This is a genomic window from Actinomycetospora sp. CA-101289 (genome assembly GCF_050955895.1).
In the GTDB taxonomy this organism is placed as follows: domain Bacteria; phylum Actinomycetota; class Actinomycetes; order Mycobacteriales; family Pseudonocardiaceae; genus Actinomycetospora.
The window spans coordinates 3,926,515-3,982,680 of sequence record NZ_CP192093.1; the positions used below are offsets into that span (position 1 = coordinate 3,926,515).

At 74.7% G+C, this 56,166-nt stretch carries 53 protein-coding genes and 1 pseudogene (2 of these 54 cut by a window edge); 25 read left to right on the plus strand and 29 right to left on the minus strand.

Annotated elements, in window-relative coordinates; translation table 11 throughout:
• The 3 genes in view from ACQPX6_RS19635 to ACQPX6_RS19645 are tightly spaced (each overlapping or abutting the next) and all read left to right on the plus strand, a layout consistent with a single transcriptional unit that may run on beyond the window.
• Positions 1-747 carry the 3' portion of a macrolide family glycosyltransferase gene (locus tag ACQPX6_RS19635; protein WP_433782115.1) on the plus strand. The gene continues 438 nt to the left of window position 1, outside the view, so only the last 747 of its 1,185 coding nucleotides appear in the window; the start codon falls outside the window, past its left edge; it ends in the stop codon at positions 745-747.
• Positions 744-1,223 (plus strand): hypothetical protein, encoded by a 480-nt coding sequence (locus ACQPX6_RS19640; protein ID WP_433782116.1) that lies wholly within the window; start codon positions 744-746, stop codon positions 1,221-1,223. Before ACQPX6_RS19635 ends, ACQPX6_RS19640 begins: the two co-directional genes overlap by 4 nt.
• Entirely contained in the window at positions 1,220-2,113 is an 894-nt protein-coding gene (locus ACQPX6_RS19645; protein ID WP_433782117.1) for a hypothetical protein, read from the plus strand. The genes ACQPX6_RS19640 and ACQPX6_RS19645 overlap by 4 nt, the downstream gene beginning before the upstream one ends.
• A gap of 6 nt (positions 2,114-2,119) precedes the next feature.
• Here ACQPX6_RS19645 and ACQPX6_RS19650 read toward each other — a convergent pair whose 3' ends face one another.
• The gene (locus ACQPX6_RS19650) at positions 2,120-4,030 is read right to left on the minus strand and encodes a LuxR C-terminal-related transcriptional regulator (RefSeq protein ID WP_433782118.1); all 1,911 of its coding nucleotides are present in this window, start codon (positions 4,028-4,030) and stop codon (positions 2,120-2,122) included.
• A gap of 143 nt (positions 4,031-4,173) precedes the next feature.
• A complete protein-coding gene (locus ACQPX6_RS19655) occupies positions 4,174-6,918 on the minus strand; it encodes an AAA family ATPase (protein ID WP_433782119.1) in 2,745 nt (914 codons plus the stop codon).
• Between the two features lie 107 nt (positions 6,919-7,025).
• Here ACQPX6_RS19655 and ACQPX6_RS19660 point away from each other — a divergent pair, with 107 nt between their 5' ends.
• Positions 7,026-9,818, plus strand: coding sequence for an AAA family ATPase (locus ACQPX6_RS19660; RefSeq protein ID WP_433782120.1), 2,793 nt, complete (start codon positions 7,026-7,028; stop codon positions 9,816-9,818).
• Here the strand turns inward: ACQPX6_RS19660 and ACQPX6_RS19665 are convergent.
• Positions 9,760-12,864, minus strand: a complete 3,105-nt coding sequence (locus ACQPX6_RS19665) for a winged helix-turn-helix domain-containing protein (RefSeq protein WP_433782121.1) — start codon at positions 12,862-12,864, stop codon at positions 9,760-9,762. The genes ACQPX6_RS19660 and ACQPX6_RS19665 overlap by 59 nt on opposite strands.
• Positions 12,864-13,742: a universal stress protein gene (locus ACQPX6_RS19670; protein WP_433782122.1), complete on the minus strand. Its 879-nt coding sequence runs from the start codon at positions 13,740-13,742 to the stop codon at positions 12,864-12,866. Before ACQPX6_RS19670 ends, ACQPX6_RS19665 begins: the two co-directional genes overlap by 1 nt.
• A 153-nt stretch (positions 13,743-13,895) precedes the next feature.
• Here ACQPX6_RS19670 and ACQPX6_RS19675 point away from each other — a divergent pair, with 153 nt between their 5' ends.
• The 5 genes from ACQPX6_RS19675 (at position 13,896) to ACQPX6_RS19695 (ending at position 18,158) form a co-directional block, all read left to right on the plus strand.
• Positions 13,896-14,942, plus strand: a complete 1,047-nt coding sequence (locus ACQPX6_RS19675) for a DUF4331 family protein (RefSeq protein ID WP_433782123.1) — start codon at positions 13,896-13,898, stop codon at positions 14,940-14,942.
• Between the two features lie 26 nt (positions 14,943-14,968).
• Positions 14,969-16,165 (plus strand): cation:proton antiporter, encoded by a 1,197-nt coding sequence (locus ACQPX6_RS19680; protein ID WP_433782124.1) that lies wholly within the window; start codon positions 14,969-14,971, stop codon positions 16,163-16,165.
• A gap of 28 nt (positions 16,166-16,193) precedes the next feature.
• On the plus strand, positions 16,194-17,147 hold the full coding sequence (locus tag ACQPX6_RS19685; RefSeq protein WP_433782125.1) for a DUF5996 family protein: 954 nt from the start codon (positions 16,194-16,196) through the stop codon (positions 17,145-17,147).
• Positions 17,148-17,367: 220 nt separating this feature from the next.
• Positions 17,368-17,604, plus strand: a complete 237-nt coding sequence (locus ACQPX6_RS19690; protein WP_433782126.1) for a hypothetical protein — start codon at positions 17,368-17,370, stop codon at positions 17,602-17,604.
• A 206-nt stretch (positions 17,605-17,810) separates the two neighbouring features.
• Positions 17,811-18,158 carry a hypothetical protein gene (locus ACQPX6_RS19695; RefSeq protein ID WP_433782127.1) on the plus strand — a complete coding sequence of 116 codons (348 nt, stop codon included), beginning with the start codon at positions 17,811-17,813 and terminating at the stop codon, positions 18,156-18,158.
• 43 nt (positions 18,159-18,201) lie between these two features.
• Here the strand turns inward: ACQPX6_RS19695 and ACQPX6_RS19700 are convergent, their stop codons facing one another.
• The 6 genes from ACQPX6_RS19700 to ACQPX6_RS19725 all read right to left on the minus strand — a co-directional run bounded on the left by ACQPX6_RS19700 (position 18,202) and on the right by ACQPX6_RS19725 (position 22,190).
• The gene (locus ACQPX6_RS19700; RefSeq protein WP_433782128.1) at positions 18,202-18,420 is read right to left on the minus strand and encodes a dodecin; all 219 of its coding nucleotides are present in this window, start codon (positions 18,418-18,420) and stop codon (positions 18,202-18,204) included.
• 44 nt (positions 18,421-18,464) lie between these two features.
• The gene (locus ACQPX6_RS19705; protein ID WP_433782129.1) at positions 18,465-18,581 is read right to left on the minus strand and encodes a putative leader peptide; all 117 of its coding nucleotides are present in this window, start codon (positions 18,579-18,581) and stop codon (positions 18,465-18,467) included.
• Positions 18,582-18,668: 87 nt separating this feature from the next.
• Complete coding sequence (gene fmdA / locus ACQPX6_RS19710; RefSeq protein WP_433782130.1) at positions 18,669-19,922, minus strand: formamidase; 1,254 nt, start codon at positions 19,920-19,922, stop codon at positions 18,669-18,671.
• Positions 19,923-19,969: 47 nt separating this feature from the next.
• On the minus strand, positions 19,970-20,608 hold the full coding sequence (locus ACQPX6_RS19715) for an AmiS/UreI family transporter (RefSeq protein WP_433782131.1): 639 nt from the start codon (positions 20,606-20,608) through the stop codon (positions 19,970-19,972).
• A gap of 132 nt (positions 20,609-20,740) precedes the next feature.
• Positions 20,741-21,028, minus strand: a complete 288-nt coding sequence (locus ACQPX6_RS19720; RefSeq protein WP_433782132.1) for an FmdB family zinc ribbon protein — start codon at positions 21,026-21,028, stop codon at positions 20,741-20,743.
• Between the two features lie 130 nt (positions 21,029-21,158).
• Positions 21,159-22,190 (minus strand): substrate-binding domain-containing protein, encoded by a 1,032-nt coding sequence (locus ACQPX6_RS19725; RefSeq protein WP_433788304.1) that lies wholly within the window; start codon positions 22,188-22,190, stop codon positions 21,159-21,161.
• A gap of 192 nt (positions 22,191-22,382) precedes the next feature.
• Between ACQPX6_RS19725 and ACQPX6_RS19730 the strand changes: the two genes are divergently transcribed.
• Together ACQPX6_RS19730 and ACQPX6_RS19735 are read left to right on the plus strand one after the other, a co-directional pair.
• Positions 22,383-22,832, plus strand: a complete 450-nt coding sequence (locus tag ACQPX6_RS19730; RefSeq protein ID WP_433782133.1) for a MarR family winged helix-turn-helix transcriptional regulator — start codon at positions 22,383-22,385, stop codon at positions 22,830-22,832.
• A 25-nt stretch (positions 22,833-22,857) separates the two neighbouring features.
• The gene (locus tag ACQPX6_RS19735; RefSeq protein ID WP_433782134.1) at positions 22,858-23,181 is read left to right on the plus strand and encodes a rhodanese-like domain-containing protein; all 324 of its coding nucleotides are present in this window, start codon (positions 22,858-22,860) and stop codon (positions 23,179-23,181) included.
• A 3-nt stretch (positions 23,182-23,184) separates the two neighbouring features.
• Here ACQPX6_RS19735 and ptsP read toward each other — a convergent pair whose 3' ends face one another.
• The 6 genes from ptsP to ACQPX6_RS19765 form a co-directional block, all read right to left on the minus strand.
• On the minus strand, positions 23,185-25,626 hold the full coding sequence (gene ptsP, locus ACQPX6_RS19740; protein WP_433782135.1) for a phosphoenolpyruvate--protein phosphotransferase: 2,442 nt from the start codon (positions 25,624-25,626) through the stop codon (positions 23,185-23,187).
• Positions 25,623-26,261, minus strand: coding sequence for a dihydroxyacetone kinase subunit DhaL (gene dhaL / locus ACQPX6_RS19745; protein WP_433782136.1), 639 nt, complete (start codon positions 26,259-26,261; stop codon positions 25,623-25,625). The genes ptsP and dhaL overlap by 4 nt, the downstream gene beginning before the upstream one ends.
• Positions 26,261-27,262 carry a dihydroxyacetone kinase subunit DhaK gene (dhaK, locus tag ACQPX6_RS19750; protein WP_433788305.1) on the minus strand — a complete coding sequence of 334 codons (1,002 nt, stop codon included), beginning with the start codon at positions 27,260-27,262 and terminating at the stop codon, positions 26,261-26,263. The genes dhaL and dhaK overlap by 1 nt, the downstream gene beginning before the upstream one ends.
• 129 nt (positions 27,263-27,391) lie before the next feature.
• The gene (fucP, locus tag ACQPX6_RS19755) at positions 27,392-28,753 is read right to left on the minus strand and encodes an L-fucose:H+ symporter permease (protein WP_433782137.1); all 1,362 of its coding nucleotides are present in this window, start codon (positions 28,751-28,753) and stop codon (positions 27,392-27,394) included.
• A 144-nt stretch (positions 28,754-28,897) separates the two neighbouring features.
• Positions 28,898-29,332, minus strand: coding sequence for a transglycosylase family protein (locus ACQPX6_RS19760; protein ID WP_433782138.1), 435 nt, complete (start codon positions 29,330-29,332; stop codon positions 28,898-28,900).
• Between the two features lie 240 nt (positions 29,333-29,572).
• Positions 29,573-29,932, minus strand: a complete 360-nt coding sequence (locus ACQPX6_RS19765; protein WP_433782139.1) for a nuclear transport factor 2 family protein — start codon at positions 29,930-29,932, stop codon at positions 29,573-29,575.
• Between the two features lie 214 nt (positions 29,933-30,146).
• Between ACQPX6_RS19765 and ACQPX6_RS19770 the strand changes: the two genes are divergently transcribed.
• From ACQPX6_RS19770 to ACQPX6_RS19805, 8 genes are all read left to right on the plus strand, one after another.
• Positions 30,147-30,854, plus strand: a complete 708-nt coding sequence (locus tag ACQPX6_RS19770) for a winged helix-turn-helix transcriptional regulator (RefSeq protein ID WP_433782140.1) — start codon at positions 30,147-30,149, stop codon at positions 30,852-30,854.
• Between the two features lie 687 nt (positions 30,855-31,541).
• Positions 31,542-32,579, plus strand: coding sequence for an LLM class flavin-dependent oxidoreductase (locus tag ACQPX6_RS19775; RefSeq protein WP_433782141.1), 1,038 nt, complete (start codon positions 31,542-31,544; stop codon positions 32,577-32,579).
• Between the two features lie 30 nt (positions 32,580-32,609).
• Positions 32,610-33,449 (plus strand): LLM class F420-dependent oxidoreductase, encoded by an 840-nt coding sequence (locus ACQPX6_RS19780; RefSeq protein ID WP_433782142.1) that lies wholly within the window; start codon positions 32,610-32,612, stop codon positions 33,447-33,449.
• A 166-nt stretch (positions 33,450-33,615) separates the two neighbouring features.
• Positions 33,616-34,371 carry a ZIP family metal transporter gene (locus tag ACQPX6_RS19785; RefSeq protein WP_433782143.1) on the plus strand — a complete coding sequence of 252 codons (756 nt, stop codon included), beginning with the start codon at positions 33,616-33,618 and terminating at the stop codon, positions 34,369-34,371.
• 739 nt (positions 34,372-35,110) lie between these two features.
• On the plus strand, positions 35,111-36,307 hold the full coding sequence (locus ACQPX6_RS19790; RefSeq protein WP_433782144.1) for an epoxide hydrolase family protein: 1,197 nt from the start codon (positions 35,111-35,113) through the stop codon (positions 36,305-36,307).
• Positions 36,304-37,287 (plus strand): redoxin family protein, encoded by a 984-nt coding sequence (locus ACQPX6_RS19795; RefSeq protein ID WP_433782145.1) that lies wholly within the window; start codon positions 36,304-36,306, stop codon positions 37,285-37,287. The genes ACQPX6_RS19790 and ACQPX6_RS19795 overlap by 4 nt, the downstream gene beginning before the upstream one ends.
• An 11-nt stretch (positions 37,288-37,298) precedes the next feature.
• The gene (locus ACQPX6_RS19800; protein ID WP_433782146.1) at positions 37,299-38,210 is read left to right on the plus strand and encodes an alpha/beta fold hydrolase; all 912 of its coding nucleotides are present in this window, start codon (positions 37,299-37,301) and stop codon (positions 38,208-38,210) included.
• Entirely contained in the window at positions 38,207-38,926 is a 720-nt protein-coding gene (locus tag ACQPX6_RS19805; protein WP_433782147.1) for an alpha/beta fold hydrolase, read from the plus strand. Before ACQPX6_RS19800 ends, ACQPX6_RS19805 begins: the two co-directional genes overlap by 4 nt.
• A gap of 42 nt (positions 38,927-38,968) precedes the next feature.
• On the opposite strand, the gene ACQPX6_RS19810 is transcribed toward ACQPX6_RS19805, so the two are convergent.
• From ACQPX6_RS19810 to ACQPX6_RS19820, 3 genes are all read right to left on the minus strand, one after another.
• Positions 38,969-39,484, minus strand: coding sequence for a GtrA family protein (locus tag ACQPX6_RS19810; protein ID WP_433782148.1), 516 nt, complete (start codon positions 39,482-39,484; stop codon positions 38,969-38,971).
• A gap of 1,030 nt (positions 39,485-40,514) precedes the next feature.
• Positions 40,515-41,036: an amphi-Trp domain-containing protein gene (locus tag ACQPX6_RS19815; protein WP_433782149.1), complete on the minus strand. Its 522-nt coding sequence runs from the start codon at positions 41,034-41,036 to the stop codon at positions 40,515-40,517.
• Positions 41,037-41,353: 317 nt separating this feature from the next.
• Positions 41,354-41,677, minus strand: coding sequence for a PadR family transcriptional regulator (locus tag ACQPX6_RS19820; protein ID WP_433782150.1), 324 nt, complete (start codon positions 41,675-41,677; stop codon positions 41,354-41,356).
• 282 nt (positions 41,678-41,959) lie between these two features.
• On the opposite strand from ACQPX6_RS19820, the gene ACQPX6_RS19825 reads away from it, so the two are divergent.
• Positions 41,960-42,256 carry a hypothetical protein gene (locus ACQPX6_RS19825; protein ID WP_433782151.1) on the plus strand — a complete coding sequence of 99 codons (297 nt, stop codon included), beginning with the start codon at positions 41,960-41,962 and terminating at the stop codon, positions 42,254-42,256.
• A gap of 11 nt (positions 42,257-42,267) precedes the next feature.
• Here the strand turns inward: ACQPX6_RS19825 and ACQPX6_RS19830 are convergent, their stop codons facing one another.
• The 5 genes and pseudogenes from ACQPX6_RS19830 to xth form a co-directional block, all read right to left on the minus strand.
• Positions 42,268-43,293, minus strand: coding sequence for a ParA family protein (locus ACQPX6_RS19830; protein ID WP_433782152.1), 1,026 nt, complete (start codon positions 43,291-43,293; stop codon positions 42,268-42,270).
• A gap of 527 nt (positions 43,294-43,820) precedes the next feature.
• On the minus strand, positions 43,821-44,726 hold the full coding sequence (locus tag ACQPX6_RS19835) for a hypothetical protein (protein WP_433782153.1): 906 nt from the start codon (positions 44,724-44,726) through the stop codon (positions 43,821-43,823).
• Positions 44,727-45,223: 497 nt separating this feature from the next.
• Positions 45,224-45,400, minus strand: a complete 177-nt coding sequence (locus ACQPX6_RS19840) for a hypothetical protein (protein WP_433788419.1) — start codon at positions 45,398-45,400, stop codon at positions 45,224-45,226.
• A gap of 342 nt (positions 45,401-45,742) precedes the next feature.
• Positions 45,743-45,940: pseudogene (locus tag ACQPX6_RS19845) on the minus strand (3-keto-5-aminohexanoate cleavage protein); the annotation flags it as partial.
• A 307-nt stretch (positions 45,941-46,247) separates the two neighbouring features.
• The gene (gene xth / locus ACQPX6_RS19850; protein ID WP_433782154.1) at positions 46,248-47,027 is read right to left on the minus strand and encodes an exodeoxyribonuclease III; all 780 of its coding nucleotides are present in this window, start codon (positions 47,025-47,027) and stop codon (positions 46,248-46,250) included.
• Between the two features lie 59 nt (positions 47,028-47,086).
• Here xth and ACQPX6_RS19855 point away from each other — a divergent pair, with 59 nt between their 5' ends.
• The gene (locus ACQPX6_RS19855; RefSeq protein WP_433782155.1) at positions 47,087-47,296 is read left to right on the plus strand and encodes a hypothetical protein; all 210 of its coding nucleotides are present in this window, start codon (positions 47,087-47,089) and stop codon (positions 47,294-47,296) included.
• 59 nt (positions 47,297-47,355) lie between these two features.
• Here ACQPX6_RS19855 and ACQPX6_RS19860 read toward each other — a convergent pair whose 3' ends face one another.
• Positions 47,356-47,883: a TetR-like C-terminal domain-containing protein gene (locus ACQPX6_RS19860; RefSeq protein WP_433782156.1), complete on the minus strand. Its 528-nt coding sequence runs from the start codon at positions 47,881-47,883 to the stop codon at positions 47,356-47,358.
• A gap of 176 nt (positions 47,884-48,059) precedes the next feature.
• Here ACQPX6_RS19860 and ACQPX6_RS19865 point away from each other — a divergent pair, with 176 nt between their 5' ends.
• Positions 48,060-48,464, plus strand: coding sequence for a hypothetical protein (locus tag ACQPX6_RS19865; RefSeq protein WP_433782157.1), 405 nt, complete (start codon positions 48,060-48,062; stop codon positions 48,462-48,464).
• Between the two features lie 248 nt (positions 48,465-48,712).
• On the opposite strand, the gene ACQPX6_RS19870 is transcribed toward ACQPX6_RS19865, so the two are convergent.
• From ACQPX6_RS19870 to ACQPX6_RS19885, 4 genes are read right to left on the minus strand one after another with little or no spacing between them, the layout of a single operon-like run.
• The gene (locus ACQPX6_RS19870) at positions 48,713-49,678 is read right to left on the minus strand and encodes a fumarylacetoacetate hydrolase family protein (protein ID WP_433782158.1); all 966 of its coding nucleotides are present in this window, start codon (positions 49,676-49,678) and stop codon (positions 48,713-48,715) included.
• Positions 49,678-50,985 (minus strand): phosphopyruvate hydratase, encoded by a 1,308-nt coding sequence (gene eno, locus ACQPX6_RS19875; RefSeq protein WP_433782159.1) that lies wholly within the window; start codon positions 50,983-50,985, stop codon positions 49,678-49,680. The genes ACQPX6_RS19870 and eno overlap by 1 nt, the downstream gene beginning before the upstream one ends.
• Positions 50,982-51,986 (minus strand): phosphotransferase family protein, encoded by a 1,005-nt coding sequence (locus tag ACQPX6_RS19880; RefSeq protein ID WP_433782160.1) that lies wholly within the window; start codon positions 51,984-51,986, stop codon positions 50,982-50,984. The genes eno and ACQPX6_RS19880 overlap by 4 nt, the downstream gene beginning before the upstream one ends.
• Positions 51,983-52,978: a C-terminal binding protein gene (locus ACQPX6_RS19885; protein WP_433782161.1), complete on the minus strand. Its 996-nt coding sequence runs from the start codon at positions 52,976-52,978 to the stop codon at positions 51,983-51,985. Before ACQPX6_RS19885 ends, ACQPX6_RS19880 begins: the two co-directional genes overlap by 4 nt.
• 166 nt (positions 52,979-53,144) lie before the next feature.
• On the opposite strand from ACQPX6_RS19885, the gene ACQPX6_RS19890 reads away from it, so the two are divergent.
• The 3 genes from ACQPX6_RS19890 to ACQPX6_RS19900 all read left to right on the plus strand — a co-directional run.
• Positions 53,145-54,074 (plus strand): LysR family transcriptional regulator, encoded by a 930-nt coding sequence (locus tag ACQPX6_RS19890; protein WP_433782162.1) that lies wholly within the window; start codon positions 53,145-53,147, stop codon positions 54,072-54,074.
• A 161-nt stretch (positions 54,075-54,235) separates the two neighbouring features.
• Entirely contained in the window at positions 54,236-55,363 is a 1,128-nt protein-coding gene (locus ACQPX6_RS19895) for an FAD-dependent monooxygenase (RefSeq protein WP_433782163.1), read from the plus strand.
• 18 nt (positions 55,364-55,381) lie between these two features.
• Positions 55,382-56,166 carry the 5' portion of an FAD-dependent oxidoreductase gene (locus tag ACQPX6_RS19900; protein WP_433782164.1) on the plus strand. Its footprint extends 424 nt past the window's final position, so 785 of the gene's 1,209 nt are visible here — the first part of the coding sequence; it begins with the start codon at positions 55,382-55,384; the stop codon falls past the right edge of the window.

Genomic DNA, 56,166 nt, shown 5'->3' on the forward strand with positions numbered 1-56,166 from the left:
CATCCGAGCAGCGTCGCCCGCTACGCCCGGGCCCGCGCGGCCCTCCGGTGGCGGTACGGGGCCCGCGGGCTGCCCGCGGTCGACGTGCTCGACGTCCGCGGGCGGGTCAACCTCGTGTTCACGTCGCCGGAGGTGCAGCCCGCGGCCGGGTCGTTCGACGGCTCCTACCGCTTCGTCGGCCCGAGCGTCGGGTCGCGGCCGCCGGCTGGCCCGCCCCTGGGTGAGCTGCGCGACCCCGTCGTCCTCGCGTCGCTGGGGACCGTCTACACCACCGACCGCGCGCTGCTGCGGGCGTTCGTCGGCGCGCTCGCCCCGCTGGCCGGGAGCCTGGTCCTCGCCACCGGCCGGACCGACCCCGCGAGCCTCGGCCCGCTGCCGCCGCACGTCGTCGCGCGCCGGTTCGTCCCGCAGCCCGAGGTGCTCGCCCGCGCGGCGCTCTTCGTCACCCACGCCGGCGCCAACAGCGTCAACGAGGCGCTCGCCGCCGGCGTCCCGATGGTCCTCGTCCCGCAGGGCGCCGACCAGCCGATGGTGGCCCACCGGGTCGCGGAGCTCGGGGCCGGCGTGGTGCTCGAGGGTCGCGGGATCGGCCGGGACGCCGTGCACGGCGCCGCCCGCCGGGTGCTCGGCGACCCGGCGTTCCGCGGCGCGGCGGAAGGGCTGCGGCGGGCCCAGCACGACGCCGGGGGCGCCGCGCGGGCCGTCCGCGAGATCGAGGACGTGCTCGCGCAGGTCGGGACGCGGTGACCGGCCTCGTCGCGGCCGTGCTGGTCGGCGCGGGGTTCTCGGAGACGGTCGGACGGGTGCTGCCGCTCCTCGTGCGGCGCCACGGCGCGTCGCCCGGCGCCCTGGCCCGTCTCCTGGTCGCCGGCACCGTGGTCGAGGCGGCCGTGTTCGCGCTGTGGCCGCTCGCCGCGGGCGCGCTGGCGCGCGTGGGCGGCGGCGCGGGCGTGGCCGTCGGGACCGTGAGCTGGACCGTGGCCGGTGCCCTCCCCCTCCTGCTCTGCGCGGTCCTGGCGTTCCCGCTGCTCGGGCCCGCGCTGCACCTGGCGGTGATCGTCGGGGTCGGCGCCGGCCTGGCCGACCGGCTCGTGGCCGCGGGCGCGGGGTGGTGGCCCGCGGTCGGGGGCGTCGTCGCGGCGGCCGCGGGCCTCGCCCTGCTCCTCGGCGGCCTGCGCCGCGTCGTGGCCACGGTGGGCGCCCGCCGCGTCGTCCCCCGGTGACCGGCGTCCTCGTCGCGGTCCTCGGGGTCGCCCTCGTCGCCGTCGCCGAGCTCGCCCGCCACGACGTCCTGGTCTACGCCACGGGACGGGACCGCCCGGTCGGCGAGCTGCCGGGTGGCATGCCGTACGCGGCCGGCCCCGGCCGCACCGCGACCGCCTCCCTGGTCTACCTCGACGGCATCGGCAAGATGCGCTTCCGCGACACCCGCGACGGCGGCCGCTTGGTGGCGCGCATCGTCGCCGATGCCCCGGAGCTCCGGGTGCTCGGGCACGTCCTGCCCTACTCGCCGCTCGCCCGCCCCCTCGCCGAGCGCCGCACCGCGCCCTGGCTGCGCCGGCACGCCGCCCTCGTGCTGTTCCTCTACAACGTCGCCCAGATCCTCGTCGCCGCCGACGCGCGGTACCGGCCCCTGTACAACCGCGCCGTCGGCGCCGAGATCAGCGAGCAGCTGCGCCGCGCGGGCCACCCCGGCGACGGCCGGACGCCGGTGGTCCTGCTGGGGTACAGCGGCGGCGCCCAGATCGCGACCGGCGCGGTGCACGAGGTCGCGACGCGCCTCGGCGCCCCGGTCACCGTGATCGGGCTCGGCGGGTTCCACAGCGGCGCGAACGACCTCGCCGCGGCCACCGCGTTCCACGAGCTGACCAGCGGCCACGACGCCGTCGAGCGCGTCGGCCGGTGGCTGTTCCCCCTGCGCTGGCCCGTCCCGGGGTGGGGTCCCTGGAACCGCGCGCGCCGGGCCGGGAAGGTGCACGTCCACCGGTTGGACCCCGCCCACCACGTGGGCCCGTCGAGCTACATCAGCCCGACGGCCCTGCTGCCCGACGGCCGCAGCCACCTCCAGCGGACCGCCGACGTGATCGTCCGGATCGTGCGCACGGGCTCCTGACCCCGGTCACGTCCGCCCGGCGGGCTCCGCGCCGAGGGTGCGGATCCGCGTCGCCAGCTGCACCCGCGACGAGATGCCGAGCTTCGGGAACATCCGGTAGAGGTAGCAGCCGATCGTCCGGGGCGAGAGGAGCAGCCGCCGCCCGATCTCGCGGTTGGACAGGCCCTCGGCGACGAGCGCGGCGATGCGCAGCTCCTGGGCGGACAGGACCTCGCCGAGCCGGCCGCCGTCCACGCCGACGGGCTCCACCCGCAGCTCGGCGTGCACGGCGTCGGTCCACCAGCACGCGCCCGCGAGGTCGAACGCCGCCGCGGCGTCGGCGAGCGCGCGGCGCCCGTCGCGGGGCCGGTGGTGGCGGCGCAGCCACACACCGAGGGCGAAGCCGGTCCGGGCCCTGAGGAAGGACCACGGCGGCGGGGTCGCCGCGAGCGCGGCGGCCAGGGCGTCGTGCGCGACCCCGTCGTCGGCGACGAGCGCGAGCGCGTAGGCGCGCGCGGTGGTCAGGGCCGGCGGGAGCGCCCCGTCCCCCAGCCCGGCGAGCGCCTCGGCCACCGCGCCGCGACGGCCCGCCCGGACCGCGGCCTCGGCGAGGTGCGTCAGCGCCAGGGCGACGACCTCGACCCCGCAGCGCAGGCCCGGCGGGTCGACGACCGCCTGCAGGTCGTCGACGGCGTCGTCCCACCGCGCGCCCTGGAGCGCGGCCACCCCGCGGGCCAGGCGGTCCAGGGCGAGGAGGTCAGCGCCTCCGAGGGAGGTCATCGCCCGCCGGTCGGCGAGGGCGCCGGCGGCGTCGCCGCGGTAGGCGCCGACGAGCGCGCGCACGCCGTGGGCCCGGGCGCCGGCGCCGGTGTCCCCGACCTTCGCCGCGAGAGCGATCGCCTCGTCGGCCGCGGAGACCGCGACGTCCCAGTCCCCGAGGGCCACCAGGACCTGCGCTCGCAGCGCCTGGGCCTGCGCGAGGAGCGCGCGGCGCCCGCTCGCGCGGAAGCCCGACGCGGCGGCGGCCAGGTGGACCGACGCCTCGCCCGTGAGCCCCGCCCGCCACGCCGCCCGGCCGGGGTCGAGGCCCTCGGCCGCGTGATCGGATCGCCCGCGCAGCGCCGCGACCGCGTCGGCCACCTCCGGGTCCCGCGCGGCGGCGGCCTCGGCGCGTCCCAGGAGGTCCTCACCGACGTCGGCGCGCCCGATCTCGGCGCAGGTGCGGGCGGCCGCCGCCCACCGCCGGGCCCGGGCGTCGGGGTCGGGCGAGAGGCGCGCCGCGAGCTCCTGCAGGCGGAGGACCTCGACGGCGTCGGTACGCGGGCCCGCGCCCGACGCCGCCGCCTCGAGCGCCGCCGCCACCGTCTCGTCCGGGCCCTCGACGACGTGGGCGCGGTGCCAGGCGACGCTCGCGGGGCGGTCGGCCACCACGGACAGCGCGTCGTGGACGTCCCGGTGCGCGGCGTACCCGAGCGCGAGCGTCGCGGCCGTCCGCAGTACCGGGTCGTCGAAGCGCACCCGGGCGGCGGTGAGGTCGACGAGCCCGGCGTCGGCGGCGGGCCGCAGGACGTCGACGCCCAGCGCCTCGCCGAGCACCAGCCCCGCCGCCTCCAGGACGCCCGCGACGTCGTCGCCCCGGTGCTCGGCCGCCACGGCGAGCACGAGCCGTGTGGCGGCGGGGAGCCCGTCCAGGAGCCGGCCGGCCCGCGCGAGCAGGGTCGGGGTGAGCGGGAGGAACCGCCGCAGGAGCTCGGCCCCCGGGTCCGCGGTCCGGGCGAGCGCCCGCGCCAGCTCGCGGGCCACCGCCAGGTCGCCGCCCGCCTCGCGCCGGACGCGGCGGCGGGCGTCGTCGGTGAGCCCGCCCGTGTCCTCCTCCCCGTCCGGGAGGTCGGCGAGCCGGCAGGGGCAGCGGCGGTGGTCGGACGTGGAATGCTGCACGGGGTTCCTCCGAGCGTGGTGCCGAACGGCCGGGAGGGACGCTGCTCGGACGCGCCCGCGGCGGGTGTCGTGGCCGGGCAGCGTTCTGTGCTCTGCCTGCACCCGGACCGGGCGCTCCGGGCACCGCGCCGCGAACCGGGCGGTCAGGAGCGGCGACGGCCGCCGGCGGCGGCGAGCCGGAGCAGCTCCACCCGGGAGTGGATCCCGAGCTTGGGGAACATGCGGTAGAGGTGGCTGCCCACGGTCCGGTGGGAGAGGAACAGCCGCTCCCCGATCTCCCGGTTGGACAGGCCCTCGGCCACCATCGCCGCGATCTGGGCCTCCTGCGGGGACAGGTCGTCCCACGCGTCGCGCACCGGCGAGGGGCTCGGCTCCCCGGCCGCGTGCAGCGCGTCGCGGGCCCGCTGGGCCCACGGCGCCGACCCGAGCGCGTCGAACCCGTCGCGCGCCTCGCGCAGGGGCGCGCGGGCCTCCAGGGCCCGGTCCGCACGGAGCAGCCGGGCGCCCAGCGCGAGCAGCAGGCGGTGGCGCTCGTGCGGCCAGGACCCCGTGTCGGTGGACGCCAGGGCGCGGAGCCGCTCCTCGGCCTCGCCGTCCGGGCCGAGGACGGCCTCGGCGTGGGCGAGGTTCATCCGCCCGGCCGGTGACGACGTCGCGCGGACCCCGGGCGGGAGCTCGGCGAGGATCTTCCCCGCCGCGTCCTCCTCCCCGCGGGCGGCGGCCGCGTCGGCGAGGCCCGCGAGGGACCACAGGCCGTGGACCGGGTGGAAGCCCGGGTCGAGCGGGTCGTGCAGGCGGGCCAGCAGGGCGAAGGCGAGCGCGTGGTCGCCCCGCGCGGCAGCCGTCGTCGCGCGGGCGACGAGGACCACCGCGCTCGCGGCGGCGAAGCGATGCGGGGCCGCGATGCGCTCCGCGTCGCGGACCAGGGCGTCGGCGGCGTCGAGGTCGCCGCGCAGGGCCGCGACCAGCCCGTGCGCGGCCTGCGCGCAGGCGTGCCAGAACGGCTGGTCGGTCTCGGCGCACAGCCGGGCGCCCTCGTCGGCGGCCGACACCGCGACGTCGAGCCGGCCCCGGCGCAGGGCCGACCACGACAGCAGCACCAGCGTCGTCCCGAGCGTGTGCAGCCGCCCCTGCGACCGCAGCCCGTCCGCCGCCTCGGCGAAGAGCTCCCCGGAGACGTCGAAGGCCCCGACGCACGCCGCCGCGTGCCCCAGCCGGTACGCCGTGGCCGCGTCGTACGCCCCCTCCCGGGCCCGCGCGATCAGGGCCAGCACCTCGTGCGCGTGCTCCAGCGGCTCGCCGTGCGCGAGCAGCGCGGCCCGGGCGGCGGGGTCGGCGACACCGAGGTCGTCGGCGGCCGCCACCACCGCGGCGCCCACGGGCCGGTCGGGGCAGAAGTTCCAGCACCGGAGCGCCGCGGCCCGCAGGAAGCGCAGCGCCAGGGCGTCGTCGCCGGTCGCGTGCGCCCGCTCGGCCAGCTCGAGGAGCAGGGCGACGCGGTGCTCGCCGCCCCGGTCGGTGGCGGCGAGCTCGCCGAGCCAGGCGTGGCGGAGCTGGTCGGCCTCGTCCTCGACGAGGTCCCGGAACTGCGCGCGGAGCCGGTCGCCGTACCCCGGCGACCCCAGGTCGTGGGCCAGGACGCCCGCCCGGAACAGGCGGTCCCGCCGGGCCCGGCCGTCCTCCGAGAGCTGCGCCGCGCGGTCCAGGTCCGCCACGGCGGTGGCGACGGCACCCCGTCCCAGGGCGCGGTCGGCGGACCGCTCGAGGTCGTCGGCGAGCGCGGCGTCGGGGTGCAGCGCCGCGGCCGCCCGGTGCCGCACCGCCCGCTCCGGCTGGTCGTGCACCACGCGGGCGAGCGCGGCGTGGCCCGCCCGCCGGACCTCCGGCGCGAGGCGCTGGCGGACCGCCGAGCGGACCAGCGGGTGCCGGAACCGCACGACCGCGCCCTCGACGACGACCAGGCCGGCGACGACGGCCGGCTCCAGCACCGCGGCCGTCACGGGACCGGCGAGCAGGGCCGTGGCCGCGAGGATCTCGGCGAGCTCGGCGCCGTCGTCGAGCGCGGCGACCTCCAGGGCGGTCGTGGTCGCGGCGCCGAGGTCGCCGACGCGCGCGGTGAACGAGCGCTCGAGGCGCCGGGTGAGGGGCAGACGGTCGGCGTCGTGCCCGGTGGCCGCGGTCACCGTGCGCGGCAGCTCGTGCAGCGCGAGGGGGTTGCCCCGCGCCAGGTCGAGGATCCGGGCGCGGTGGTCCGGGTCCAGGGGGCCGGCCGTCTGCGCGAGGACCGCGAGCGCGGCCGCCTCGTCGAGCGGGGCGAGGTCGGTGACCGTGAGGGACCGGTCGAGCATCGGGCCCGGCTCGGTGTCCCGCTGGGCGGCGAGCACGACGACGCGGTCCGACGCGGTGCGCCGGGCGAGGAAGGCCAGGGCCTGCTGGCTCGCGGGGTCCATCCAGTGGACGTCGTCGGCGAGGACGAGCAGCGGGTCCGCCGCGGCGGCCACGGCCAGCAGCTCCAGCGCGGACAGGGCCACCGCGTAGAGGTCGGGGTGGGTGCCCGGGGTCGTGCTTCCGCCGCCGAAGGCGGTGTCGAGCGCCCGGCGACGGTGGGCGGGCAGCGCGGTCACCCCTGCGAGCAGCGGGCGCAGGATCTGGTGCAGGCCGGCGTAGGGCAGGCCGAGCTCGGCCACGGTCCCGGTCGCGCGCAGCACCCGGCGTCCGTGCGCCGCGCGCTCCGCCCACGCCAGCAGCGCCGACTTCCCGATCCCGGGCGGGCCGCAGACCACCAGGGCGCCCCCGCCGTCGCCCCCGAGCAGCCGCGCGATCCGGTCCTGCTCGGGCCCCCGTCCGAGCAGGACGGGGTGCCCCGGCCCGTCGAGGTGCGCCGCCACGCCGCCACCGTAGGTCGCGGCCGTGACCGGGGGCGTGACCGTCACCCGGCGCCGCGGTCACGCCCCGGGTCACGCCGGCTGCCTACCGTCCGGCGCGAGGAGGGACCGTGTCGCAGGGGAACACCGCATCGCCGTCGCCGGTCGGTCGCGCCGCGGAGGCGCGCGCGCTCGCCGAGGTCCTCGACGCGGCGAACCACCGCGGCGGCGGTCTGCTGCTGTGGGGCGAGGCCGGGATCGGCAAGTCCACGATGCTGGACTGGGCGGCGGACCGGTGGCACGCCCGCGGCGGTCACCCGGTCCGGGGTACGGGGTCGGAGGCCGAGTCGGTCGTCCCCTACGCCGGGCTGCGCCGCCTGCTCGCGCCCCTCGCCGGGCACATCGACGCCCTGGCTCCCCGGCCCGCGGCGGTGCTCCGCGAGGTGTTCCGGTTCGGCCTCTCCGGGGCCACCGGCGCCCCGGACGTGCCCGACGTGTTCGCGGTCGCGCTGGCCGCGCTCGACCTCGTCACCGTCCCGGCGCTGGGCCACCCGCTGCTGCTCATCGTCGACGACGCCCACCTCCTGGACCACCCGACCGTCCAGGTCCTCGGGTTCGTCGCGCGCCGCCTCGAGCACGACCCCGTCGTCCTCCTGCTCGCCGCGCGGGCCCCGGCCGAGCTCGACGGCCTGGCCGGCGTGCCCGTGCTCGACCTGGCCCCGCTCGCGGACCGCGACGCGGCGCGGGCGCTCGACGACCGGTCCCCGGGGCTCGACCCCGTGGTCCGCGACGTCGTGCTCGACCAGGCCGCCGGGAACCCGCTGGCGCTGGTCGCGCTGCCGGCCGTCGTCGAGGGGCTCGACCCGCACGCGGTGGGCGCGGACCTCGGCGCCGTGCCCCTGCGCGGGCGCATCGAGCTCGCCCTCGTGCGCCGGCTCGACGACCTCGACCCGGTGACCCTCGACGCCCTGCTCGTGGCGGCCAGCGACAGCCGCGCGGACGTCGGCGAGGTGCTCGCCGCCACCGGCCGCCTCGCGGGCCGCGACCTCGACGAGCGCATCCTCGCCCCCGCCGTGGCCGCCGGGCTGCTGGCGCCGGGCGGCGAGGACACGCTGCGCTTCGCCCACCCGCTGCTCGCGTCGGCGTTGCGCGACCGGGCGGGCCCCGACCGCCTCCGGGCCGTGCACCTCGCCCTCGCCGCGGTGGTCGCCGCACCCGACCGGCGGCTGGCGCACCGCGGGGCGGTGACGACGGACGCCGACGACGCGCTGGCCGACCAGCTCGCCGCGGCCGCCGCCCGGGCCCGCCGCCTCGGCGCCACCGGGTCGGCGGTGACCCCGCTGGTCCGCAGCGCCCGGCTGAGCTCGCGACGTCCCCAGCGGGTCGCGCGCCTGCTCGAGGCCGCCGACGTCGCCGCGACCCTGGGCCACCGGGAGGCCGCGGCGCGGCTGCTCGACGAGGCCGGGGCGCTCGGCCCCGGGCGCCTCGACCAGATCGAGGGCGAGCGTCTGCGCGCCCGGCTGAGCGAGGGAGGGTCCGACGGACCCGACCCCGAGCACCTGATCGCGCTGGCCGACGAGGCGCGGGCCCTCGGCGCCGGGGAGCTCGCGATCGCCCTGCTCGCGGTCGCCGCGCAGCACTGCTGGTGGATCTATCGGGCCCCGGCGACCCGGCGTGCGCTCACCGACGCCGTCCGCCGCCTGCCCGCGGACCCCCTCGACGCGCGCGTGCTGTCGATGCTGGTCCAGGTGGCGCCCGTCGAGGAGAGCGGCGAGGTCCGACGACGGCTCGCCGCCCGGGCGTCGAGCACGACCGACTCCCCCGACGACGGCTTCCGCCTCGGGATGGCCGCCCACGTCGTCACCGAGTTCGGCGACGCGGAGCGGCTCCTGAGCCGCGCCGTGTCCGCGCTCCGGGCGCAGGGACGCCTCGCCGCGATCGCCGCGGTGCAGACCGTGCTCGCGTTCAACGAGCTCGAGCGCGGCGCCTGGGACGCGGCGGCCGAGGCGGCCGGCGAGGGGCTGCGGCTCGCGCGCGAGACCGGCGACGACGAGTGGCTCGGCCCGGCCCTGACCGTCGCCGCCCTCCTCGCCGCCCTCCACGGCGACCCGGCGCGCGCCGCGGAGCTCGACGCCGAGGCCGAGCGGGTCCTGCACGAGCGGGGCTCCACCAACATCCACGCGGTGCTGCGGGGCTCGCGGGGGCGCCGGGCCGCCTACCTCGACGATGCTGGCTCCGCGGTGTCCCTGCTGCTGCCGCTGTTCGACCGCCGCGAGCCCGACTTCAACCCCCGCAACTGCCTGTCGACGATCGTGCCGCTGGCGGGGGCGGTGGCCCGGTCGCCGCGGGCGGGCGCCGCCCCGACGGTGCTGGGCGTGGTCCGGTGGCTGGTCGCGCAGGGCACGCGGGCCGACCCGGAGCTCCCGCCCGGCCTGGCCACGGGCGCCGCGTACGCCGAGGCCGTCCTGGGCCCCGAGCGCGGGGCCGCGCGCCGCTACGCCGAGGCCCTCGAGCGCGCGGAGTCCCGGCCGTTCGACCGGGCCCGGGTGGAGCTGGCCCACGCCGGCTGGTTGCGCCGGCACCGGCAGGTCGAGCCGGCGCGCCGTGTCCTGCGCCGGGCGCACGCCACCTTCGTCGCCCTGGGCACCGCGCCGCTCGCGGCGGCGACCCAGCGCGAGCTGGTGCTCACGGGCGAGCGGGACGCAAGCCGGGCCGAGGATCCCTGGCGCTCCCTGACCCCGCAGGAGGCGCAGATCGCCCGCCTCGTGGCCGAGGGCCTGTCCAACCGGGAGGTCGGGCAGCGCCTCTTCCTTTCCCACCGGACCGTCGGCAGCCACCTGTACCGCATCTACCCGAAGCTGGGCATCACCTCGCGGATCGAGCTGGCCCGGTGGGTGCTCGGGGCGGAGCCGCCGGTCGCGTGACGCCCCGGATCGTCTCCACCAGGCGGTGCATCTCGGCCGACGGGCCCATGTCCAGCTCGCGCATCACCGCGACGTAGGCGCGGTAGTGCTCCACCAGCCGGTCGTGGTCGCCGGCGGCCCCGTCGACGACGAGACGGACGCGCCACGCCTGCTCGCGGTACGGGTCGTCGGCGAGCACCCGCCCGACCTGGCGTTCCGCCTCGCCGAGGTCACCGTCGTCGGCCGCGAGCGTCGCCAGCTCCAGGCGGCCGGCCGCGATCCGGTCGGCCACCTCGCGGCGGCGCTCGTCGACCCAGGGTCCCGACGTCCCGTCGAGGAACGGCCCCCGGTCGGCCGCCCGGAGGGCGTCGGCGAGCAGCGCACGCCGCTCCTCGCCGCCGCGGGCCCGGGCGCGGCGCAGCGTGGCCAGCGCCTGTCCGCACGTGCCGGCGACCGCGTCCGGGGGCACGATCCGGAGGCGCTCGCCGTCGCGGTCGAGGTCGACGCCGTCGGGGAGGACCGCGCGCAGCCGGTGCACGCACTGGCGCAGGTAGCTCGCGGCGCCCCGGTCGTCGCGGCCGGGGAACAGGGCGTCCAGCAGCTCCTCGCGCCGGGCGGACCGGCCGGGACGGTCCAGGAGGTGGGCCAGGAGCTCCAGCTCCCGGCGCCGGCGCAGCGCCACCGGCCGGCCGTCGACGAGCAGCTCCGGGACCCCGAACTCCTCGAGGACGACGCGCGGACCGGCGGGGTCGTCGGTGGCGTCGGTGGCCGCCCCGACCCGCCGCGCCAGGGCCGCCCACCGGGAGGCCTCCGGCGTCCCCGCGGCGGCGGCCCGGCGCGCCACACCGGGCACCTCGGCCAGCGCGGCGAGCAGGAGTGCGGTGGTGCCGCGCTCCTCCGCGACGCGCAGGGCGAGCGCCGCGCTGGCGTCCGCGTCGGCCTCCCGGTCGACCCGCCGGGCCTGCGCCTCGGCGAGCAGGCAGGCGGCGGCGGGCAGCTCCAGCCACCGGTCGCCGCGGCGCATCCCCTCCATGCAGCGCGCCAGCGTCGCCTCCGCCGCCTCTGCCCGGCCCTCGCGCAGCAGGACCACGCCGTGGCACAGCCCCGCGAGGTCGCGGGTGAACGCGTGGTCGTCGGCGCCCTCCGCCTGGGCGCGCGCCAGCGTCCGGCGGGCCGGCTCGAGGTCGTCGCCGGTGCGCAGGTGCGCCCGCGCCTCGTAGACGAGCAGCAGGACGCGGTAGATCGCCGACCCCGACGCCCGGGCGCGCTCGTGGCCGCGGGCCAGCGCCCCCCGCGCCTCGTCGGCGCGCCCGGCGTCGAGCAGGAGCTCCACACCGTCGAGCGCGTCGAGCCAGAGGGGCTGGGGCGTCCCGCGCCGGAGCTCCCACTCCGCGAGCGCCTCGTCGGCGCGGCCCGCCGCGCGCAGGGCCGCGATCCGCCACGGGGCGCCCTGGACCTCGCGCCACGAGCCGCTCGGGTCCTGGGGGTCGCGCAGCAGGTCGAGGCGACCCCGGGAGTACGCGACCCGCAGGAGGAGGCCCTCGAGGGGGCCACCGCGCGGCGCGCCGAGCTCGGGGAACGGGGGCGGGTCATCGACGCTGAGCGCGAGCACCGTCGCGGCGACCCGCCGGTGCCACCCGCCGTCGGGCAGTGCCGCGGCCACGCGGCGCGCCTCCGTGAGCCGGCCCAGGTGCCACAGGCACCAGACGAGCAGCACCACCGGTTCCGGCGCGTCGGCGTCGACCAGCTCCGCCACCCACCGCTCCCCGTGCGCGTCCCACAGCGCGGCGCCCCGCCGGTACTCCTCGAGCCCGAACGCGACGCGCAGGGCCGCGGTGGACACCGCCAGCACCGGCGGCCGGTGCACGGCGCCGAGCGCGTCGAGCCAGCGGGCCGCCTGCGCCAGGTCCATGCGCTCGACCACCAGCGGGAGGGCCTCGACCGCGTGGCCCCAGGCCTCGTCGACCTCCCCCGCGTCGAGGAGCGCCTCCACGACGTCCTCCGTGCGTCCCCGCGACGCCAGCAGCGCGACGTGCCGATGGCGGACCTCGCCCCGCCACGCGGCGTCGCGGCCCGCCGCCAGCCCGAGGACGAACTCGCGGAACTGCGTGTGGAGGGCCGCGCCCCGCCCGTCGACGGTCCACGTGAGCGGCAGGTGGCGCGCACGGAGCCGCTCCAGCGTGCGCGCGGGCTCCGCTGCACCGAGGGCCGCCGCGTCGCCCGCGGTCAGGTCCTCGAGCACCGCCGTACGGAGCAGGAGGTCCTGCTCGTCGGCGCCGAGGTCGCCCCACACGTGCTCGTAGAGGTAGGCCGCCAGCGCGCGGCCGTCCCCCGCGGGGCCGCCGGTCGCGAACAGCACGCCGGTCACCCAGCCCCCGGTCGAGCCCATCGCCGCGTCGACGTCGACACCCTCGAGCCCCCGCCGCGCCAGGGCGGTCCGCGCCTCCCCCGCCCGGAACCGCAGCAGCTCCGCGTCCAGGACCCCGGTGCGCCCGAGCTCGTGGGTGGCCATCGACGTCAGGGCCACCGGGTGCCGGGAGACCAGCACGAGGTTCGTGCCCGCCGGGAGGTAGCGCGCGACGGCCGAGAGCACGGCCATCGCCGGCCGGCTCGTCCCGACCCGCTCCACGTTGTCGCAGACCACCACGAGGCCGCTGCCGGCGAGGTCCTCCACGAGCAGCGCCGCGGCGTCCGTGGTCGGGGCACCGTCGCGCAGGGCGGCGCTCGCGCGCCCGGCGACCGCGGGGTGGTGGCGCGCGATCGCGGCCTCGAGGTAGACGACCAGGCGTCCCGCGGCCCGGTCGGAGGTGTCGAGCCGCACCCACGCCACCGGGCGTCCCCGCGCCCGCAGCGCCTGGGCGACGGCGACCGTCTTGCCCGCGCCCGCCACGGCCGCGACGACCAGGACGGGGTGCCGGTCGAGCAGGTGGGCGATGTCGGCGTCGAGCCGCGGTCGCGGGACCAGGCGGTCGTCGAGGTCGGGCGCGGCCAGCTTCGCCTGCACGAGGCGCGCCACCATCCGGCCCCCCGTCCCGGCCCCGGTCCCGTGGCCCTCACCGGCGAGCATCACCGCCCGCGTGGGCCTTTGTCGAACCGCAGGATGCGCACGGCGCCGGACGCGCGCAGGAGCACCCCGGTGGCGACGGCGCCGGTCGGGGCGGCGGGTGCGCCCGCTCGCCCCCGGCCCCGGGCGCCGAGGACCAGCAACGACGCGAGGGCCCGGCTCGCCACCTCGCACAGGACCCCGACCGGGGAGCCCTCGCGCACCTCGACCGCCACGGTCACCGCGGGCCGGCGGGCGCGGGCGCGGCGCGCGAGGAGGTCGTGCACCGTGGCCCGGCTGCGCACCTCGACGGCCCGTCGTACCCCGTCGTCGGCCCCCGCGGGCCGCCCGTCGACGACCGAGACCACCAGCACGGGGCGACGGCTCCGCGCGCCCTCCTCCAGGGCGTGCTCGACGGCCGTCCGCGCGCACGCGGAGTCGTCCAGACCGACCACGACCGGGCCCCGGGGCCGCGCGGTCTCCTCCCGGGGCACGACGGTCGCCGGGCAGCGCGCGGCGACGGCGCAGGTCAGGGCCACGGGTCCCGGGAGTCCGGCGCGCGCCCGGCCGAGGTAGAGCCCGGCGGCGCCGACCGAGGCGTCGGTCAGCCGCGCGGCGGCCGAGCCCTCGACGACGTGGACGCGCACCGGGCCCGTCGTGAGCCGCCGGGCGACCGCCTCCCGCAGGGCGCCGAGGTCGGCGTCCCCCTCGCGCGGCGACCACAGCCAGCCGAACGACGGAGGCTCCACCACGACCACCACCGCGACGCCGTCGATCCCCGCCGCGACGGCGTCCTCGGCGGCCCGGGCCAGCACGCCGCGCTCGGCCCCACCGGGCGGCACGCCCACCACGAGCGCGCCGGGCGGCGGGCCCGGGTCCGCGGCGTCCGGTGCACCCTCCACCGTCCGCACGGTAGGGGCGTCCGCCGCCCGCGCCTGCCGTCATCCGACTGCACCCGGCGTCGTGGACCGGGACGCAGTCGGCTGACTGAAGCCGGACGGCGCCGCGCGCGCCGATCGTCGGGGCCGTCACCCGCCCGACGAAGAGGAGCACCCGTGTCCCACCACCTCGACTCCCCGGCCTCGCGCCGCGACCCGCGCCTGAACGTGCCCGACCTCTACGTCTTCGACGGTCACGTGGGCACGACGCTGGTCATGACGGTCAACAGCTCGCTGGCCGGCCCGGACCGTCCCCGCGGGTTCCACCCGGAGGCGCGTTACGAGTTCCGGGTGCGCCTCGACGGCGAGGACCGCGAGGCCCTCACGTACCGCTTCGCCTTCGGCCCCGCCGACGACGACGGCGTCCAGGACGTCCTGCTCGAGCAGCTGACCGGCGCCGACGCCGGCGACGACGGCGCCCGCGCCCGGGTGCTCGCCGAGGGCCGCACCGAGGACGTCGTGCCCGTCGCCGGCGGCGGACGGATGTGGGCCGGCGCCGCCGCCGACCCGTTCTACCTCGACCTCCACCAGCTCGCGCACATCGTCGAGGGTCTGCAGGAGGAGAAGCCCATCGACCTGGCGGGCTGGGACGCGGACGAGGCGGCCAACAGCTTTGCCGGAGCCCGGGTCGAGGCGATCGTCCTCGAGATTCCCGACACCGACGGGTCGGAGCTCGCGGAGGGACGCCGGATCGGGGTGTGGGCGACCGCGGAGCTCGCCACCGACGCGGGGGGCTGGCGCCGGATCAACCGCGCCGCGATCCCGATGATGTGGCCGCTGCTGCGGGCGCGCGGGGGTGACGACGACAGCGAGGAGTACGCCCGCGACACCCTCGCGCACCCGTCGGAGGACGGCGCCAACGACACCGAGCGGCTCGTCGCGATGGTGACGGCAGCGGCACGCTTCTCCGGCACCGCGGACCCCGAGGCCCACGCGCGGGCGGTCGCCGACCGACTCCTCCCGGACGTCCTGCCCTACACGGTGGGGACGCCGGCGGCGTTCGGTGCCGCGGCGATGAACGGGCGCGCGCTGGCCGACGACGCCCCGCCGGTGATGTACCGGCTGCTCACCGACGCGGACCTGCCGTCGGGCCTGCGCCCGGCCTCGGCGGCCGAGACCCGCCAGGACGAGTTCCCCTACGTGGTCCCCACCGCCGGGCGCTGACGTCGGCCCTCCCGGGAGGAGACCCCGTGGCCCTGTCGTTGGCGTCGGCGGCGGTCGTCGCCACCGTGGCGCTGCTCGCGCCCCTGACCGTGCGGTGGCTGCGGCTGCCGGTCCCGGAGATCGTCGTCCAGATCGTCGCCGGCGCCGTCATCGGGCCGCAGGTGCTCGGGCTGGCCACCGCCGACGCCCCGGTGGCGGTGCTCGCGACGGTCGGGCTGGGCTTCCTGCTCCTGCTCGCAGGGCTCGAGGTCGACCTCCGCCGGCTCCGCGGGCGGGTCCTGCGGCTGACCCTCGCGGCGTTCGCGCTCTCGTTCGCCCTCGCGTGCGGCGTCGGGGCCGGGCTCGCGGCGACGGGCCTCGTGCGGTCCCCGCTGCTGATCGCCGTGATCCTCTCGGCCACCGGCCTCGGCATCGTCCTGCCCGTGCTCGAGGACACCGGCGTCCTCGCGACGTCGTTCGGTCAGGTCCTCGTCGCCGGGGCGTCGATCGCCGAGGTCGTCCCGATCGTGCTGCTGTCGCTGCTGTTCACCCGCGACGGCGGGGCGCTGGGCTCGCGGCTCGTGCTGCTGGGCGTGTTCCTCGGTCTCGTGCTCGCGGTCGTCGTGCTGCTCCTCGGGGTGGAGCGGTCGCGCCGCCTGTCCCGCGTGCTGGTCTCGCTCCAGGACACGACCGCCGAGATCCGCGTGCGGGGGGCGGTCTGCCTGCTCCTGCTGCTCGCGGCCGCGGCCGCCGCGTTCGGCCTCGAGGGCATCCTCGGCGCCTTCCTCGCCGGCGTGGCGCTGAGCCTGCTCGACCGCGACGAGACCGCGACCCACAGCCTGTTCCGGACGAAGCTGCAGGCCGTCGGGTTCGGGGCGTTCGTGCCGTTCTTCTTCGTCTCGACGGGGATGGGCATCGACGTGCGCGGGCTGGTCGGCGACCCCGCGACGCTCGCCAAGGTGCCGATCTTCGTGGTGGCGCTGCTCGTCGTCCGCGCCCTGCCGGCCGGCCTCTACGCGTCCCTGGCGCGGGGCGGCCGCCAGGTGGTCGCCGCCGGGCTCGTGCAGGCGACGTCGCTGAGCATCCCGGTCGTCGCGGGCGCCATCGGCGTCGACCTCGGCGTGATCCTGCCCGGCACCTACGCCGCGCTCGTCGCGGCGGGCCTCGTGTCGGTGATCGTGTTCCCGCCCGTGGCGGCCTCGCTCCTCGGCGGCCGCCGGGACCGGGCGCCGTCCGTATCCTGAGGATCCACTGACCGATCGAAGGGCGATCATGACGCAGGGTGTCCACGCATCGACGTCCGACGACACCGGCTGGCCGGCCCTGCAGGTCGCCGACTGGGCCGAGACCCGGGACACGCTCCACATGTGGATCCAGGTGGTCGGCAAGATCCGCCTCGCCACCGCGCCGATGGTCAACCACTGGTGGCAGGTGCCGCTCTACGTCTCCCCTCGGGGCTTCACGACGACGGCGATGCCGCACGGCCTGCGCACGTTCGACATCGAGTTCGACTTCGTCGACGAGCAGCTGGTGATCCGCTCCAGCGACGGCGGCCGCCGGCACGTGGCGCTGGCGGCGAAGCCGGTCGCCACCTTCCACCGGGAGGTCGTGGACGCCCTGGCCGACCTCGACCTGCCCGTCACGATCCGCACCACGCCCACCGAGGTCGAGGTCGCCGTCCCCTTCGAGCAGGACGACCGGGAGCGCCACTTCGACCCGGAGCACGCCCGCCTCTTCTGGCGCCAGCTCATCCAGGCCGACCGCGTCCTGACCCGGTTCCGCGCCCGCTTCATCGGCAAGGTCAGCCCGGTCCACTTCTTCTGGGGCGGGCTGGATCTCGCGTGCACGCGGTTCTCCGGGCGCACCGCGCCCCGCCACCCCGGCGGCGCGCCCAACTGCGGCGACTGGGTGATGGTCGAGGGCTACTCCCACGAGCTCTCGAGCGCCGGCTTCTGGCCCGGCTACGGGGACGAGGGCGCGTTCTACGCCTACGCCTACCCGGAGCCCGACGGGTTCCGCGACCACCCGGTGCGCCCCGAGCAGGCCCGCTACGTCGAGGCCGCCGGCCAGTACCTGCTGCCCTACGAGGACGTCCGCCGCGCCGCCGACCCCGATGCAGCGGCGCTCGAGTTCTTCCAGAGCACCTACGAGGCGGCCGCCGACCACGGCGGGTGGGACAGGACCGAGCTCGAGGACGACCCCGTCCGTCGCTCGTCCCCGCGCTGACCCCGGTGGGACCCTCCGGGTCCGTCTGGCGTGCCGCCAGCGCGATCTGCCGCCCGGGTCGCTAGGCGCGTCGCGCGGGTCCCGCCCGCGTCGCCCCTCGACCCGCACCCTCACGACGCTCTGCGCGGCGGTCGACCGCGCGCGCCGTCACCGGCCGCGGCACGCTCCCGCTCGCGCTCCTCCCAGCCTCCGAGGAGACAGCGGCCCCACGCCCCCGCGCTTGCCGGACCCGCTGGTGGGCCCTGGCCGCCGAGCGCACCCTGCTCGCCTGTTCCGCCTGTCGCTGGCGCTGTTCCTGGTCGGCCTGGCGCTGCTCGCGCTCGTCCCGCCCGGCGTCGCGGACCTGCCCGTGTCCCTGCTGGCCGGCGCGCTGATGGCCGGCTGTGCGGTCGCCGCGGTGATCGGGGTGCGGCGCTGGCGTTCCGCCACCGAGCAGGGAGCACGGGGTCGCTGGTGATCGAGGGCTCCCCGTGCGACGCTTCCGAGGTGGACGGGACGGGTGACGGCGTGGTGCTCGTGCGCCGCGTCTGGGTCGACCTGCTCCGGGTCGCGGGCAGCAGCTGTCGCGGGTCCCTGCGCCGCTGACCCCTCCCCCGACGGGCGCGGCACGGTCGCGCCCCGGGCCCGTCCGCGCTGCGCTCCGCACTCCCCCGGAGCCCGCTGATGACCGCCGTCCCGTCCGACCTGCCCGTTTCCCTCCGTTCGGCGCGACCGATCCCGAGCCGCACGGCGGGCCGGCGCCACCACGCCGCCGCCCGCCACCCCTCCCCGCTCGCGCGCACCGTCGAGCAGGCGCTCACCCGGCTCGACTCGCCCACCGAGCCCGTCGACCACGCCGCCCGCCGGGCGCGCGATCACCAGCTCCGCACCGCCCTGACCCGGCACATCGCCCGCGCCGGCGAGGGCGGACCGGCGGTGCCCGCCGTCCGCGTCGCCTGCGCGCACCTGGCCGCCGGGGACACGGAGTGGGCCTACCTCGCGCTGCTCACCGCCCGCGACCAGCTCGGCTGAGGCGCCCGCCCGCCGCGGCGTGGCGGGCGCCCCGGCCGGCCGATCAGGCCTTGGTGTCGGTCAGCGGGAAGCCGACCTCCAGCGTCACCTGGAAGTGCCCGACCTCGCCGTCCTCGACGTGGCCGCGGATCTCGGTGACCTCGAACCACTCGATCGCGGAGATGGTGCTCGACGCGCGGGCGAGGGCGCCCTTGATCGCGTCGTCGACGCTGACCGTCGACGATCCGACGATCTCGCTCTTGCTGTACACGGTGTCGGCCATGGCCGTCCTCTCGGTGTGCGCTCGGGCTCGCGGCGGGGCGATCGCTACCGGGGACAGATCGCGCTGGTGACCCGCTGGAGGTCGACGTGGCGACGGCGCGAGAGGCCGGGATCGTGCACAGCGCTCCCTCCCCGGCCCGGGGCCGAGATCGTCGTCGCCATGATCGTCCGAGGCGGCCGCGCGAGAGTCAAGCAGGCCGGTGCGCGCCCCGAGCCCGCCGGCCCGGGGCGCACCGTTCCTGCGGTGGATCAGGCGCTGGACTTCGGCACCCCCATGCCCGGGTCGACCCGGGCCGGACCGTTCTTGCCGGGCTTGACGTCGAAGTCGAAGATCCCGGTCGGGATGTAGACGGTGGAGCACGAGTTCGGGATGTCGACCACGCCCGAGAGCCGGCCCTCGATCGGCGCGGCACCCAGGATCATGTAGGCCTGGATCGCGGAGTAGCCGAACTGGGTGAGGTAGTCGATCGCGTGCAGGCAGGCACGCTGGTACGACAGGTGCGAGTCGAGGTAGCGCTGCTCCCCGTCGAGGGTCACCGAGGTCCCGGAGAAGGCGATCCACTCGCTGTACTGCGGGTCGGTGTTGCCCGGGATGAAGATCGCGTTCTCGGAGACGCCGTACGTCGACATCCCGCCCTTGATCAGGTCGACGTGCAGGTCGATGAACCCGCCCATCTCGATCGCGCCGCAGAACGTGATCTCGCCGTCGCCCTGCGAGAAGTGCAGGTCGCCCATCGAGAGGTTCGCGCCGTCGACGAACACCGGGTAGAACACCCGGCTGCCCTTGGTGAAGTTCTTGATGTCCTGGTTGCCGCCGTTCTCGCGCGGCGGCGCGGTGCGGGCCGCCTCGTGGCGGGCGCGCTCGAAGTCGTCGCCGGACAGGGAGCCGAGGATCGCGGCCTCGGGCTGGGGCGGCAGGGCGAGCGGCGGCACCCGCTGCGGGTCGGTGTCGATCAGGGCCTGCTCGCGGGAGTTCCACTTGTTCAGCAGGTCGTGCGAGGGCGCGGTGCCCATGAGACCGGGGTGGACGATCCCGGTGAACGCCACTCCGGGGACGTGGCGCGACGTGGCCTGGCCGCCCCGGAAGTCCCAGATCACCTTGTAGGCGTCGGGGAACTGCTCGGTGAGGAAGCCGCCGCCGTTGGTCTTGGCGAACACCCCGGTGTAGCCCCAGCCCTGCCCGGCCAGCGGACCGGAGTCCTCCTGCGGGATCGGGCCGACGTCGAGGATGTCCACGATCAGGAGGTCGCCGGGCTCGGCGCCCTGCACCGAGATCGGCCCGGAGAGCACGTGCACGTTGTTGAGCGGCGCGTTGAGGATGTCGTCGGCGGAGTCGTCGTTGTGGATCGCTCCGTCGAACCACTCGCGGCAGTCCACGCGGAACGAGTCGCCCGGCTTGACGTGCACCTGGGCGGGCACGTCGGGGTGCCACCGGTTGTGGCCGACGATCTGCTGCTCGGTGAACGTCTTCGTGCTGTCGAGCGGGAACACCTTCTGCGGCATGGGGTCTGTCTCCCTGCGTGTCGGGTCGTGCGGGGTGGTCGGGACGGTCAGGCGGTGGCGTGCTCGGTCGTGGTCGCCGAGGCCGCGGGCGTGGTCTGCTGCCGGCGCGCCCACGGGATCAGCGCGAGGAACACGACGACGCCGAAGATCGCGAGGCCGATCGCGAGCTGCGTCCCGATCGCGGTGTAGGCACCGGTCAGGAGCAGGAAGGCGGGGATCCAGCCCGTGACCCAGCCCTGGATCGCGCAGACGGCGCCGGTGTAGCGCCCGATCCCGTCGCGCTTGCGGCCCAGGAGCACGAAGAACAACGCCCAGAGGAACGCCCAGTAGAGCCAGATGACGCCGAACCCGGGGTCGCCGAGGCGCGTGAAGTTCAGGCCCGAGAAGACGAGGGCGGTGATGGCCACGAACAGGCAGAAGTAGCCGAGTCCGGTGCTGTCGAGGTCGTAGGTCAGGTTCACCGCGACGTAGAGATAGGTGAACGAGAACAGGAACAGGCCGGACGCCCCGAGGATCACGTCGGTGTCACCGTCCGCCGTGAAGATCAGGTAGAGGGGGGTGATGATCTGCAGCCCGCCGACGAAGAAGTTCATCGGCGCCGCCGATCGCGCCTCGACCCACCCCAGCAGCATCGCGCCGTTGATGAACAGGACGGCGCCCACGAAGAGCAGGCCGACGCTAGCCACGGGAGGTCGTCCTTCGGAGTCGCAGCACGGTGATCCCTTTCTGTCGTCGTCGACGAGCCCCCGGAGGAGGGCAGGGTGGAGCGACCGCGGCGGCGCGGAGGGCCGGGCGGTGGAGGGGTGGTCAGGGCCGCGCTACGGGCGGGGCAGCCCCGCGGTCCGGGGGTCGAGGGGGGCCGGGCGCGGCGCCCGGGTGGCTCGGGACGGTGGCGCCGAGACGACCGTGGGCTCGGTGCGCGAGGCCTCGGCCCGGTCGATCGCGGCGACGCGCGTGCGGTCGGCGAACCCGAGCATCGGTGCGGTGAAGACCCGCTCGGCCTCGTCGCCGCACGTCGGGCACGCGACCGTCGCCGGCGCCGTGCCGATGGGACGCCGGACGTCGACGGGGCCGTCCTGACCGCACCGGTACGCGTACAGGGCCATCGGTACGACTCCCTCCGTCGCGGCCCGGGAGCCGATTCATGCACAAGAATTAATTTCCTAGGAAAGCTAACGCCGGCCGAACGGGACTGTCAACGATCGCCGACGACCGTCGCTCTCCGGGGTCGGACGGTCACAGCCGCTGGATGACGTCCCAGCTCAGACCGTCGGCGACGGCCAGGAACACCTGCTGCCGGAGGTGCCGGTCGCGCAGCTCGACGGTGCCCCGGGGGCTCTCGTAGGCGAGCCCGTCGGCCACCGACATCATCGCCGGCACCCGGGGCGAGCCGGCGCGGCGCATCAGCTCGGTGAGCAGCCGGACGCCCTCGTAGCACGACTCGCCGAGGCTGTTCAGGACCGGCGCGTCGTCCCCGAACCGGCGGAAGTAGGTGGCGGCGAAGTCCAGTCCCGCGCTCGTCGCGAGGTCCTCGAAGTAGCCCGCCGACGTCATCAGGCCCCGGGTGCTCTCCGCCCCGCTCGCGAGCAGGACGTTCTCCTCGATGAGCGAGCTGAAGCGCAGGATCTCGCGGTCGAGACCGGACGCGGCGAAGCCGCGGTTGAACGCGACGGCGTCGTCGCCGATGAGCAGCATGAGCACGGCCTCGCAGCCGCTGCGCTCGACCCGGCGCAGGACGTCGGAGAAGTCGGTGGTGCCGAGCGGCACGTACATCTCGTCGCAGACGGTGCCGCCGATGCGCCGCAGGTGGCGCGAGGCCACCGCGGCCGACCGGCGCGGCCAGACGTAGTCGTCGCCGACGATCGTCCACCGCCGCACCCCGGCCGTGCCGTCGAACCAGTCGAGCGTCGGGCCCAGCTGGAGGTCCGGTGTCTCGCCGGTGAGGAACAGGCCCGGGCGGTCCTCGCCGCCCTCGTAGAGCGCGGTGTAGGCGTACGGGACGCGGCCGCCGATCCGCGGCGCCACCGCCTCCCGCACCGCCGAGATGTGCCAGCCGGTGACGGCCTCGACCGCCCCGGCGCTGACCAGCGCGTCGACCTCGATCGCGACGGCCTCCGGGTCGGCGCCCCCGTCGACGGGCACGAGGTTGAGCTCGCGCCCGAGCACGCCCCCCTCGGCGTTGATCTCCTGCACCGCGAGGGCGGCGCAGCTCTCGCACGAGGGTCCGAAGATGCCCGCGGGCCCCTGCAGCGGGACCACGAGCGCCATGTCGAGGACGTCCCGGCTCCGCGACCCGCGCGCGGGAGGACGCCGCGGGACCGGGGAGTCGACCATTCCCCGACGCTAGCGATCCCGGGCCGGTGCGGTGCTCGTCCGATCGCACCAGTTCTCGTCGTCCCGGGAGCGGGTCCCCTCCGCCCCGCTACCATCCGAGAGGTGTCAGCCAGTGCGGAGCGAGCCGTGCGGACGGACGACGAGTCGCTCCGGCTGCTCTCGCTCGTCGAGCGCACGCTCACCCAGCGGCTCGAGGAGGCGCTGCGCTCGGTCGGCGCGAGCCTCGACCAGTGGCGGATCCTGCGCCTGCTGGTCGACCGGGGCGGGTGCCCGATGAACGTGGTCGCCGACCACGTGCTCCTGCTGGCCCCCAAGCTGAGCAAGCTCGTCGACCGGATGGTCGCCGCGAACCTCGTGCTGCGCCGCCGCGACGACGAGGACCGTCGCCGCGTGCTCATCGTCGCCTCCGAGCGCGGACGACGGGCACTCGCGGACTGGGAGGACGCGACCGCCGACATCCGCCGGCAGTACCGGGACCTCCTCGGGCCCGACGCCGAGCAGTTCGAGGCCGTGCTGCGGCGGCTGCAGGACGGCATCGCGCCCGCGCGCGACGGCGAGCAGCCCGTCGACCTCTGATCCCCGGCGACGAGGAGGAACCACCGTGTCCGACGTCGATCCCGCCGAGGCGCAGCGGCGCGTCGACGCCGGCGAGGCCGTGCTCGTCGACGTCCGCGAGCCCGAGGAGTGGGCCGCCGGCCACGCGCCCGGTGCCGTGCACCGACCCCTGGGCACCCTCGACACCGCCGAGTTCGCGGGCCGGTCGGTGATCACCACCTGCCGCGGCGGCGGGCGCGGGACGCGGGCCGCCGAGGCGCTCACCGAGGCCGGCGTCGACGCCGCGAACCTGCGCGGTGGCCTGCGGGCCTGGGCGGAGCACGGCGGGCCGATCGTGCGCGACGACGGGACGCCGGGTTCCCTCGACTGACGGTCAGGGGCCGAGGAGCGCCCGCACCGCGCCCGCGTCGGGACACGCCAGAGCCGCGGCGACGAGCTCGCGGGCGGACCCCACCTCGACGTTCCGCACGGCCCGCTTGACCCCGGGCACCGCGCCCGGGGCGACGCTGAGCTCGCGCACACCCAGGCCGATCAGCAACGGCACGGCCTGCTCGTCGCCGGCCAGCTCGCCGCACACGGCGACGAGCACGTCCGCCCCGGCACCGGCGACGGTCGCCGCGACGAGCGCGAGCACCCCGGGGTCGAGGGCGTCGGCGAGCGCCGCGAGCTGGTCGTTGCCGCGTTCGGCGGCGAGCGTGTACTGGGTGAGGTCGTTGGTGCCGATCGAGAAGAAGTCGACGTGCGGGGCGAACACGGCCGCCTTGAGCGCGGCCGCCGGGACCTCGACCATGATCCCCACCCGGAGGTCGGCGGGACGTCCGCGCCCGACCGTCGCGATCGCGTCGTCGAGGGCCCGCCGGGCGGCGGTGAGCTCGTCGAGGGTCGCGACCATGGGGAACATGACGTCGACCGGGTGGTCGTGGGCGACCCGGACGACCGCCTCGAGCTGGTCGGCGAGCAGCCGTGGCCGGGCCAGCGCCAACCGGATCCCGCGGACCCCGAGGAACGGGTTCGCCTCGGCCGGCATCGGCAGGTAGTCGAGGGGCTTGTCGCCCCCGACGTCGAGGGTGCGCAGGGTGATCCGCCGGCCGGCCATCGCCTCGGCGACGGCGCGGTAGGACGCCTCCTGGTCGTCGACGTCGGGGGCCTCGGACCGGCCGAGGAAGCCGAACTCGGTGCGGACCAGACCGGCGAGGTCCGCCCCGGTCGCGCCCCGGGCGTCGGCGGCCGAGCCCACGTTGGCGCCGACGAGGACGGTGGTGCCGTCCCGGGTCACGGCCGGCTCGTGGGCCCGCGCCAGCGCCTCGTCGCGGCGCCCGGCGAGGGCCGCGGCGCGCTCCCGGAACACGGCCAGCGTGGCCTCGTCGGGATCGACGACGACCTCGCCCGTGCTCCCGTCGACGGCGAGGAGCGTCGCCTCGCCGGCCCGCGCGACCAGCGACGCTCCCCCGCCGACGACCGCGGGCACGCCCCGGGCGCGCAGCAGGATCGCCGCGTGGGCGGTGGGGCTGCCGGCGGCGAGGACCACCGCGGGCGTGCGCGCCGGGTCGAGCGCCGCCGCGGCGGCCGGCGTGAGGTCGTCGGCGACGAGGACCCCGTCCGGGGTCGCGGCGTTGTCCACCACGACGCCGCCGAGGGCGCGCAGGACGCGGTCGCGCACGTCGCGCACGTCGCCGGCCCGGGCGCGCAGGTACGCGTCGGCCGCATCGGCGAACGCCCGTTCCACCCCGTCCACGGCGTCCGCCCAGGCACGCGCGGCGTCGGCGCCGGCGGCGATGTGGGCGGCGGCGTCCCCGAGCAGGTCGAGGTCGTCGAGCAGCAGCAGCTGGGCGTCGAAGACGGCCGCCTCGGCCTGCCCGATCTCGCGGGCCGCCGTGTCGCGGACCGCCACCAGATCCCCGCGGGCCGCGGTCCGGGCCTCGTCCAGACGGTCGTGCTGCTCGCTCGGGGTGCCGTCCCGGGGCGCGGGCACGGCGACGGACGCGGGGCGCGCGACCCGCACCGGCCCGATCCCGATGCCCGGGGAGGCCGGGATCGGCCCACCGGTCCCCGCCACCGGTGGGGACACGGGCGCCTGGGTCGACTCCGGGGCCTCGCCGAAGCCCTCGGCCGCGAGCTCGAGCAGGCGGCGCACGGCCTCGGCGGCGTCGGGGCCGTGGGCGCGCACGGCGACGTCGTGCCCCTGGAGCGCCCCGAGGGTCGCGACCTTCGACAGGCTGGCCGCGGACACCTCGGGGCCGTCGAGGGTGGCGTTGCGCAGCCGCACCTCGGCGTCCAGTCCGCGCACGGCCCCGACCACCCGCGCCGACGGTCGCGCGTGCAGCCCGTGCGGCAGCGCGATCGTGAACACCCCGCGCTGGTCGTCCGGCGCGGGTCCGGTCCCGGGTCCCGGTGCGTCCGTCGCGGCCGGGCCGAGGTGGGCGGCCTTCGCCTCCAGGGCGTCGCCCGCCTCCGCCGCGACCTCGGCGACGGAGGCGCCGCCGGCCGCGCCGACCGACGCCACGACGAGGCCCTCGACCAGCGGGGCGGGGGTGAGGACGACGCGGTCGCGGACGTCGTCGTCGACCATCTCCAGGGCCAGCTCGGCCGAGAGCACGGCGCTGCCCATGTCCATCAGGACGACGACCCCGTCGCCCCGGTCGGCGCGGGCGACGGCCTCGCTGATCGCGATCGCATCGGTGCCGAAGCCGCCGTCGTCGAGCCCGGCGGCGACCTCGATCGGGCCGCCGCCGTCCTGCAGCATCTCCCCCGCCAGCGCGACCGCCGCCTCCGCGAGGGCCCGGCTGTGGGAGACGACGACGATCCCGACCGTCACGCGCCCTCCGACACGGCGGTGGCCGCGGCCGCGACGAGCAGGGCCGCGGACGTCGCGCCTGGGTCCTGGTGCCCGGCGCTGCGCTCGCCGAGGTAGCTCGCCCTGCCCTTGCGGGCGACCATCGGCGTCGTGGCGTCCCGGCCGCGGTCGGCGGCGGCCGAGGCGGCGCGCAGGGCCGCCGCCAGGGACTCGCCGTCCGCCAGCGACGCGTCGAGGGCGTCCACGGCCGGGCCGAGGGCGTCGTACAGGGTCTTGTCGCCGAGCTCGGCCTTCCCGCGGGCGACCAGCCCCTCGACCCCCGCTCGCCACGCCTTCGCGAACGTCTCGGGCGCCAGCGTGGTCTCGTCCCCCGCGGCCGAGGCCATCCGCAGGAACAACGTCCCGTACAGCGGACCGCTCGTGCCGCCGACGGTGCGGATCAGCACCATGCCGGTCTGCTTGAGCAGCGCCGCCGGGCCGACCGGTGTCGTGGGGAGGGCGTCGACGACCGCGGTCATGCCGCGGTGCATGTTCGCCCCGTGGTCGGCGTCGCCGATGGCGGCGTCGAGCGCCGTGAGGTCGTCCTGCTGCTCGGCGATCGACGCGGCGAACGCCCGCAGCCAGCGCTGCAGGGCGTCGACGTCGAGGTCCGCCATCACATCCCCCAGCGCAGGCCGGAGGTGGCCACCGGTGCGTCCCAGAGCCGCAGGAGCTCGTCGTCGAGCTGCGTGATGCTGACCGAGCACCCGGCCATGTCCAGGCTGGTGACGTAGGGCCCGACCAGGGTGCGGACCGGGACGACGCCGGCCTTGTCCAGGAGGGCGGCGATCTCGCCGTACATCAGGTACAGCTCGAGCAGCGGTGTCGCGCCTGTGCCGTTGACGAACACGAGGACGCCGTCCCCCCCGGTGAAGTCGCGGTCCGCGAGCACGGGGTCGACCAGCATCTGGGCGATGTCGCGCGCGGGTGCGAGCGGGACACGACGTCGGCCGGGCTCGCCGTGGATGCCGATCCCGATCTCGATCTCGTCGTCGGGGAGGTCGATGGTGGGGCTGCCCTTGGCCGGGACGGTGCAGGACGTCAGCGCCATGCCCATGCTGCGGGAGTTGTCGTTGACGCGGCGGGCCAGGTCGGCGAGCTCGGACAGGCTGCGCCCCTGCTCGGCGGCGGCGCCGACGATCTTCTCGACGGCGATGGCGGCGCCGGTCCCGCGTCGCCCGGCGGTGAAGAGGCTGTCCTCGACGGCGACGTCGTCGTTCATCACCACCGCCTCGACCCGGGTGTCGGTCTCCGCCGCGGCGAGCTCGGCCGCCATGTCGAAGTTCATGACGTCGCCGGTGTAGTTCCAGACGAGGTGCAGCACCCCGGCGCCGCCGTCGATGTTCTTCGTGGCCTCGGCCATCTGGTCGGGCACGGGCGACGTGAAGACCTCGCCGGCGCAGACCGCGTCGAGCATCCCGGGGCCGATGAACCCGGCGTGCGCGGGCTCGTGGCCGCTGCCCCCGCCCGAGAGCAGCCCGACCTTGCCGGACACCGGGGCGTCGGCGCGGTAGATGATGCGGTTCGCGTGATCGACCCGGAGCTCGGGGTGGGCGCGGTCCAGTCCGCGCAACGACTCGGCGACGAGGTCGGACGGGTCGTTGAGAAGCTTCTTCATGGTCCACTCCAGGGGCGGGAGCCCGTGGTCGGTCACGGGCGGCGGGTCGATTGTCACTCCGTCGGCCCGGGCGGAGACAGGGCGCACGTCCGGGAGATCGCCGAGGTCCCGGGCGTGGCGGCGGTGCTCCTACGTCGCCGCGCCGCCCTCTCCCGGCGCCTGCAGCGCGGGCTCCGGGACGTCGTCCGCGACGTGGTGACGCAGGTTGCTGCGGAAGTACCACAGGATCCCGAGGAAGCAGACCGCCGACACCACGAAGGACATCTGGAGCGAGCCGAGCGCGTCCGACACCGCGCCCTGCACCACCGGGACGACTGCCCCGCCGACGATCGCCATCACCAGGATCGCGCCGCCGGTCTCCTGGTAACGCTTGTCCTCGATGGTGTCGAGGGTCTGCCCGAAGATCGTCGGCCAGCACGGGCCCATCACCAGGTTGGAGGCGATCACGAACCAGATGGCCGACGCGGCGGGGCCGAACGCGGCCACCAGGAGCAGCCCCGCACCGATAGCGCAGTAGACGACGAGCACCCGGGCGGCGGAGTAGCGCGCGATCAGGACGTTCGCGACGAACTTGCCGACGAGGAAGCACGAGAAGCCGACGATCATGAAGTTCGTCGCCTCGCGCTCGTTCATGCCGGGGTAGAGCTCCAGGGCGACCCGGATCGTGAACGACCACACCGCCGTCTGCAGACCGACGTAGAGGAACTGCGCGACGATGCCCTTGCGGTACTGCGCGTTGCGGACGAGAACGCGCAGGGTCTCGGCGAGCCCGGCCGACCGCGCCGCGGCCTCCCCCGCCGGCTTGCCCCTCGGGTAGTCGGTGAGCAGGAACAGCACGAGCAGGCAGACCAGGACGATGAGGATGTACTTGTAGGGCAGCAGGGTGTTCTGCAGCAGAGCTTGGCCGAGCGCGAGCTTTGCCTCCGGCGTCGGTGCCGCGTTCATCTGTTCCTCGATCGAATCCCCGGTACTGAAGATCAGGTACTTGCCGAGGATCACTCCGAGGAGGTTGCCGACCGGGGTGAAGGTCTGCGAGATGTTCAGCCGGAGCGTCGCGGTCCGGCGCGGCCCGAGCATCGAGGAGTACGTGTTCGCGCTGGTCTCGAGGAAGCTCAGCCCGATCGCCACGGCGAAGATGCTGAACAGGAACATCCCGTACGTCGCGAGCCCGCTGGCCGGGAAGAACAGCGCGCAGCCGACGATGTAGACGGACAGGCCGATGAGGATGCCGACCTTGTAGGACGTCCGCCGCACGATCCGCGAAGCCGGGATCGCGATGAGGAAGTAGCCGCCGTAGAACGCCGACTGTACGAACGCCGTGGCCGCGTCGGACAGGGTGAAGACGTGCTTGAACTGAGTGATCAGGATGTCGTTCAACCCGGCGGCGGCGCCCCACATCGGGAACAGCAGCGACAGCAGCACGAATTGGAACAGCGGCGTCCGGTCCAGATAGCCGGTGTCCAGCTGCCGTGCGGGATTCTTGATCAGCATCGAATCACTCCGCGCGCCGACGCCTGCGTCGTTGCGGAAAGTAGTACGACGACTACAGCGCTAGCAAGGGTGCTCCCGGCCCCGACCGCCCCGAGATGACGTAGGAGCCCGCCGTGATGTTCGGCCGGGTCCACGGTGAGCGCGTCAGCTCGGTGCGATGTCGTCGGCGCAGCCCGACCAGGCCTCCCAGCCCTGCTCGGACCGGACCCGGTCACCGATGAGGATCTGCTGCTCGCGGCTCGCGTCGTCGGCTCGTGCGGCGAACTCGGCGCCCCCGTAGGCGGTCCAGGTCCGGGGACTGAGCTGCAGGCCGCCGTGGAGACCGTTGCCGGTGTCGGCGTGCCAATCGCCTCCGGTCTCGCAGCGGGCGATGGTGTCCCAGGGCTCGGCCGGCACCGCGAGGGGCACCGCCGGCGCCGGACCGGCTGCGGGGGCGGGTGCCTCGGGCGGCGGCGACGGTGGAGGAACCGGCGGCGCGGCGCAGCCGGCGATGCCGCACGCGCCGGCGATCAGGACGGCGACGACGCCGGAGCGCGTGAGGGAGCGCCGGTCGGCGCCCCTCCGGTCGTGGAAGGACATACCAAGGTCCCGTCGGCGGATGCCCGGGCTCTCCTGGCGCCGTCGTGCTCGGCCAGCAGCCCCGCCCTCCCGTGGTCTCGGCGAGCGCCGTGTGGACATCGGCGGGCGGTGAGGGGACACCGAGGCCCGGGCGCAACGTGTCCGACCGGATTCCCGACGACGACCGCGCCGACACGCGCACCCGCGATGCGGCCGAGGTCGGGTCTCGCCGGCCGGAGAGGTGGTGCCCCCACTCGCGAGCTATCGGGCCACCACAGCATGCATCGCGAACGTCTGCGCAACGATCTTGTCGTTGTCGACGACGAAGGTGTCGGTCCCGAGTGGGATGTCGTCGGCGACGCACCAGGTGATGTAGGCGACGTCTCGCTCGACGCGCAGACTCCGCAGGGTGAAGTGCTCGATGGCGCCTGCGGGGAGAGCCGCGATGAACCCGTCGAAGAACTCGTGGATCTCCTGCGTCCCGCGGTAGGTCCTGTCTTCGGTGATGAATCGTGCGTCCGGGTCGTAGTCACTGACGATCGCGGCGACGCCTCTGCGCTCGAGGAGGGCATCGAGGTGATGCCGTACGACGGTCTCCGTGGCGGACGTGGCGAGGTCCATGATGATCCTCCTGGGTTCGATTATGGGGCTGCGAGCATGCGGAGAGCCGTGGCGGGGCGACGAGTGCAGACGTCGTACCGCCCCGGTCTTCTCGCGGACGCCCCGACAACGGGACGAGTCGGGACCACGGCCGAGCTGGTTCGCTGCTCAGGGGCTCGTCCGCGGTCCACGATCCGTACTACCTCGGGACGCCGGGGGCGAGCACCATGACCAGATGAACCGCCGGGACTACTGCCCCATCGCCGCGAGCGTCGAGGTGCTCGGGGACCGCTGGACGCCTCTGGTCGTCCGCGAGCTCATGGTGGGGGCCACCGGCTTCAACGAGATCCATCGCGGCATCCCCCGGGCGAGCCGCACCCTGCTCGCGCAGCGGCTGCGCGAGCTCCAGCGCCGGGGGCTGGTCGAGCACGAGGCGAGCCGACCGGGACGCCCTGGCTCGTACACGTTGACCGCGGCTGGTCAGGCGCTGACGCCGGTCGTGTGGGCCATGGGCGCCTGGGCGGCGGAATGGATGTTCGGTGATCCGAACGACGAGGACTGCGATGGCCTGACCGTCATCTGGCGCACGCACCAACTCGCCGTCCCCGCCAAGCTGCCCGTGACCCGCACCGTGGTCCACCTCGTGCTCACCGGAGCGGCCGGCGCCCAGGGCTGGCTCGACATCCAGCGCCCGAGCATCACGGTGTGCAAGGACGACCAGGGCCTGGCGGTCGATCTCGCCCTCGAAGCAGACACCGCACAGATGCACCGCTGGCTCGTCGGGCTCGTGCCCTTCCGCGACCTCATCGCCCACGGCGACGCTCGCTTGCTCGGGCCGACCGCCCTGGCCAAGGCCTTCCCCACCTGGTTCGACACCACCCTGTTCTCGCGGAACCTGCAGCGGGGAGAACGGCGCCGACACCCCGAGGTCCTGACTGCCTGAGCCCGCGCGGTGGGCCCCGTGGGACTCGGGCCACGACCCACAGGCCAGCACAACGCAGCCTCGTGGCGATCGGCCTGGTCAGCTGCTCAGGTCCGACCTACACGACGGCGACACGGCCTGTGGTGATGCCGGGCTGGCGTGCCTGGTCGGTGCGGCACGGAGTACCTGCGGACCCGTCGGTCACCCCGAGAGACCTCGTAGCCGCGTCGGAGGATGTCCCGTGCCCCGTCGGCCTGCTGGGTCTCCCGGGGGCCGGTCGAGCCGAGCCACGCCAGCATGGCGGCGCACCCCACGAGGTCGTGGGCGGTGACCTCCGGCCTCGCCACCCCGGCCTCCTGGGACGCGGCGAGGAACCTCGTGGTGGTCGCGATCATCTCCTCGCACGCGAGGCCGCGGGCCCACGCCGGCCTCCCGGGCGATGGCCTCCAGCGAGGTCGTGACGCCGTGCCGCCGCAGGTGCCGCCGGGCGACCGCGACCAGCAGATCGCGGTTGCGCCGCGCGTCAGGAGCGCATCGGCGGGTCGGTGCCCGCCATGCGCCTTCTCCCCCTGCCGTCCTGGGCCGACCCCGCCGTGGGTGGCCGCTCCGGGCAGATTACCGGAGGCTGCCTCCGTGTACCGTCGCTGGAGGGAGCCTCCGCTCGGGTGGGCGCGGCTCCGAGCCCATCACGACCTCGAGAGGACCGCCGTGGCGACGTCCGTTCCGCTCTCCCTGCTGGACCTGGCCCGGGTCCGGCCCGCCGAGACCGCCGCCGAGGGTGTCGCGCGCAGCGTGCGCCTGGCGCGCACCGCCGACGGCCTCGGCTACCACCGGCTCTGGGTCTCCGAGCACCACAACATGCCCGGGCTCGCGTCCTCGGCGACGTCGCTCTACATCCAGCACCTGGCCGCGAACACCACGAACCTGCGCGTCGGGTCCGGCGGGATCATGCTCCCCAACCACTCGCCGCTCGTGATCGCCGAGCAGTTCGGCCTGCTCGAGACGCTCTTCCCGGGGCGGATCGACCTCGGGCTCGGCCGGGCGCCCGGCACCGACGGGGCCACGATGCAGGCCCTGCGTCGCGGGGCCGCGGCCTCCGAGCACTTCCCGGCCGACATCGTCGAGCTGCACGGCTTCCTCACCGGCGAGACCACCGTCCCGGGGGTCCAGGCCTACCCGCACCACGCGAGCGGGGTCCCCCTCTACATCCTCGGTTCCTCGCTCTACGGCGCCCAGCTCGCCGCCCACCTCGGCCTGCCGTACGCGTTCGCCTCGCACTTCGCCCCCGAGGCCCTCGTCGAGGCGGCCACGATCTACCGGGATCGCTTCGACGCCTCCCGGTCCCTCGCCGGCCCCGACGCGACGCCGCACTTCATCGCGGCCGCCAACGTCGTCGCCGCCGACGACGCCGAGACCGCCGCCGCGCAGTACCGCCGGACCGAGCTGGAGTGGTTGCGCTCGATCCTGGGCCGCGGCCAGGACCTGTCCGACGAGCAGCTCGTCGAGCTCCGCGAGCACCCCGCCGGGCGCCAGGTGCTCGGCATGCTCCGCCGCACCCTCGTCGGCACCGGCCCCGAGGTCGTCGCCGGGCTCGACGCCCTGGCCGAGGAGGTCCGCGCCGACGAGCTCATCCTCGTCAACGCCGCGGTCGACGAGGACCACCAGCACCGCACCCTCGAGCTGCTCGCCCCGCACGCGGGCCGAGGGGTCCGCGACGAGGCTCCCCTCGTCGCCTCGGCGGTCTGACCCGCAGGCCGACATCAGGAGGTAGCGAGCATGCCGATGGATCCGGGCCGGTACGGCATCTGGCAGAGGGCGGGTCAGCTCGACCCCGAGCTCGCCCGCGCGGTCGAGTCGCTGGGGTTCGGCACCATCTGGATCGGCGGCTCCCCTCCCGGGGACCTCGCCCTCGCGGAGTCGCTGCTCGACGCCACCGACCACCTCGTGATCGCCACCGGCATCGTCAACATGTGGTCCACCCCGGCCGACGAGGTGGCCGCCTCCTACCACCGGCTCGAGGCCAAGCACCCCGGCCGCTTCCTGCTCGGCGTGGGGGTCGGCCACCCGGAAGCCACCAGCGACTACACCCGCCCCTACGCCACGGTCGTCGAGTACCTCGACGCCCTCGACGCCGCCGACGTCCCGGCCTCCCGCCGGGTGCTCGCGGCCCTCGGCCCGAAGGTCCTGCGGCTCGCCGCCGAGCGGACCGCGGGCGCGCACCCCTACCTCGTTCCCCCCGAGCACACCCGCCAGGCCCGCGACATCCTCGGCGACGGGGTCCTGCTCGCGCCGGAGAACAAGGTCGTCCTCAACTCCGACCCCGCCACCGCCCGCGACATCGGCCGGCCCGCCGTGCAGAAGCCCTACCTGGGGCTGCGCAACTACGTCAGCAACCTGAAGCGCCTCGGATGGACCGACGCCGACATCGCCGACGGCGGCAGCGACGCCCTGATCGACGCCCTCGTCGCCCACGGCGAGCCGGACGCGGTCTCGGCACGACTCGACGAACACCTCGACGCCGGCGCCGACCACGTCTGCGCCCAGGTTCTCACGGCGAAGGGCGACCCCCTGCTCCCCGACCTGCGCCGCCTGGCCGGAGCTCTCCGGCTGAGCTGACCGCCGAGCTCAGCGGGCCCCCGGCCGCTGACTCGGGCCGCGCCGTGTCCGCGCACCGCGAACGGTCCGCACGCACGGATGTTGACGCGGCGGCGGCGGTGGGCACCACCGAGGCCCAGGCGTCGTCACGGCGCCGAGCAGGACCGGACACACCGCGAGGTGGGACGTGCCGACGTGGCTGCAGGCGGGGCTGTGGGGACTGGTCGCCGGCGGGGCGCTCGTCCTCGGCGCCGGCGTGGCCTGGGTGGTGCGCGTGCCGCCCCGGGTCGTCGCGGGGATCATGGCCTTCGGTGCCGGGGTGCTCATCTCGGCGCTGGCCTTCGAGCTCACCGACGAGGCCGCACGCACGGGCGGCCTCCTGCCCACGGTCCTCGGCTTCCTCGTCGGCGCCGCTGCCTACACCGCCGCCGATGTCGCGCTGGCCCGCCTCGGCGCCCGGCACCGGAAGCGGTCCGGCGACCAGCAACCCTCGGAGGACGAGCAGGCGGGCAGCGGCGCGGCGATCGCGGTGGGCGCCCTCCTCGACGGGGTCCCGGAGTCGGTCGTGCTGGGCCTGACCCTGCTCGGCGGCGGGCGGGTCAGCCCCGCGGTGCTGGCGGCGATCTTCATCTCGAACGTCCCCGAGGGGCTCTCCAGCGCCGCGGGGATGAAGAGGGCACACCGCAGCGCCGCCTACGTCTTCGGCGTCTGGGGCGGCATCGCGCTGATCAGCGGCCTCGCGGCCCTGCTGGGCTACGTGGCCCTCGACGGGGTCTCGCCGGTCACCGTCGCCGCCATCACCGCCCTCGCGGCCGGAGCCATCCTCGCGATGATCGCCGACACCATGATCCCCGAGGCCTACGAACGCGCGGCCGTCTACACCGGCCTCATCACCACCGTCGGCTTCCTGACCGCCTTCACGCTCCACCTCACCGGCGGGTGAGCGCCCTCGTGGCCACCCCGACCGCCGGAGCCCCGGATCGGCAGCCCCGTCCGCCCGGTCACCCTCCGCCGCGAGATCGCTACGGGGCTTGATCGACCGTCCCGACCACGTCAGGTCGGCGAGCCTGATGTTTCGACGTTCGGTGCTCCGGCCCCCGGTGCTCGACAGGACGGGTCGCCTGGCGCGCAGCCCCGCCACGATCACCTACTCCTCCCTGGCCGTCACCGCGGACGGGGACGCCTACCTCGCCGACCACTCCGGCCGCGTCCGCGTCCTGCGCGTCCGACGGGTCGCAGGCGGCGAGCTTCCAGCTCGGCCCTCCGACCCAGATCTGGAGCTCGGTCGTGGTGGACCCGGCTCGCCGGCTCTGCTTCGGCACCCAGGACGGCCACCTGCTCGGTGTCGACAGCGCCGATCGACGCCTGCCCCGCGCTGACCGGGGACGGCGCCCTGGTCGTCGGCGCCCGCAACGGCGTCCTGGGCGCCATCGGCTGCCGGCCGGCCGATGGCTGTTCAGCGGTATGCGCGCGCGTGCCCGGGGTCTAACGTCCGCCCGGCACGACACGAGGTGCTGCCGACACAGCAGGAGCGCGGCGCGCCTTGCTCGGCGCCCGAGACCCCGGTGCATCGTCCCGGTCTCCTGCGCGCCTCGCCCGGAGCCGATCCCTGTGCGCAGATCCGACGCCCACCGTCGTCGTGGGTCCACGGCTTCCGGTGCGACGACCCCCAGGAGCGATCGATGGACACGCTGACCCCGACCTCCGTCGAGCGGGAGATCCGCCCGTTCACGATCGACGTCACCGACGCCCAGCTCGCCGACCTCCGCGACCGTGTCGTGGCGACGAAGTGGCCGGACCGGGAGGTCGACTCCTCCCAGGGGGTGCGGCTCGAGACCATCCAGGCCCTGGCCGAGTACTGGGCGAACGGCTACGACTGGCGGTCGTTCGAGCAGCGCTTCGCCGCCCTCCCCCACTTCGTCACGGAGATCGACGGCGTCGACATCCACTTCATCCACGTCCGCTCCGAGCACGAGGACGCGCTGCCGCTCATCGTCACGCACGGGTGGCCCGGTTCCACGGTCGAACAGCTGAAGATCATCGGCCCGCTCACCGACCCGACGGCCCACGGCGCCGGCGCCTCGGACGCCTTCCACCTCGTGATCCCGTCGCTGCCCGGTCACGGGTTCTCCGGCAAGCCGACCGAGACCGGCTGGGACCCCGTCCGCATCGCCCGCGCCTGGACCGAGCTGATGGAGCGGCTCGGCTACACCCGGTACGTCGCGCAGGGCGGCGACTGGGGCAACGCCGTCACCGAGCAGATGGCCCTGCTGAAGCCCTCCGGGTTGCTGGGCATCCACACGAACATGCCGGCCACCGTGCCACCCGAGGTCTCGCAGGCGATCTCCCGCGGCGACCCGGCGCCGGTGGGCCTCACCGCCGCGGAGAAGGCGGCGTTCGACGTGCTGGTCCACTTCTTCGCGACCGGGACCGGCTATGCGGCCGAGATGTCGAACCGCCCGCAGACGCTCTACGGCATCGCGGACTCCCCCGTCGGGCTGGCGGCGTGGATGCTCGACCACGACGTGGCCAGCTACGAGCTCATCGCGCGAGCCTTCGACGGACACCCCGGGGGCCTGTCCCGCGACGACGTCCTCGACAACATCACCCACTATTGGCTGACCAACACCGCGATCTCCTCGGCGCGCCTGTACTGGGAGAGCACACTCCCCTTCTTCGACGTCAAGGGCGTGGACATCCCGGTCGGCGTCACCGTGTTCGTCGACGAGCTGTACCCGGCTCCGCGGAGCTGGGCCGAGCGGGCCTACCCGCAGCTCATCCACTTCAACGAGATCGACCGGGGCGGCCACTTCGCCGCCTGGGAGCAGCCGCTGGTCTTCGCGGAGGAGATGCGGGCGACGTTCCGGTCGCTGCGGTGACCAGGTCGGCGGAGCTCCCCGTCGAGGGCGCCTTCCCGTCGCTCGACGGGGCCACGTCGTGGCTGAACTCAGCGCAGCTGACGCCGGCGGGCCTGCGCGGGAAGGTCGTCGCGGTCCAGTTCTGCACCTTCTCCTGCATCAACTGGCTGCGCACCGTGCCCTACGTCAGGGCGTGGGACGAGGCGTACCGCGAGGACGGGTTGGTGGTGATCGGCGCACACTCCCCCGAGTTCGCGTTCGAGCACGACCCGGAGAAGGTCCGGTCGGCCCTCGCGGCGATGGGCATCGCCTACCCGGTGGCCGTCGACGACGACTTCGCGATCTGGCGCGCCTTCGACAACGCCTACTGGCCCGCCCTCTACGTCATCGACGCGCAGGGCCGGATCCGGTACCACCACTTCGGGGAGGAGGCCTACGAGCGCTCGGAGCGGGCGATCCGGGAACTGCTCGCGGAGGCGGGGGCCGGCGTCGGCGACGACCTCGTGTCGGTCGAGCCGGACGGGGTGTACCTCGCCGCCGACTGGCTCCGGCTGGGGTCGCCGGAGACCTACGTCGGCCACGCCCGGGCCACCGGATTCGCCTCGCCGGGCGGCCTCGCCCTCGACCGCAGCCGGTTCTACACCGAGCCGTCGCAGCTCCGACTGAACCACTGGGCACTGTCCGGACGCTGGACGGTGCGCTCGCAGGTCACGGTCCTCGACGAACCCGGCGGGCGGATCGTGCACCGCTTCCGGGGCCGGGACGTCAACCTCGTGATGGGCGGCCGGGCGAACGGCGAGCCGGTGCCCTTCCGGGTGGCCCTGGACGGCGGAGCACCGCGCGGCGCCCGGGGGCTCGACGTCGACGAGGACGGCACCGGGATCGCCACCGAGGAGCGGCTCTACCAGCTGATCCGGCAGGAGGGTCCGACCCGCGAGCGCACCGTCGAGATCACCTTCGCCGACGCCGGCGCCCGGGCCTACGTGTTCACCTTCGGATAGTCAGGAATCGGATGGACGTCAGACAGATCGAGGCCGGCGAGCTCAACGTGGGTTACGTGGACGCCGGCCCGGACAGTGGCCCGGCAATGCTCCTCCTGCACGGCTGGCCCTACGACATCCACGCGTTCGACGAGGTGACGCCGAGGCTCGTCGAGCAGGGGTATCGCGTGATCGTCCCCTACCTGCGCGGCTACGGCACCACGCGATTCCTCGCCGAGGAGACCGCACGCAACGGTGAGCAGGTCGCGTTCGCTCTCGACGCCACGGCCCTGATGGACGCCCTGGAGATCGAGCGAACCATCGTCGCCGGCTTCGACTGGGGATCGCGGACCGCCGCCATCATGGCCGCGCTCTGGCCCGAACGCTGCGCGGGGTTGGTGGCGGTGAGCGGTTACCTGATCGGGAGCGTCGAGTTCAACCAGGAGCCGCTGCCCCCGAAGGCCGAGCTGGGGTGGTGGTACCAGTACTACTTCTCGACCGAGCGAGGCCGGCTGGGCTACAGCCGGTACCGGCACGACTTCAACAAGCTGATCTGGCAGATCGCCTCGCCCCGGTGGGGATTCGACGACGCCACCTACGCGCGGACGGCGGCATCGTTCGACAATCCGGACCACGTCGACATCGTCATCCACAACTACCGGTGGCGCCTGGGCCTCGCCGACGGCGACGAGCAGCACCTCGACGCGGAACAGAAGCTCGCCGCGCGCCCCACCATCGACGTTCCGACGATCACGATCGCCAGCGACTTCGACGGCCCCAACGCGGACGGCAGGGCCTACGCCGACAGGTTCACCGGTCCTCACGAGCACCGGATCCTCGACGGCATCGGTCACGACGTCCCCCAGGAGGCGCCGACCATGTTCGCCGACGCCCTGATCGGACTCGCACACCAGGAATCCGCACGACCCGGGAGTCGATGGTGAACGGAAAACCGAAGATCGTTCTGCTCCACGGCGCCTTCGCCGACGGATCGAGCTGGAGCGCCGTCATCGAGGGCCTGCAGGCCAGGGGGTACGAGGTCACCGCTCCGCAGTTCTCGTTGACCTCCCTCGCCGACGACGTCGCGCGCCTGCGCCAGGTCCTCGAATGGCAGGAGGGGCCCACCCTGGTCGTGGGGCACTCCTACGGCGGCCAGATCATGACCGCGCTCGGTGACAACGCGACGAACGTCGTGGGGCTCGTGTACGTCGCCGCCTTCGGGCTCGACGAGGGTGAATCACTCGCCGCCCTGGGCGGGGACGCACCGCCCACGGCGGCGCTCGCGCACCTCCTCGTCGACGGGCGTGGCTTCGGCCGGCTGCCCGAGGACGACTTCGTCGGCCACTTCGCGGCCGACGTCGACCCCGTCAGGGCGAGGGTCATGCACGCCGCCCAGCAGCCCGTCTCGATGGCCGTCTTCGGCGACGTGATGGGGACGCCGTCGTGGCGGTCGCTCCCGTCCTGGTACCTGGTGGCCGCCGACGACGAGGCCATCGCGCCTGAGGTCGAGCGGATGTTCGCCGACCGGATGGGCGCCGAGACCGTCGAAGTGGCCTCCGGCCACGTCGCGATGGTGTCGCACCCCGGAGCCGTGGTGGACCTGATCGAAGCCGCGGCGAACGCCACGGCCGGAGCTCCGGTAGAAGCAGCGCCGGCCTGACCGCGTCGCGCGTCCGGGCGATGGCGAGCTGAGCCGCTCGGGTCACGCCGGTTCGGGTTCAGGCCGCGGCGCCCCCCGGCGCTCGTGACCCGAGAACACCCAGAGCCGCAGGAAGACGAATCGCATCGTGCCGACCGCTCCGGTCACCGCGGCGATGAGCAGCACCTGCGCCCACCAGGCGTCGCTGACCACGGGCTCGAGCACGGCGAGGGCGATCGTCGTGGCCACCAGACCGACAGCGGCCAGGCCGCCGCCCTCCCACTGCGCGGTCCACCAGCCGATCCGCCGACCGGCGTGGAAGGTGAGCCGCCGGTGCAGCTCGTTGGCGAGGACGGTGGAGACGACGGCACCGATCACGTTGGCCGGCAGGGTGCCGAACGGCCGCAGCAGCAGGAACACGCTGAAGTAGACCAGGGAGCTGATCACGCCCACCGTCACGAAGCGGGCGAACTGGGCGGATGTGTCGTCCCCGTGCAACCGGGCCCGGGTGCCGCACAGCGCCACCCGCCAGGGCCGCGTCCCCTGCGAGCACGGCCCGCACGGGCTGGTGGCGGGCACTCCCCCACGGTACTTCGGCGTCCGACCACCTGGTCGGCAAGTAGCTGCGGACCCGTCGGTCACCCGGAGACCTCGTAGCCGTGTCGGAGGATGTCGCGTGCCCCTCGTCGGCCTGCTGGGTCCCTTGGGGGCCGGTCGAGCCGAGCCACGCCAGCATGGCGGCGCACCCCAGGGCTCGCTGGACTCACTCCTCCGCCGGGTACCCCTCGCATCAACGCATCGAGCGATACTCGGGTACCGCCCAGCTGAACGCCGCCGGCCGGCGCCGGTCAGGCGCACCGCGCGGGGATGGGGCAACCTCTGTCACCCGCATCCAGGAGACCAAGCACGCCGAGTTCCACGCTCTGGACCTCGTCCTCGACCTCGACCACGAGGACTCGCCGGTCATCGCCTCCGGTGCCGGCCACCGGCTGCCGCACACCTGGCTCCCCGACGGCCGCTCGCTCTACGACGTCCTCGGCCCCGGGCTCACCCTGCTCGCCCGACCCGGCGACGAGACCGCGGCGCGAGGTCTCCGCCCGACGCGGGGTCCCCCTGACCGTCGTGGAGCCGCCTGACGGCGAGGCCCGAGCCCGCCCGGCGGCTCTGCTCGTCCGCCCCGACCAGCACATCGCCCGGTCCGGGCCCGGGCTGCCGGACGACCCCGCCACCTCGGTCTCGATTGCTGAGCGGCGCGAAAGCTCCGCCTGCCTCCCAGCAGTGGCGAAAGCACGCCTAGGTAGCGGCCGTACGTCGGCGAGTCACGTTGAACATCATCCGCGACGTGCCACCCAGGGATCCCAGTACTTCGCGAGTCGGGGATCATTAGTTGATCTCTGCCGGGTGCGGACTGGAATCGAGCATCGCCCGGGGAGCAGGCCCTGTTCTTTCGCCCTGCCCACACAGGCACTGGTAGCAGCCCTGGTCGACCGTAGTGGACCGTCCTCTTAACCTGTCCGGGGGTACCCGCCAACTGAGGATCCGTGGGGTGGCACTCGTGTCACCCGCGGAGCTGGCGATCTGACCCTTGCGACAGCGCCCCGGGAGGTGCCTACCCGGCGCCGTTCGTCGTGGGGGCTGTGCCGGTGGCCCGAGTTGCGGCCTTCGGACGTCCCTTCGCCGCCGCAGGCGTCGGCGTCGAGGCGGACGAAGGCCCGGAGGACGACGTCGACCGTGTTCCGCCCTCGGCGGCCCCGTTCCCGGCGCCCTTCGGGGGTGCGCCGTTACCCGCGCTGACCTTCGCGTCGCTCCCGGTCTCTCCGCGGCCCGTCGTGGCGGCGGTCTCGCCGTCCGCCTCGTCGGCGTCCTGGCCGTCCTCGGCGTCGTCGCGCGACGCGGACTGCCGGTCCTGGCGGGTCGACCACGACAACTCGAGCTCCAGCTCCACCTCGTCGTCGTTGATGCTCATCTCGATCTCGACGTGCGCCTCGTCGGACAGCGCGAGAGTGAGCGCGGGACCGGCGAGAGGTAGTTCGGCGGGGCCGTCCTCCCGAAGGGCATCAGCGAGGTCGGCGAGCCAGTCGGCGAGCTCCTCGCGCGACAGAGTGACCTCGTTCTCAACCTTCACGTCCACGGTGACCTCGTCCCTCTCTGGCGACGGCATGGTGCCGTGCCCTCCCGCACGAAGCTTCCGCCATGCGTTACACAAATGACATCACCCAACAAGCCTGCGCTGTCCGGGCGAACGCATCCCCGCCTGCGCCCAATTGACACAAGGATGTTGTGAAGGCGTGCTTGCGGCGCAGCGTCAACGCCATTTGCCGCCGAGGCTCGACATGATCGCGGCTGGTGCGACGCCGATCTATGCGCCGGACCATCGACGACCCGGGCAGGATCGTGGCGGCGAGTCTCGCCCCGATCCGCCCCCTCAGCGCCGAGCACTCACCCGTGTCACGTCTCGTCCCCGCTCCGCGCAATCGCGTCGACCGTACGTACGAACGCCCGCCATTGATCGAGCCGCGACCGCCAGACGCGATCACCGGTCTCGGAGAGAACATATCGGGCGCGCCGGACCACCGGGTCCCGCCGACGGAGCACCAGCCGGTTGCGGGTCAGCCGGTGCAGTGTCCGGTAGACGGTCTGCTCAGGCAGTTGCAGGGTGCCGTCGCTCTCAGCGTGCAGACGGGCGATGACGTCCCGCCCGTCTCCCGGACCCTGCCGCAGCGCAAGGAGGACGAGCAGGTCGATGTGCCCGCGCGCCGCGATCCGGGTCACGCGCCATCCACCAGCCGCGACCCGGGTGGGGCGACCAGCGGTTCCGGACCGCCGGGCCGGCTCCGAGCGTGGGGTAGACGTACGCCTGGACAGGGGCGTTGCTCGGCGTGCGGTCCGCGGCGTCGACGCCCCCGGGGCGACCGGCTGGCGGACGGTGGCCGGCGACCGCCGCCGACGATCGTTCCCGCCGCCCGTGTCGCGGCTCTTCGTGTCCCCGACCGGGTCGTCGCCCGCCGGGACGTCGCCCGCCGGGCCGTCGTCGGCCTCGACCTCGTCGTCTCCGTGGTCGGCGAGGTCGTCGCCGAACGCGTCCTCGTCGAGGTCCTCGTCCACGTCGTCGAATCCGGGCTCGTCCTGGTCCTCGAACTCGTCCTGGTCCTCGGCTTCGGCGGGGTCGTCGCCTGCGTCCTGGTCGATGACGACGTCGTCCGAGTCGGTCTCGCCGACCGGGTTCCCCGCCGACCCGGTGGCCCTGCCCTGTTCGGCGGACCCCGGAGCGGGTCGCTGGCCGTTGCCGGCGGGCCGTGGCGGCAGCAGGCCGCGAAGGGCCGAGGCGGCGGGCGCTCCGAAGGTGTCTGACAGGTCCTGGCTCACCGCATGGCCTCCGCCCGGGTCTTGGCGGCCGGCTCCTCGACCGTCCGCAGCAGGGTCAACAGCTCCACCGCGACATCGCGGTAGTCGCCGGCCACTCCGACCGCCGTGGTCGACAGTCGTCCGCCCGTGCCTGTTCCGTCCCGGAGCGCAGTCCACCAGGCGGGCTGGGCGGCGACCTCGACCTCGAGCTCGTGGGCAAGCTTGCCGAGTCGGCGGGCGTCCTGCGCTGAGCGCTCGGCGTGCCGGATCGACGCGGCGAACAAGGGTGAGCGGCCACCGAACGCGTTCTCCACCGCGCTGCGCACCTCGGCGTGGACCTGCACCGACCGGCTGCCGGTCGCGAAGAGCACGGAACCGAGCAGGCCGAGGTCAGGGTTGAGCTCGCGGGCGAGTGCGAACCGCTCGCCCACGAGCCTCATGCCGACGAGCCCGCCGGCATCGGACTTCGTCGGCATGACCACCCAACGAGCGGCCGTGAGGGCGAGGTCGGTGAGGATCGTGGACTCGGGTGGGCAGTCGATGAACACGACGTCGTAGGGCTCGGCCACGGGAGCGAGGATGTCGGCGAGGACGAGGAACGCCTCGCGATCGCGCTCCTGCACGCGCGAAACCATCAGCGGCACGAGATCGGCGAGGCGGGCGCCGCCGGGGACGACGTCGAGGCCCGGCCGGACGTCGGTCACCGGCTCGAGCGCGCGGCCCGCGATCACCGACATCAGCAAGCCTGCGCCCTGGTCGTCGCGCTCGTCGTCGCGGTAGCCGAGGTCATCGGCGAGGTTGGCCTGACGGTTGAGGTCGATGAGCAGACACCGGTAGCCGGAGGCGGCGAGCTGACCGGCCAGGTTGGCGACCAGGGAGGTCTTGCCCACACCGCCCTTGTCGTTGACCATCGCGATCACCCGTGAGAGCGCAACCATCCGTTGCCGAACGGTCTTGCTGTGTCGTGCCACGGGCGGGAGAGTGACGCGCGAATCACCGCCGGCACAAGGTCGCCACGCGCTGCGTGTCGAATGTTGGGCCATTCGACGGCGACGGTCGCGGCGGTTGCCTGATCGGGCGCTGATCGGCGCGTGCCCGCTCTACCCGTACTCGACTTTGCTATGGTGTGTCGCCTGCCCCGGACATGTTTGGGGGCGACACTGGATCAGTGAGCGCGCGCACGAGCAACGTCCAGTCGATTCGAAGCCGGACGGCCGAGATTACTGGACAACACTCGACGGCCATCGGAAGGCCAAGAATCACCGGGCCAAGGGACACCAGCCTCAGTGACTCTTACCGACACCACCCGGCGGGCGATCTTCGCTGACACCGGCGCCTCTCGGACGCGGGTCGCCCTCCTGTGACGCGGTCATGGAGATGATCCGCGCTCACGGCTGGCCGCCCAGGATCATCGCGGGTCGTTGCTTGCCCGAAAAGCATCGAGAGGAGTCGGCACCATGAAGCTGCTGGCGATCTCGGGGAGCCCCATGTCCGCGGTGCACCCACTCAAAGCTGGGCGGAAGTCCACTCGGCGAAGTTCGCACGCGGTCGGTGTGGACCGGTCGAATCGCTAGGTGAGCCGGTCCTGGAAAGCGGACGCGTGCTCGTCCGTGTCGTCATCGGTCGGGATGTTGGACACGGGCGCTATCCCCTCCCCGAGCGGCTCGGGTTCCGCCGCGCCGTTCGATAGACGGTCGAAGGTCAGGATCGTCCGACCGGACGGCACGTCCAGGACTTGGTCGATCGACCCTTCTGGATCGCCGTCGGTGTCGGACCCGCCCGGGTCCGTCGGGGCCACGCTCCCCGACAGGTCCGGTGCAGGGCTCTCGGCGGCCTCGTCGGCCTCGGCTGCTCCCGCGCCGCCGGTGGAGGACCGGACCACCTCCCCGACCTCGACGGACGCCGGATCAGTCGGGGCCACGACGGAGGTGACCAGCCCACTCGCCACACCCAGGGGCTGCGGGACCTCGGCCGGTACGGGGGCGGACGCAGCCGTGGGTTCGCCAGGCCTCGCGGGGGTCGCTGCCAGCGCGACGGTCGCCCTGTCCTCCACACCGCTACGTGTCGCGCCCCCCTTGTCTTCCGCACCGCTACGTGTCGCGCTCCCCTTGTCGTCACCCGAGGACGATCGGTCGTCGGACGTGTCCGAGGACTCCTGGTCGAGGAGGCGCAGGACCTTCATCTCGACCAGATCCCCGAGCTCGCCCCGAGCGGAGACCAGCGCCCGCATCATCTCCTGTGCCGCCCTGAGCTTCGGCCACGCGCTCGCCAGGGCGGACTCCGTCGTGGGTGCGGAGCTGATCGCGGCCATGGTGGCGCGCAGCGCGTCGCGGTGGTGCGCCAGCTCAGTCCGGCGCTCGAGCAAGGCCACTACAGCACCCGGCGGCGGCCCGTCGCGCCGTGCGCGAGCGGAGGCGTCCCAGCGGCGCCGGACCTCGTCAGCGCGGCGGAGCTCCGTCTCGAGCGCGGCGAGCACGGGCGTGGCCTCACCGGTCCACGCCGAGCTCCGCGCCAACGCCGAAGTAGCGGCGTTGCCCGGCCCGGACGGGGCATCAGGCGGTCCCGCCGACCTCGTCTGGATCACGGCGCCACCGACGAGGGCGCAGGCCGCGAGGGCGCCGGCGGCCACCACGCGGCGCGACGTCGGGTGCCACGGAGCGGCGCTGCGGCGGCCGCCACCTCGCCGCGCCGAGCGATCGACGCTCTCCGGTAGATACCCCCGCCAACCCGGCATCCCGTGTCGGCCATGGTGAACAGGCATGCCCCGTCGGCCTCCCCCGGATCGTCACGACGAGCTCACCTTCCCCTCGCCCGCCGCCGCGCGGAAGTCCGCTTGTCGAATTCACGGCGGATTACTGCCAGATCACAGATCCATTAAGGCAGTTGCGGGATCGGGCGCTCGGCAAGTGGCTGTGGACGCGAATCGTCGGCGCTCGAACAGTTCGGTGACTGATGACCGAGATCGTCGGCCGGTCAACGCATGAGCGCGCAGCGCACGAGCTCCTCGTTGCTGACGGCCCGCCTTCGGCCATCCGGACGCTCCAGGGTGTCCTCGAAGCCGATGCGGGTGTCGAGGTTGATGCGCTGGGCGTACTCCAGGACGGGCCAGGTCCCGGCGTCCTCACCGCGCAACAGGATCGGAGCGGGCATCGGCCGAGCGCCGTGAGGATGCGCATCGCCTCGGCGACCGCGATGTCGGGCTCGGTCACGGTGACCTCGGACAGGACCCGGGTCGTGCCCCGCGGCAGGCCGGCCTTCTTGAGCTGCACGGCGTCGCCGGATGTCCAGATTCCTAGCTCCACCCCGATGCCCACTGCATCGAGGGCGCCGCACACTCGCTGCCACCCACTTTCGTGCACGTTGACCGAGGCGAGATCGGGGCAGGCGTGAGCGGGCAGCCAACCCGCTGATTGATGATTCCGATGCGTGCGACGGGGTCGGGCTCATCCCATTTGGCCGTCGTGACCCCGATCTCCGTTCGGGGCGCTGCTCGCGGATTGCGCTGGTCGCTGCCCCGATCGTGTCCGGGTCGAGGCTCTCCCGACCGTCCCGGTTGCGCGGGTGCACGTGAACACTCGACACGCCGAGCGTGGACACCGCGAGCGCGTCGCGGGCGAGGTGACGCGGAGACATCGGCACGGCCGGGTACGCGTCGTCCGGGCGCGCACCGTTCAGGCAGCACTGCAGCACTTGGCGTCACCCCCGCCCGCCGGCTCACGATCCCGCAAGTCGTCGGTGATGCCGAGCAGGGCTCGTCCGTAGACCTGTCGACGAGGTCGCCGTCGTCTGCGCGGACCTCCGCCGGTACGCGTTCCTCCGGAGCACCGCCCCGCCCCGCATCTCGGCGGCATGGCCGTCCCATCAACCCGATCCCGCTCTTCTGACTCTGTGGCTATCCGCGGCACGATGCGGGAGGCCCGAGATCATCGAGTTCGAGCCCGCCCCAAGTCGGGGCCGGCCAGTCGACAGGTCCGTCGCAGCGCGCAAAGTGGGCCCGTTACAGCGGGTCAGTCAGTTCGATCCAGGTCGGGGCGTGGTCGCTGGTCTTCTCCTTGGCGCGGACGCCGCGGTCGACGCCGGAGGCGACGAGCCGGGCCGCGACGGCCGGGCTGAGCATCAGGTGATCGATGCGCAGGCCCGCGTCGCGGCCGAACGCGTTGCGGAAGTAGTCCCAGAAGGTGTAGGTCCGCTCGCCCGGGTGCAGCGTCCGCAGCGCGTCCGTCCAGCCCTGCGCGGCGAGCCGGTGGAACGCGTCGCGCACCTCGGGGCGGAACAGGGCGTCGTCGACCCAGCGCTCCGGCTTGTAGACGTCGAGGTCGGTCGGCATCACGTTGTAGTCGCCAGCCAGGACGACCGGAACGCCGCGCGCGAGCAGGCTCGCGGCGTAGCCGATGAACGCCTCGAACCAGGCCAGCTTGTACTCGAACTTGGGACCGGGAGCCGGGTTGCCGTTCGGAAGGTAGAGGCAGCCGATCAACAGGCCGTTCACCGTCGCCTCGATGTAGCGCGACTGCCCCGGATCGGGCTCGCCCGGCAGACCCCGGCGGGTCTCCGCCGGCGACTCACCGCGAGCCAGGATCGCGACCCCGTTCCAGCTTTTCTGTCCCAGCCAGACAGCCTCGTACCCAGCGTCGCGAATGGCGGCTGCGGGAAACTTCTCCTGCGGCGCCTTCAGCTCTTGGAGGCAGACGACGTCCGGCCCGGCCTCCGCAAGCCACTCCAGCAAGACCGGCAGCCGCCCGTTGACGCCGTTCACGTTGTAGGTCGCGATCTTCATCTCGTAGGTGTGCCTCGTCCCACCGTCAACACCACCAAGGCCAGCTCGCGCACCGCCACATGGTCACGCTATCCGGCTGGCTTCAGGCCGCGGCCGGTGGCGGCACTGGTTCGCCCCGGGTGCTGGGGGTGGCCGAGTCCGGATCCTACGAGGCCCTGACCCGCACACCCTCGGCCCGGGCGATCCACCATGCCCGGCTGACCGACCAGATCCGGCAGGTGCACCAGGCGTCGCATGGCACGAGCAAGACCTGTCGGCTGCCCGGCTGACCCCGTCGGTACTGCTTGGGGAGGGTCACTGATCTGCTCGAGGAGTGACCTACTCGGATTCATCCACCGCCCTGCGTCAGCGCAGAGCGCATGACCGCAGCGGCGTGGCCGGGATCGTCGCCGAGGCCAACCACGAGATTGGTCGCCAGAGGCCCGAGCACCTCCCGCAAAGGGTCGGCGAACGGCGCGAAGTGCCCGGCGAGCTCCAACACGACGAAGCCGTCGGAGAAGCTCCACAGCTGCGCCGCGATCGCCTCTGGTTCCCCGTCGCGCAGGTGACCCTGCGCGATCGCGCGCCGGGCGTACCGCACGAGGGGTTCGTACGCCCGGTCGAAGTAGCTCGATCGCCTGGTCGCTCCGCCCGCGCCCTCCGGCGTCGACGCCCACTGGTCAGCGCGGTACCCCCCGGGGTTGGACAGCCCGAACATGAGGTCGAATAGGTGCGGGTTCGCTCGGGCCACCCCGCGGTAGGCCAGCGCCAGGTCGCAGAATCCGGCGACCGGGTCGTCGAACTTCGGTCGGTCGGCGAACACCGTGGCCAGTCGGTCGAAGCCCGCCTCGACGAGCGCGGTCAAGAGCTGTGGCATCCCGCCGAATCGCCGGTGGACGACGATGGTCGTCGCACCGACCTCCGCGATCCGCCGCGCTTGCACGGCTTGCGGGCCGACGGTGCGCAGCAGCGGACGTGAGCAGCCACTCCGGCGACCCCGGTTCGCCCTGCTCCCCTCGCTGCCCTCGATCGCCCGACCCCAGGAGGCCCGCCATGACCCATCGCACGCACGTCATCGCGCACGAGGTGCAGCGACTCGAGATCCCCGTCGACCAGGGCTACGACGAGTTCCGAGACAGCTACGAACGGGCCGTGCCGGCGTTCGACCCGGCGCGCTACGCCGACCTGGACCCCCAGGACATCGACTGGGCCACGGTGCGGGCGACCACCGATGCCGACGCCCCGCACGGCTTCCTGCTCTACCTGCGGGCCGAGGTCGACACGATCATGCGCCTTGCCGGGCACCCCGAACGGTGCACGTCCTACCTCATGGGCAACCACACCATCGCCGAGCGCATGTACCGCCACGACCACGCGGTCATGCTCTACGCGCCGCTGCGGACCCAGATCCACGAGGACCGTGACGGCGGCACACGGACTCGGCCACAAGGTCGCTGACCTGCTCGCCGCCCTCAGCGTCGACGCCGACGCGGTCCTGCGCTCCTGACCCCCCAGGACGTCGGGTCCGCGGCGTGGACCAGGACGGCGTGTCCGGCCACGCGTCGGCCGGGCAACGGCGCTCTGCGAGAAGCTGCTGGCCTCGGCATCGTCGTCGCACCTCTACGTCGACGCATCGTGCGGGCGGAGAAGATGGCGGCGCGCCGCTGATCAGCGCTCAGGAGTCCCGAGGCCACAGCCCCCAGACCTCAAGAGTCGGCCTCCACCGGTGGCTCGATGCATCGGTTGCGCTGCCGTCCGAGGCCGGTGATCTCGGCGTCGATGACGTCGCCGGGGACGAGCCAGCGGTTGCCGTGGTGGCCGGCGTTGCCCGCGGGCGAACCGGTGAGGACGAGGTCGCCGGGGCCGAGGACGGCGGCGTGGGAGGCGTAGCTGATGAGCTCCTCGATGCCGTAGATGATGTCGTCCACGGTGTCGTCCTGCATCACCTCGCCGTTGACCGACAGGCGCAGTCGGAGCTGCCGCGGATCGGGGACCCACTCGCGTGGGACCAGGTAGGGGCCGGTCGGGAAGAACGTCGGACGGCTCTTGCTCATGATGAAGTCGGTCATGGGCAGGTCAGAACGGTTCATGACGTCGCGGGTGCTGATGTCGTTGCCGATGACGTAGCCCGCCACGACGTCCATGGCCTCGTCGGGCCGGATGCGGTGGGCGTGGCGGCCGATGACCACGCCGAGCTCGAGCTCCCAGTCGTGCTGCACGCCCGGGCCCCAGAGGACGATGTCGTCGTGCGGTCCGGTGACGGCGCTGGGCAGGCCGGGGAAGACGAACGGGGTCCCCGTCGCGGCGCGGGCGTGGGCGATCCGGTCGGCCTCGGCCTGCAGGTCGTCCTCGCTGCGCTCGTCGCCGCTGTTGCGCAGCGTGCTGGCGACGATCTGGCGGACGTGGCGGAAGTAGTTGGCGCCGGCGCACAGCAGCTGCCGGGGTCGGAACGGTGCGAGGACGCGCAGGTCGGCGAGGGCGGTCGACGGCAGGCCGGCGGCCTCCTCGGCGAGGTCCTGCAGGACCGCGAGCGTGGCGTCCCAGTCCTGTAGCAGGCGCTCGACGGTGGCTCCGTCGCCGAGGTGCGGGCGCAGGTCGACGACGACGTCGTCGACGACGAGCCCGGGGAAAGCGGCGCCGCCGTCGTCGAAGGTGCCGAGCGCGAACCACATCAGCGCACCGCCTCTCGCCCGGCGACGAGCGCGGCGGCGCCGGCGTAATCGACGCCCTCACCCAGCTGGGACTCGAGCTGCAGGAGCCGGTTCCACTTGGCGGTGCGCTCGGAGCGGGTGGTGGACCCGACCTTGATCTGCCCGGTGCGCCACCCCACGGCGAGGTCGGCGAGCCAGTCGTCCTCGGTCTCCCCCGAGCGGGCGGAGAGCACGGTGGTGTAGCCGGCGTCGTGCGCGCGGCGCACGACGGCGCGGGCGTCGCTGAGGGTGCCGATCTGGTTGGGCTTGACCAGCACGGCGTTGGCCACGCCGTCCTCGATACCGCGTTCCAGTCGCCGACGGTTGGTGACGAACAGGTCGTCGCCGAGCAACTGGCGGCCGTGGAGCACCTGGGTAGCGCGGGTCCAACCCGCCCAGTCGTCCTCGGCGAGGGCGTCCTCGATCGAGACGATCGGATACCGGTCGCACCACGACGCGAGCTCGTCGACCAGCCCGGCGGCGTCGAGGACCCGGCCGCCCTCGGCGGCGAGGGTGTACTCCCCCTCCCCCGTCGCGAACTGCGTGGCGGCGACGTCGACGGCGATCCCGACCTCGGGGCCGGGCTGGAGGCCGGCGCGCTCGATCCCGGCGACGAGGACGTCGAGGGCGCTGCGGTTGTCGGGGAGCACCGGCCCGAGGCCGCCCTCGTCGGCGACCAGGGCGACGGTGTGCCCGCGGTCGGCGAGGACCGATGCCGTCCCGGCCCGGACCCGCGCGCACCACTCGATGGCGTCGGCGAAGCTCGTGGCACCGAGGGGTACCGCGAGGAAGTCCTGGACGTCGAGGGTCCGGCCGGCGTGGGCGCCGCCGGAGATGATGTTGACCATCGGCAACGGCAGCAGGGGGCGTGCGCCGGGGTCGGCGACGGCGGCGTGCAACGCCACGCCCTGGGCCGCCGCGGACGCCACGGCGCTGCCCACGGACACGGCGAGGACTGCGTTCGCACCGAGCCGCCCGAGGTCCTGGGTGCCGTCGGCGGCCCGCAGCGCCCGGTCGACGCCGAGCTGGTCGGTGGCGTCGAGCCCCCGGGCGGCGTCCGCCAGCTCACCGGTCACGTTCGCGACCGCGTGCCGGACTCCGTAGCCGCCATGGCGGGTCCCGCCGTCGCGCAGCTCGCGCGCCTCGTGCCGACCGGTGGACGCCCCGGAGGGCACGGTGGCCCGGCCTCGGGCGCCGCCTTCGAGCTTCACCTCGGCGGCGACGGTGGGACGGCCTCGGGAGTCCAGCGCCTCCCACGCGTGCAGCTCGGCGATGGCGGTGCCGGTCACGGCAGGTCCTCCCAGGCGTCGGTGACGGTGTCGGGGGCGTCGACGAGCAGCCGACGCCCCAGCTCGCGGGTGCGCGCAGCAGCGCGGTCGTCGAGGTAGCCCGCGGGGCTGGTGCCGTCCACGCGGGCGATCAGCAGGCAGGCGGTCTGGCGGACGAGCTGCGCGGGGTCGAGCACGACGGCGCCGTCGACGGCGGCCTCGTACGCGGCGAGGAAGCGCCGGGCGGCGGCCGCGTACTCCGGCGCCGCCCCCGGACGGTGCATCGTCTTGAGCAGCAGGTGGCCGACGGTCCAGGCGGGGTCGAAGGTGGGGTCGCCGACGTGGGCGACCTCCCAGTCGATCACCCACAGCCCGTCGGGATCCTCGCCGGCCGGCGCCACCATGACGTTCTTGGGGGTGTAGTCCCCGTGCACCAGGCAGACGTCCGCCCGGTCCATGACCTCGACGGTCTCCTCGATCTGGTCGCGGAGCTCGGGGTGTCGGCGGGCGATGGTGCGATGGAACGGGTCGACGCGCAGCTGGGTGAAGGCGGTGCGGTCACCGAACTGGAGGCGGGTCCAGGCGTCGTGGGCGGTGGCGCACTGCCAGGTGCCCAGGAGCCGACCGAGGTGCTCGGCGATCTCGACACGGACCTCGCCGACGAGCAGCTCGTCCTTCCACGTGTGCCACGAACGCGGCGCGCGCTCGATGACCAGGTAGCCCTCGTGCAGGTCGTACACGTCGGGCACGGCGCCGGGGGCGAGACGCCCGGCGATCTGCAGGGCCCGTCCTTCGGTGTCGATGCGACCGGGGTCGGCGAGCCAGAGCTGCTCGACGCGCAGCTGCCCGAGGGCGCGTTTGACCACCGCGTCGAGGCCGGGTGCGCTGAGGGCGAGCACGTCGTTGGAGACGCCGCCGGGTAGCGCCTCGACCTGCACCTGCGCGTCGGGGGCGATCAGGCGGCGCCGGCGCAGGAATGCGGTGATCGCCGCTGCGTCGACCGGGGCAGGGTCGGCGGTCACCGCGTCGCCGCCGGAGACATGCGCAGCGTGGGGCTGGTGAGCACCTCGGGGTTGACGATGCTCGCGGGCACGCGCCCGGCCAGGACCTCGACAACGTTCTTGGCCGCGCGCCGGGCCAGCTCGGCCAGCGAGCCGTCGGAGGCGAAGGCCGAATGCGGGGTGAGCACGACGTCGGGCCGCGACCGCAGCGGGTGCGCGGCGGGCAGGGGCTCGGGGTCGGTGACGTCCAGCGCCGCCCCGGCCAGCTCGCCGCGCTCGAGGGCGGCGAGCAGGGCGTCGGTGTCGACCAGCCCGCCGCGCGCGGTGTTGACCAGCCAGGCGTCAGGGCGCATGGCCCGGAACGCGGCCGCGTCCATCAGCCCGGCGGTGTCGGCGGTCAGTGGGAGGTGCAGGGACACCACCTCGGCCACGGCCAGCAGGTCCTCGAGGCGACCGACGGTCTCGATGCCCAGAGTCTCGGCGCCGGACCGGCGCAGCGCCACCACCCGCATCCCGATCACCGCGGCGCGCGTCGCGACGGCCCGGCCGATGGCACCGAGCCCGACGAGCCCGAGGGTGCGGCCGCGCAGCCGCCGGGATGTGCCCGGCACTTCGGCGCCCCATCCCCCGGCGACGACGTCGCGGTGCAGCGGCACGAGCCGCCGGGCCAGCGCGAGGATCATCATGAAGGTGTGGTCGGCGACCTCGTCGGTGCAGTAGTCGACGACGTTGCTGACGATCATCCCGAGCTCGGTGGCGCGGGCGACGTCGATGTTGTCCAGGCCGACGCCGTACCGGGCGACCGTGCGGCACCGGGGCGCGGCGTCGAGGACCTGGGCGGGCACCTGCGCGAAGCAGGTCAGGATCGCCTCGACGTCCCCGGCGAGCGCGACGAGCTCGTCGAGATCGCCGGTCCCGGCCACCACGAGCTCGGCGTCGGCGGCGGCGAGCACCGAGGTCTCGACGTCGAGGTGGGGCCACGCGTGGTCGGTGACCAGGACGCGAGCCGTCATCACGCCACCTCCTCCCTGTCCTCGACGACGCTAGGTCGGGACCACGGCACCGCGGAAATGCAGCGTGTGGACAGCAGCCATCCGCCCCGCCGATGGCGCCTGCTCTTGCCCGGTCGGCGGCGGCCCGGTGAGGTGGGCCGTCGACGTCGAGCGGGGGCGGTGAGCGGTGAAGCTCGGGCAGATGGACCTCAACCTGCTCGTGGTCCTCGACGCCCTGCTGCGCGAGAGGAACGTGACGCGCGCGGCCGAGCGGCTGCACATGTCCCAGCCGGCCATCAGCACCGCCCTCGCCCGGCTGCGCAAGACCCTCGACGACCCCCTGCTGGTGCGGAACGGGCGGTACCTGCAGCTCTCCCCGCGGGCCGAGACGCTCGTCGATCCGGTGCGCGACATCATCGCCCGGATCGAGCAGACGATCATGCGACCCACCGGCTTCGACCCGGCCGCCGACACGCGGGCCTTCTCGGTCATCAGCAGCGACTACGTGGGTGTGGTCCTGCTCCGTCCGCTCCTGGGCGCCATCGGCGACCTCGCGCCCCGCCTGCGCCTGGACCTCACCCCGGTCGCGGAGGACTTCCGCACGGCGCTGCGCCGCGACGAGATCGACCTCGCGGTGCTCCCCGACCCGCTGCTGGACGAGGAGACTCGCGCCATCTGCTCGGCGATGCCGGTCATCTCCGATCGGTTCGTCGGCGCCGTGTGGTCCGGTCACCCCGCCGCCGAGGCGGGCGCGTTGACGGCGGAGGTGTTCTCGTCCTCGCCGTACCTCCTGTACTTGGCGAACGGGAACCGCGGGGTGTGGGAGGACGAGCTCGACGACCAGCGCATCGTCCGCAACGTCGAGGCCACGGCCAGCACCTTCACCACGATGCCGTTCATGCTGGCGGGCACCCGGCTCGTCACCGTCCTGCCCGAACGTCTGGCCCGCCGCGTCGCCGGCGCCGCGGACATCGCCGTGCTCGAACCCGCGGTCGACCTGCCGCCGCTGCGGCAGTCCGCGGTGTGGCATTCCCGTCGCGACGACGACCCCGGCCACCGATGGCTGCGCGACCAGCTCGCCGACGTCGCCGCCGCGCTGCGCACCACTCCGGCCTGACGAGGTTGTGAGCCCGATCATGCACGGGGTGGATCGCAGGGATCGCGACGACGCATTTCCGGACGGGACCAGGGCTCCCTAGCGTCGGTGACGTCGCCGCACGAGGCCGGATCACCAGACCGGGCGCGACGCCCTTCCCCTGCGGACAGAGGAGTCCCGCCATGCCTGCTGTCGACACCGCGCTCGTCGTCGGTGGCGGAGCCGCCGGCGCGGCGACCGCCATCCTGCTCGCCGACGCCGGTGTCGCGGTCGATCTCGTCGAGGCCCAGCCCGAGGTCTCCGCGCTCGGCTCCGGGATCACGCTGCAGGGCAACGCCCTGCGCGTCCTGCGTCGCCTCGGGGTCCTCGAGGAGTGTGCGGCGCTGGGGTACGAGTGCTCCGGGCTGCTGGTCCGCGCCGCCGACCCGGCCGCCACGGTGCTCGCCCAGCTCCCGGACCTCCGCTTCGGCGGACCGGACCTGCCCGGGACGATGGGGATGTACCGGCCCGACCTGGCGCGGGTGCTCATGGCCCGCGCCGACGAGGTCGGCGTGACCACCCGCTTCGCCACCACGGTGGACGCCCTCGACCAGGACGCCGACGGGGTGGACGTCCGCTTCTCCAACGGCACCACGCGCCGCTACGGCCTCGTCGTGGGGGCCGACGGCGTGCGGTCCGCGACGCGGCGCCTGCTCGATGTCCCGCTGGACACGCGTGCCGTCGGGATGGGCGCCTGGCGGATGGTCGCTCCGCGACCCGAGGACGTCACCACGGCCCAGCTGTTCTTCGGCGGCCCGTGCTACATCGCCGGCATCACCCCGACCGGGCCGGACACCGCCTACTGGTTCCTCGTCGAGGACGCGCAGGACCGCGCCTCCCGGACCCCCGACGAGCAGCTCGACGCCTTCCGCGAGCTTTCCCGGGCCTACCACGGTCCGTGGGACGAGGTCCGCGAGCGGTTCGACGACCCCGCCCGGCTGAACTACACCTGGTTCGAGACCCACCTGCTCGACGCGCCGTGGCACCGCGGTCGCGTCGTCCTCGTCGGCGACGCCGTGCACGTCTGCCCGCCCACCATCGCCCAGGGCGCCGCCGCCGCCCTCGAGGACGCCGAGGTCCTCGGGGACCTCGTCGCCACCGATGACACGCTCGACGACGCCCTGACGGCCTTCACCGCCCGCCGCTACGACCGCGTCCGCACCGTCGTCGAGGCCTCCCTGCAGATGGCCCAGTGGAACCTCGACCACGTCCAGGGCGACGTCCCCGGCCTGACTCGTCGCATCGCCGAGCTCGTCGCCCAGCCCGCCTGACCAGCCCAGGAGACGATGATGTCCTCGCCCAGCAGTCCCCGTGGCCGGGTCGCCGTCCTCGGCGCCGGCCCCGCCGGCATGGCCACCGCCCTGTCCGTCCACCAGGCCGGCCACGACGTGGTCGTCTTCGAGCGCTACCGCGAGGCCCGCCCCGCCGGCAACGTGCTCAACCTCTGGCCGCCGCCCTTCAAGGCCCTGGGCCTGCTCGGCGTCGACACCGACGACCTCGGCACGCCGTGCCGCTCTCAGTTCCGCAACAGCCGCGGCAAGGTCCGCGCCACGATCAAGAGCGATCCCGAGATCGAGGCGCGGTACGGCGTCGGCGGTGGCTTCATCGGGCTCCTGCGCCCCGAGCTCTACGAACGGATGCTCGCCGCGCTGCCGCCGGGGGTGCTGCGCACGAACCAGGCCGTCGAGCGCATCACGCAGGACGACGCGGCGGTCACCCTGCACTTCGCCGACGGCACCACCCACGAGGCCGACGTCCTCGTCGGCGCCGACGGCATCGACTCCCTGGTCCGGCGCACCCTGTGGGGCGACACCCCCAAGCGCGAGCACCGTCTCCACGCCATCGCCGGCTTCACCTTCGCCGACGACGTCGCGACCGAACCGAACACCTGCGTCATCGGGCACGCGCGCGAGGTCCAGGGCAGCTGGACCTCGATCCGCTACAAGGGTCGCGCCGGCCACCAGTGGTGGGTCCTCGAGGCCTGCGACCCCGACGCCCCGCCGCCGACCGACCTGCTCGCCCGGGCGAAGGAGCTCGGGCGGGAGTTCGTCGCACCGTTGCCCGCGCTGATCGA

Excerpts from the sequence above, each read along its gene's own strand:
- fmdA (WP_433782130.1), bottom strand. The coding sequence starts at position 19,922 with ATGCCGCAGAAGGTGTTCCCGCTCGACAGCACGAAGACGTTCACCGAG.
- dhaK (WP_433788305.1), bottom strand. The coding sequence starts at position 27,262 with ATGAAGAAGCTTCTCAACGACCCGTCCGACCTCGTCGCCGAGTCGTTG.
- ACQPX6_RS19790 (WP_433782144.1), top strand. The coding sequence starts at position 35,111 with ATGGACACGCTGACCCCGACCTCCGTCGAGCGGGAGATCCGCCCGTTC.
- ACQPX6_RS19860 (WP_433782156.1), bottom strand. The coding sequence starts at position 47,883 with ATGCCACAGCTCTTGACCGCGCTCGTCGAGGCGGGCTTCGACCGACTG.
- ACQPX6_RS19720 (WP_433782132.1), bottom strand. The coding sequence starts at position 21,028 with ATGGCCCTGTACGCGTACCGGTGCGGTCAGGACGGCCCCGTCGACGTC.
- ACQPX6_RS19770 (WP_433782140.1), top strand. The coding sequence starts at position 30,147 with ATGAACCGCCGGGACTACTGCCCCATCGCCGCGAGCGTCGAGGTGCTC.
- ACQPX6_RS19885 (WP_433782161.1), bottom strand. The coding sequence starts at position 52,978 with ATGACGGCTCGCGTCCTGGTCACCGACCACGCGTGGCCCCACCTCGAC.
- ACQPX6_RS19840 (WP_433788419.1), bottom strand. The coding sequence starts at position 45,400 with ATGCCCGCTCCGATCCTGTTGCGCGGTGAGGACGCCGGGACCTGGCCC.
- ACQPX6_RS19830 (WP_433782152.1), bottom strand. The coding sequence starts at position 43,293 with ATGGCCCAACATTCGACACGCAGCGCGTGGCGACCTTGTGCCGGCGGT.
- ACQPX6_RS19685 (WP_433782125.1), top strand. The coding sequence starts at position 16,194 with ATGACGCAGGGTGTCCACGCATCGACGTCCGACGACACCGGCTGGCCG.
- ACQPX6_RS19760 (WP_433782138.1), bottom strand. The coding sequence starts at position 29,332 with ATGTCCTTCCACGACCGGAGGGGCGCCGACCGGCGCTCCCTCACGCGC.
- ACQPX6_RS19870 (WP_433782158.1), bottom strand. The coding sequence starts at position 49,678 with ATGTGGTTCGCGCTCGGCACCTTCGACGACGGCGGCGCCGCTTTCCCC.
- ACQPX6_RS19765 (WP_433782139.1), bottom strand. The coding sequence starts at position 29,932 with ATGGACCTCGCCACGTCCGCCACGGAGACCGTCGTACGGCATCACCTC.
- fucP (WP_433782137.1), bottom strand. The coding sequence starts at position 28,753 with ATGCTGATCAAGAATCCCGCACGGCAGCTGGACACCGGCTATCTGGAC.
- ACQPX6_RS19695 (WP_433782127.1), top strand. The coding sequence starts at position 17,811 with ATGACCGCCGTCCCGTCCGACCTGCCCGTTTCCCTCCGTTCGGCGCGA.
- ACQPX6_RS19725 (WP_433788304.1), bottom strand. The coding sequence starts at position 22,190 with ATGGCGCTCGTGGTCCCGCTGCAGGGGCCCGCGGGCATCTTCGGACCC.
- ACQPX6_RS19800 (WP_433782146.1), top strand. The coding sequence starts at position 37,299 with ATGGACGTCAGACAGATCGAGGCCGGCGAGCTCAACGTGGGTTACGTG.
- ACQPX6_RS19895 (WP_433782163.1), top strand. The coding sequence starts at position 54,236 with ATGCCTGCTGTCGACACCGCGCTCGTCGTCGGTGGCGGAGCCGCCGGC.
- ACQPX6_RS19665 (WP_433782121.1), bottom strand. The coding sequence starts at position 12,864 with ATGCTCGCCGGTGAGGGCCACGGGACCGGGGCCGGGACGGGGGGCCGG.
- ACQPX6_RS19865 (WP_433782157.1), top strand. The coding sequence starts at position 48,060 with ATGACCCATCGCACGCACGTCATCGCGCACGAGGTGCAGCGACTCGAG.
- ACQPX6_RS19700 (WP_433782128.1), bottom strand. The coding sequence starts at position 18,420 with ATGGCCGACACCGTGTACAGCAAGAGCGAGATCGTCGGATCGTCGACG.
- ACQPX6_RS19705 (WP_433782129.1), bottom strand. The coding sequence starts at position 18,581 with ATGGCGACGACGATCTCGGCCCCGGGCCGGGGAGGGAGCGCTGTGCAC.
- xth (WP_433782154.1), bottom strand. The coding sequence starts at position 47,027 with ATGAAGATCGCGACCTACAACGTGAACGGCGTCAACGGGCGGCTGCCG.
- ACQPX6_RS19855 (WP_433782155.1), top strand. The coding sequence starts at position 47,087 with ATGGTCACGCTATCCGGCTGGCTTCAGGCCGCGGCCGGTGGCGGCACT.
- ACQPX6_RS19780 (WP_433782142.1), top strand. The coding sequence starts at position 32,610 with ATGCCGATGGATCCGGGCCGGTACGGCATCTGGCAGAGGGCGGGTCAG.
- dhaL (WP_433782136.1), bottom strand. The coding sequence starts at position 26,261 with ATGGCGGACCTCGACGTCGACGCCCTGCAGCGCTGGCTGCGGGCGTTC.